The sequence below is a fragment of the Tsukamurella ocularis genome, from assembly GCF_965138335.1.
GTDB lineage: Bacteria > Actinomycetota > Actinomycetes > Mycobacteriales > Mycobacteriaceae > Tsukamurella > Tsukamurella ocularis_A.
Window position 1 is genome coordinate 55,535 of the sequence record NZ_CBCSDV010000001.1, and the last position, 55,900, is coordinate 111,434.

Below are 55,900 nucleotides of genomic sequence, written 5' to 3' on the forward strand. Positions count from 1 at the left end.
GCGCCGGATTCCGCACCGTCGGCACCCGCGAACGCATCGGCCAACGCGACGGCCGCTGGCGCGACGTCGTCCTCATCGAACGACGCAGCTGACTGCCGCCTACACCTACCGGACTCAGCCGGCGTCACCGACTTCAGAACCGTCTGGTTCTTCATCCGCCAGCTCTGGGGCGCGGGTGATCGACACGATCACCGACGAGCGGCGGAACTGCTCGGTGTCGAAGGGGCTCGCGGGATCGTCGAACCAGACCAGTGACTGGTCACCGACACGCGGCCAGCGGGTGACCCTTGTGATCCGGTGCGCGATGCCGTCGTAGTCGAACGCCCCAGACGGGCTGGCGGGGCCGGGACGACGCGTGTACGTCAACGCATCCAGGTCCCACAGGTGCGTTGATCCCTGCGAGGCCACCACCCACCGGCCGCGCATACCGTCCGTGAGCTCATCCACCGTCTCCGACGGTGGATCGTTGCCGTCGGGCGGCTGCTGGACATCCGGTTCATCCGTCATGGGACTCCTCGTATAGGGGTATAGGGTCAGGCTCACTGTCCCGAACGCTAGGCGGAGTTGATTTGGGGCGCCGCTGCCGGGTGCGCCCATGATTTTGGGCCTGGGGTTCGCGTGCCGTCCTTGGCGGATCTACTCGGCGGGCTCGAGGACGCGAGGATGGATCAGTTCGATCCGCGGGACGTGGATCTCGGCTCCACCGAGAACCCGCACACGGGGCCACTCGCCGTCGACCATCGTCAGGCCGGCCTGGGCGGGAGTGAGGCCGTCCTCGGTGGGGATCAAGCACGCCTCGCCAGGCCCGGCCTTGCACCCCGGACAACCGGTCTTGGTCTCGATGGCGATACGCGACTTCTCCAGCTCGAGCTTCTCGTCGTCGGTGGCATGGCGCCAGCAACCGAACCCGTCCTGGTGGCCCACTCCGGCCTGATACAGCGGCCGCATCTGACACGGTTTCCCGTTCGTCTTCGGCCGCAGGCACTTCCTCTTGAGGCTGCGGTCGAGGTCGTCCTTCTTGGCCTTGATCCGCTCGACGTTGAGAGCCATCTGCGTCAGGTAGTCAGCGGTGTTGTCGCCGGCCGCCTCGTACAGCGCGAACACCTGCCGCGGAGACCGGGCGCCGGTCCAGCGCCGGCCGTCCGACCCATACACCGCCACGGGAAGCTTACGTGCGACGATGCCGATCGCGACCTCGATGTAGTGTGCCAGGCCAGTGGTCTCGGGAGTGTTGACGACCCGCTCGGGACAGATGGCGATGCCGTACTCGCTCTCGATCCGCGCGGCCTCGCGGTTGAACCCGGCGACGGCGATCTCCACCTGCCGCAATGCCGTCATCAGCGGTGTGTGATCCAGCGGTGCGGGCGCGGGCTTCGGGCGAGGGGTGCGGTTGCGATCTGATCTCCGGGACATTGGTACAAGCGTGCCAGTAACCAATTCGGAGGTTGCTCGACGGTGGCCCGCCGCTTGGTAGGAGCGGTGTGCGAAATGCGCGCGCGAAATACCAGGGACATCCCTCGAACCCAAACGAACGGACCGAGCCGCGCATGTTTCGGTGACGGCGAGCAGAGCACCGAGCACAAGCGACTGTCCTTCCTCGGTGTCCCCTGAAATCCCGAAGGACACCGAGCAGCTCACCCGCCCGGACCTGAGTCCGCGAACGCAAGCCGCACCGCCCGCAGACCGCACTGATCCCGCCCCAGTACCCGCGCGGAGGCCCGTGGCGTGGCGCTACACCGCTTGCTGAATCGNCGGCCGCCGGCTCGTTGCTGGGGGAGCCGGCGGGAGCGCGGTGACGCGGCCGGCGCGGACGCCGTTGGCGATGACGACGATCTCGGCGAGTTCGTGGACGGCGACGACGGCGGCGAGGCCGAGGACGCCGAACAGTGCGAGCGGGATGAGGATCGCGATCAGCCCGAGGGACAGGGCCACGTTCTGCAGCATGATGTTCCGGGCCCGGCGGGCGTGATCGAGGGCCTGCGGCAGGGTCCGTAGGTCCTCACCCATGAGCGCGATGTCGGCAGTTTCGATCGCGACGTCCGAGCCCATGGCGCCCATGGCGATGCCGAGGTCCGCGGTGGCGAGGGCGGGGGCGTCGTTGACGCCGTCGCCGACCATCGCGGTGAACCGGTCTTTGCGGAGCTCGCCGATGATCCGGGCCTTGTCCTCGGGCCGCAGGTCGGCGTGTACGTCGTCGATCCCGGCGATCTTCGCCAGGGCGGTGGCGGTGGCGGTGTTGTCGCCGGTGAGCATCGCGACGGTGGCGCCGCCGCGGTGCAGGTGATCGATGACCTCGCGGGCTTCAGGACGCAGCTCGTCGCGGACGGCGACCGCCCCGATGACCTGCCCGTCGTCTTCGACGAGGACCGCGGTGGCGCCGCCGGCTTGCATGGCCGCGACCCGCGCTGCAAGTGGGCCCGGGTCGATCCAGCCGGGCCGGCCGAGCCGGGCGGGCCGCCCGTCGACGAGCCCGGTCAGCCCGGCCCCGGGGACGGCCTGCACATCGACCGCCGCCGGTATGCGGTCGCCATTGGCGGTGAGGATCGCCCGGGCGAGGGGATGTTCACTGTGGGCTTCGAGCGCCGCGGCGACGGCGAGCACCCGGTCCTGTTCCGGCGACCGGACGCCCGAGCCGAGGTCGCTCGCCTCGACGGAGGGGCCGGCCGGGTCGGTGGCCGGGTCGGTGATGGTGGCGATGTCGACGACGGCGGGGCGGTTCGCGGTCAGGGTGCCGGTCTTGTCGAGGGCGACCGTCCGCACCCGGCCGAGGGCCTCGAGGGCGGCGCCGCCCTTGACCAGGACGCCGATCTTGCTGGCGGCGCCGATCGCGGCGACGACGGTGACGGGGACGGAGATCGCCAGTGCGCAGGGGGAGGCGGCGACCAGCACGACCAGGGCCCGTTCGATCCACGTTGCGGGGTCACCGAGCAGGGACCCGAGGATCGCGATCGCGGCGGCGAAGATCATGATCGCCGGGACCAGGGGCTTGGCGATGGTGTCGGCGAGGCGTTGTGCGTCGCCCTTGCGGGACTGTTCGGCCTCGACGATCTGCACGATCTTGGCCAGCGAGTTGTTCTCCGCGGTGGTGGTGACTTCGACCGTGAGGGCGCCGGTGCCGTTGATCGTCCCGGCGAACACCTCGTCGCCGGGTCCGGCCTCGACGGGCACGGATTCGCCGGTGATCGCCGAGACGTCCAGGGCGGTGCGGCCGTCGCGGATCACGCCGTCGGTGGCGATCCGCTCGCCGGGCTTGACCAGCATCCGGTCTCCGACCGCCAGCTCGGCCGGGGAGATGGTGGCCGGGGTGCCGTCGCGCAGGACGGTCGCGGTGTCGGGGACGAGGTTGAGCAGCGCCCGCAGGCCGCGGCGGGTCCGTGAGACGGCGTACTCCTCGAGGCCCTCGCTGATGGCGAACAGCACGGCGAGCATCGCCGCCTCGCCGACCTCGCCGAGGATCACCGCGCCGACGGCGGCGATCGTCATCAGTATCCCGACGCCGATCTTGCCCTGGGCCAGGCGCCGCAGCGTGGACGGCACGAAAGTCCACGCCCCGATCAGCAGCGCGATCCACTCCAGCACCAGTGACAGGCGCTGCGGGCCGCCGGCCCACCCGACGATGTATGCGGCGAGTAGGAACACCGCCGCGGCCGCGGCGGCCTGCAATTCCCGCACCTGCCACCACTGCCCGGGAGCCTGCTCGTCCTCGCCGGCGGGCTCGTCGTGCCCGCAGCCGCACGCGTCACTCATCGCCGCACCACCTTCGCCGCCGAAGCCTCCTCGGTCGTCACAGCGTCCGGGCTGCAGCAGGTGGCGCTGTCGGTGCCGTAGTTCGGGCACAACGCGACCGCGTTGCCGGTCGCCGCGAGCAGCGTCTCCGCCGCCGCGAGCAGGTCCATCAGCTCCGGGCGGGCGAGGCTGTAGAACACCTGCCGCCCCTGCGGGCGGCCCTGCACCAGACCGCAGTCCCGCAGGCACGCCACGTGCGCCGACACCGTCGACTGCGCCAGGCCCAGCTCGGCCATCAGGTCCGCCACCCGGGCCTCGCCACCGTGGGCAAGCCGCGTCGCGATCGCCAGCCGGGTCCCGTCGGAGAGGCTGTGGAACAACGCGACCGCGGGATCGAGCTGCGCGCCCGTCGCCACCGAACACTCATTCATCGTCATACGACGATGATAGCGGTATTCTGTGGTGTAATCGAGTTCTCGCGAGGAACAGGCCGCCGATCGGTGGCCGTGAGCGGTGTTGGGAGCTGCTGGGTATGCCATCGATGTCGACGATCGAGTCCCTGTTCTGCCGCAGCACGCCGTGGGAGGCAGCGACACGGCGGTGGGTGTTGCCGTGGGCCTTGCAGGGCGTGCGCCCTACGGGGAGGGTGCTGGAGATCGGCGGCGGCGGCGGCGCGATGGCCGCGCAGCTGCTGGCGGCGAGCGCCCCTGCGGATCAGGTGCAGCTCACCGTCACCGACTTCGACCCGGTGATGGTCGCCGCCGCGCAGGATCGGTTGCAGCGCTTCGGTGACCGAGCGCAGGCGAGGGTGGCCGACGCCGCCGCGTTGCCCTTCGGCGACGACGAGTTCGACACCGTCGTCTCGTTCATCATGTTGCACCACGTCGTCGACTGGGAGCAGGCCCTCCGCGAAGCCGTCCGGGTGCTGCGCCCCGGCGGAACCCTGGTCGGCTACGACCTGCTCGGCACCGCGCCGGCGCGGATCCTGCACCGGCTCGAAGGCGCACCGCACCGGTTCATCGACCGCGGCCAGCTGCGCCCGCACCTGGCAGGCCTGCCGCTGCGGGAGGTCACCGTCCGGGAGAACGCGGCACTGACCCGCTTCCGCGCGACCCGCACCGCAGGCCGATGACCACGCCAGGGCCCGAACACCGGCTCGGCCGCGGCCATCACCACGGTGCGCGGCCCGAGCTGGACGGCCTCGAACAGGTGGAGGTCGCCGTGGCATTCGTCGACCTCGCCGGCTACAGCGTGCTCACCGAGATGTGCGGCGACCACGAAGCCGCCGAGCTTGCGCTCCGGTTGGCTGAGCACGCCCGTCGAGCCCTGCACCCGCAGGCCCGGCTGGTCAAGACCATCGGCGATGCGGTGATGCTCACCGCCGACACCACCGATGCGATGCTGGCCACGATCACCGCGCTCGCCGGGCACGCCGCCGACGAGGACGGATTCCTCGCCCTCCGCGCCGGAATCCACCACGGCACCGCCCTCCGACGCGACGGCGACCTGTACGGGCACGCGGTCAACATCGCCGCCCGCATCACCGCCCTCGCCGGCGCCGGCCACGCCGTCCTCACCGACCCGCTCCTGCCCGCCGCCACCCGCGCCGGTGTGCCCACCACCGCCCTCGGCCCGCGAAACCTGCGCAACATCAGCACCCCAATCGAACTGCACAGCATCACCTTCACCGACACCCGGCACCCGCACGACCCGATCTGCGGCGCCCGCATCGACCCGGCGACCGCCCCCGCACACCGGCACACCGACACCGGCCGATGGTGGTTCTGCTCAGCCGACTGCGCCCGCCGATTCGACCGCGCGACCGCCCCGGCCACCACCACTGCCGCTGCGACGACCTCCGTCACGTCACCCGCCGGGTCAGCGCTCACATCACGGGCAGGTGGCCGGTGATGATCTCGACCGTGCTGCAAGCCGTGGGCCTGTTCGTGGCCACCAACATCGACGACATCATCGTGATCTCCCTGTTCTTCGCCCGCGGCGCGGGCCAGCGGCACCTGACGGCCAAGATCACCGCCGGGCAGTACCTCGGATTCGCCGGCATCCTCGCTGCCGCAGTGCTGATCGCCCTCGGCGCCGGCGCCTTCCTCCCCGTCGCGGCGATCCCGTACTTCGGGCTCGTCCCCCTGATCCTGGGGCTGCGGGCAGCGTGGTCGAGCTGGCGCGAATACCGCGGCAGCGGCAGCGGCGATGGTGACTGCGCGACGGGGAAGGGGGCGGGCAACGCGGTCGGCGTCCTGGGCGTGGCGGGCGTGACCTTCGCCAACGGCGGCGACAACATCGGCGTGTACGTGCCCGTCTTCGCCAGCATCAACCACACCGCGATCGCCGCCTACTGCGTGGTCTTCGTGATCTTGGTGGGGGCACTGGTGTCCATTGCCCGGTACGTCGCCACCCGCCGCCGCATCGCCGAGATCCTCGAACGAGGGGAAAGCGTGCTGTTTCCCCTGGTGCTGATCACCCTCGGGGTCATCATCCTCGTCTCGGGCGGCGCATTCGGCCTGTAGGCAGGGTGGTCGGGGTCGCAGTGCGTCGGCACGGATCCATCGCTTCCCCGGGGTTGTGGGTAGTTCCCCGGCGGTGATTGCGCACCGAACCGGTGGAGTCGGGGGTGGTGCCGGGCCTGTCACTCCGCGGTGCAGGCGTCCTGGCAGGCTGGCCTGCATGGCCGACGAAGTGAGTGAGGATGATCTGGCGGGGATCCGTGCCCGGTTCCTTCCGGGGTGGTACGGGTCCCTGGATGTGGGGCCTGGCTGGTACCGGTTGATCGTCGATCTCGACCGGGAGCTGGCGGCGATCGACCCCGGCTACCAGCTGATTCAGATCAAGGAGAAGTTCGGCGGCCTGCGGTACTACGTCGAGTTCGAACCGGACCGGCCCCGGCCGGGTTTCGACGAGTTGATCCGGGCGGCGGAACGGCGGTCCGAGCGTATGTGCGAGCAGTGCGGCGGTGACGGTGGCCTCACGCGCCGCGGGAGCTGGGTCCGGACCCTGTGCGCCGCGGACGCCGAGGCGAGCGGATTCACCCTCGACGAGTCCGCACCGGACTAGAAGGGTCGGTGTGGGTCCGGGTGCACGGTGATCAGTCGTCGGTGTCTGGCAGGCGATGTCCGGCGAACCGGATCCACGGCACCGTCACGTCGTGATCGCCGAATGTGAGCGTGATGCTGACCTCGCGGACGCCCGCGGCGGTGAGGTGACGCTGGAGTGCGGTGAGGACCGCGGCGGTCGCGCGGGCGCCGACCTCTGCGGCTGTCGTGGCACCGCGTCGTCGAGCAGCTGGGCGGCCGTGCGGTACCGCTGATCGATCAGGTCCATCTCGGCGGTGATGGCGTCCACCCGGGCCCGCCGCTGCGGGTCGGCGAGAATCCGCGCCAGTCGCTCATCGCCGGAGATGAACCGCACTTCGTCGCCGCTTTCCGTCATGGTCGTCAGTATCCACTTCTGGGCCAGCTCTGGGTGCGGGTCATTTCGGGTGGACAAGTGCACCGGCCGCGCGGATCATCACCTTGCGTGGACGAGACGAGCGCCGGCGCCGCTGCGGCAGCGATACTCGACGAGCTCGTCGGTCCCTTCTACGACGCCGATGGTGTCACCGGGTACCTCGGTCTAGATGGCGATGACCTGGCGCGGATGGTCGCCGCGGAGCAGGTGATCTGGGTGCCGCTGGCCGGCGGCACACCGGTGTTCCCTGCGTGGCAGTTCCCCGACGGTCGCTGGGTGGATGAGCGGCTGCTGACCGTCTGGCAGGCCCTGCGGCGCGCCGCCGAGCCGTGGACGGCGGCGTGCTGGATGTGCGCGCCGTCGGCGGACCTCGATGACCAGACGGCGATCACCTACCTCACCCGCGGCCCGCGTGATCCCCGCCGCCTGGACACCGTCCTGGCACGTGCATCCGAGGACGGCGCCCGCTGGCTGCAGTAGGGGCGTGGCACCGGAGCGGTTACCTGGTACCGGTTTCGGCGGACCCTTCCTCGAGGACCTTCACGGTGAGACCGCGGGCGTGTGCTGCGCTCCAGGCGGCGGCGAGGTTGTCGGCGCGGCTCTGCCAGGTCATCTCGCCGAGGTACTCGGCGTGCTGCTTCGTCGCATCGGTCCACCGCAGTTCCGCGTATAGGCGCCGGTATTGGCACCGGAGGACCACCCGCCCGAGAGCGTGGGGCGCGGTGCGGATGACGCGGTTGTGGCGGCCGCCTGCGGCGTCGTCCTGCTCTTTGGCCTGCACTGCCTTGTTCGAACCTTGGGGGACTCGCCAGTGGTGGTCTTCGCGGCTAGCGCGCCGTCGAGGAGCCGTACAGCCGCGCGGTATTGACGGTCGAGCAAGGCCATCTCTGTGGTGATGGCGTCTACGCGCGTCCGGCGCTCCGGATCGGACAGGATCTGGGCCAGCCGGCATTGCCTGAAACGAACTGCGCAGCCTCGTCGCTTGTCGCCATAGCGTCAGTATCCACCCACCGGACGGTGGTGAGCGGGGCGGCCAGCTTGTACGGATCAGGATTGGTTGCCTGCCATAGACGAGGCGGCCGCGATGGGACGGCGCAGGTGCTGGAATTTCGTCGCCTGGGCGTTACGCGGCTTGTGTGCATGTACACTGGCACTCGGTCAGGGTCCCGTCGGCGGCCGCAGCGTGACGCCATGCCTGATCGGGTGGGACCGCGCCGCCTTCCTCCGCGGGGGCCGGTACCTGCGTGCCAGCGGGCAGGGCACCGCGCCGCCAGAGCAGCGGCGCGGCGATCGCACCGGCGGCGGCGATCAGCGCGAGTACACCCCACGCGGGTACGAGACCGAATCGTGTGGCCCCCCAACCCGCGATCGGGTAGGCAATGAGCCAAGCGAGGTGCGAGAGCGAGAACTGCGCCGCGAACACGGAAGCAACGTTTGCCGGCGCCACAGCAGACCGCAGCACCTTTCCGGTCGGGGTGATAGCCAGCGCTGAGCCGGCACCGCTCGCCAGCCAGATCGCCGCGGTCACCGCCCAGCTCGGCCGGTCCACCGCAGCCATGGCAACCGCCGCAGTAGCCGCGGCGGTGAGCAGGCCCGCTCCGGTGAGCATCACGGCGCGGGCGGTCACCCGGTCGAGCAAGCGTGGTACCGCTAGTGCCACAGCTAGGGTCCCACCGCCGGACGCCGCCATCATCCACGCGACGTCGGACTCGGACCCGCTCAGTCGGTCACGGACGTAGTTGACGGTGTTCACCACCACGATCGAACCGGCCGCGGCGACAGCGAAATTGACCGCGATGACTCCTCGCAGGCTGGCGGTACCTGTGAAAATCCGCAGACCGGCGAAGATCCGGTCCGTTGGCCGCGTGGCGCCCGACGGTTTCGCGTTGGGTACCTTGGCTTGCAGCACCAGCACCGCGGACAGGACGAACCCGATCGCGGTACCGACGAAGAGCACATTGAACTCGATCACCAGCAACGCCAGCGCCGCCACGACCGGGCTGACCAGACTCTCCATCGTGTAGGCAACTTGCGAGGCCGACAACGCAGTGGTGTACTCGCGCTCATCGGTGATGATGTCGGGGATCACGGCTTGGAACGTAGGCGTGAACGCGGCCGACGCCGCCTGCAGTGATCCGATGAGCACGTAGATCTGCCAGACCTCAGTGACGAACGGCAACGCCAGCACGATCGCCGCACGGAACAGGTCCAGCGCAATCAGGAACGCGCGTCGCGGCAGCCGGTCGACGTACGCCGCCGCCACCGGTGCGATAACGACATAGAGAACCATCTTGATCGTCAGCGCCGTTCCCAGGACGACCGCTGCGGACGAGCCAGCGATGTCGTAGGCGAGCAGCCCGAGGGCGACCGTCGCTAGCCCGGTGCCGAGCAGCGCAACGATCTGCGCACTGAACAACAGGCGGAAATCGCGATGAGAAAAAGGCCCCACGATGGCTCCCAACTAGTTGGCGACGACGTCGATCGAACAGGGCCCGCAGCGCACGCCACCCCGGGCTCCGGAAAACCTAGTACTGCCTGAATCAGCGCTACTGATGGTGGTGCGCGCTCGCACCGCCAGTGACTGCACCGGTGGTGCCTCCGGTGGCAACGAGGGTGAAGTCCGCGGTCCGGACGGTGTCCTGATGTCGGAAATCCAGGAACAGCCGGTAGGTTCCCACGGAGGGAGCGACCGCGTGGAACCGGATCCGGGGACCTGCAGGCGTCTGCGGGTCCGACGGGCTCCCCTCGGGATGGATATGCAGGTAAGCGAGGTCACCGGCCCGCAACGCCACCAGGTGGCCGTACGCAGCAAGATAGGGCTGCAGATCGGTCACCGGGACGCCATTCCAGGTGACGACGGCCTGCAGCTCCCCGGCTTGGGCGGCAACGAGATCGCCCTCGAGCGTGACGGTGTAGTCGCCGCCGGTCCAGGCCCTTCTCAACTCAGGCAAGGGCCGAGGATGGAACCCGCCCGGCACGAACAGGTCGGCACCGAGCGTGAGCCCGTCCGGCGCGCCCTGCGGCACGAAATCGGCCAAGACCCGCCACACTCCCGGCGTGAGCGCCAGCTGCACAGTCCAGGACCCGGCACTGTCCATCGACGGATGGACGTGGTGAAAGACGCTGGTGTCGCGGCTCACAACGATCAAGTGCAACTGCTTGTCGTGACGTTCCTCGAAGGTGACTAGCGGCTCGCCGTCGGGCCCGAGGATCACAAAGCGAAGTTCCACGGTCCCGGCGTCGACGATCTGGATCGCCGGTTCGAAGCGATAGCCTCGAGCGGCGACCTGCAGCCCCTGTGGCACTTCGGGCCCAACGCCGTGACCGGCGTGTCCTGTGTGATCGGTATGCGAACCGTGCTCCATAACGTGCTCCTTCGCGGAAACGACAGCCACCGGGACGACACCCCGGGTGGACTCATGATCGGACGAGACGGGTGATCGCGGCAGTCGCTTCGTTCAGCTTGGTGTCGAGTTCCTGCTGGTCTGAGCGGGCGGCCTGGACGACGCAGTGCCGCATGTGGTCATCCAGCAACGCCAAGGCGAGCCCTTGCAGGGCGCTCGTCGCGGCACTGATCTGGGTCAGGATGTCGATGCAATACTGGTCCTCATCGATCATCCGCTCAATGCCACGCACCTGTCCCTCGATCCGCTTCGCCCGCATCAGATAGCGCGACTTATCGGTCAAATACCCGTGCTGCGCCGCACAGCACTCGGCCCGCTCGACCGCAACCGCGGGGATATCGGTGCTCACGCCGAGGCCGCCGTAACGTACTTGTGTGGGTCGGCGTCGAACCGAGGCCCGCACCCGGCGCAGCACAGGTAGTACCGCGTGCCCTCGAAGTCGCGGTAGAGGCCCTTGCTGACAGCGGCAGACTTGTCCACCACCGTGCCGGTCATGACGGGGCACTCCGCCGTGTCGGTACCGCCTGTGCCCGCCTGCCGGGCGCTGCGGGTCAGCTCGAGCGACTGCTCGCCGGGGCCGGTGTGCCCACAGCAAGACTGTCGGTGTGCATTGTCGGTCATCGTCGAACTCCTTCATCTCAGGCCCCCCGACCGTCTCACATTCACCTGAACGGGTACCCCAGCCGGGTACCCCAGCCGGGTACCCCGAATATATACCCCGGCGGGGTATTGACCGCAAGGGTTGCTCGGGATCGGCCGCGCGACCACCGCTCCGGCGCACTCGCCGCGACAGGAGGGCCTAGACATACCCGCCTGGGGTATGTTAAGCATGATTTGGAGATACCCACAGGGGGTATCTGAACTGGGTAGGAGAAGGCGATGACGACCAGCGAATACCAGGTGACAGGCATGACCTGCGGCCACTGCGAAATGTCCATCCGTGAGGAGGTCAGCCTTATCCCCGGTGTCGAGTCCATCGAGGTCAGCGCGCAGACGGGTCGGCTGCGTGTCACGGGAGCGCAGCAGGTGACCGACGAGCGGGTTCTCGCCGCGGTGGAAGAGGCTGGCTACTCGGCAGTGCGCAATCCATGAGTGCCATGCGCAGGCTGATCGTCTACGTGGTTGCGGTGACCGGTGTCTTCGCCAGCGCGTATGTGATCGGTGGGGTGGCAGTACCCGACTCGGCGGTCGCGCGGTGGGAGCACCGTGCCCCCGGTGGATCGCCCGCCGTGCCGGCGAGTGAACCGGGCGCCCCGCACGGTGGCGGCCACCAGCAGTGACGCAATGAAGCAGCGCGGGCCACAGGCCTGGCGATAGACCGCAAGTACGGATCGAGGAAAATGATGAGTGTGTCAGCGCCGTCGGGCGGCCGTAGTGTCGAGCTGGACATCGGCGGGATGACGTGCGCCTCGTGCGCGAACCGGATCGAGCGCAAACTCAACGGGCTCGATGGGGTCGAGGCCACGGTGAACTACGCCACGGAGAAGGCGAAGGTGCACGTCCCCGAGGGTTTCGATGCGCAGGCGCTGATCGACGAGGTGGCAAAGACCGGCTACTCGGCGACTCTCCCGCGGTCCTCGACGCCGGGGGCTGGAGGACCTGGTGCTGGGGTTGCCGGCGAGGACATGGACCCGGAGCTGACGTCCCTGAGGCAGCGGCTGATCGGCTCGGCTGTGCTGGCGGTGCCGGTAGTCGCGATGGCGATGGCACCGGCCCTACAGTTCACCTATTGGCAGTGGGCATCGCTCACGCTCGCTGCGCCAGTGATCGTCTGGGGTGCCTATCCGTTCCATCGGGCGGCGTGGATGAACCTCAAACACGGAACCGCCACCATGGACACCCTCATCTCGATGGGCACCCTAACAGCGTTCCTGTGGTCGCTGTACGCGTTGTTCCTCGGCACCGCCGGCACGCCCGGGATGACACACGGGTTCGAGTTCTCGATCGCTCCGTCGGACGGAGCAGGCAACATCTACCTCGAGGTCGGCGCAGGGGTCACGGTGTTCGTGCTCGCCGGCCGCTACTTCGAGAAGAGGTCCAAGCGGCAGGCCGGAGCAGCATTGCGCGCGCTCCTCGAGCTCGGCGTCAAGGACGTGGCAGTGCTGCGTGACGGCGCGGAGGTTCGGATCCCGGTCGCCGAGCTGGCCGTCGGCGACACCTTCGTGGTCCGACCGGGGGAGAAGGTCGCCACCGACGGGGTGGTCACGTCCGGATCCTCGGCCATCGATGCGTCGATGCTGACCGGCGAGTCCGTCCCGGTCGAGGTCTCCGTTGGGGACACGGTGACCGGAGCGACGGTCAATTCCGGAGGACGGCTTGAGGTGCGCGCCACCCGGGTCGGAGCGGATACGCAGCTCGCGCAGATGGCCAAGCTCGTCGAGGACGCGCAGACGGGGAAGGCCGAGGTGCAACGGCTCGCGGACCGGATCTCGGGTGTGTTCGTGCCGATCGTCATCGCGATCGCGTTCGCCACCCTCGGCGCGTGGCTCGGTGCTGGCTTCCCCGTCGCGGCCGCGTTCACTGCCGCGGTCGCCGTGCTCGTGATCGCCTGCCCGTGTGCACTTGGACTGGCCACGCCGACAGCGCTTCTCGTGGGAACGGGTCGTGGAGCCCAGATGGGTGTACTGATCAAGGGCCCGGAAGTGCTCGAGTCCACCCGCAAAGTCGACACCATCGTGCTCGACAAGACCGGAACGGTCACGACCGGCAAGATGACGCTGGCCGAGGTGATTGCAGAGGACGGCACCGACTCTGACGAACTGCTACGGCTAGCCGGTGCATTGGAGAACGCCTCCGAGCATCCGATCGCCCAGGCCATTGCCGCCGCGGCTCGCGACAGTGGCGGAGAACTGCCCACACCGGAAGGTTTCGCCAACGTCGAAGGACAAGGGGTGCAGGGCGTGGTCGACGGGCATGCCGTGATCGTGGGCCGCGAGAGTTTCCTGGCTGACTGGGCACTCGAACTGTCCCCTCGGACGGCGGCCGCGAAACGGGACGCCGAATCGGACGGTAAGACCGTCGTGGCGGTTGGCTGGGACGGTCAGGCGAAGGGCATCCTCGTTGTCGCCGACGCGGTCAAGCCGACCAGCGCCCAGGCCATCAGCGAACTGCGGGCCCTGGGCCTGAAGCCGGTGCTGCTCACCGGTGACAACGCCGCCGTCGCACAACGAATCGCGGCTGAAGTCGGCATCGACGAGGTCATCTCCGAGGTGATGCCGCAGGACAAGGTGTCGGTGGTCAAGCGCCTGCAGGATCAGGGCAAGGTCGTCGCCATGGTCGGCGACGGCGTCAACGACGCACCTGCGCTGGCCCAGGCCGACCTGGGCCTGGCAATGGGAACCGGCACCGACGTCGCGATCGAAGCCTCTGACATCACGCTGGTGCGCGGCGACCTGCGCAGCGCCGTTGACGCGATCAGGCTCTCTCGCAAAACGCTGAGCACGATCAAGACGAACCTGTTCTGGGCATTCGCCTACAACACCGCTGCGATACCGGTCGCTGCGGCGGGCATGCTCAACCCGATGCTGGCCGGGGCCGCGATGGCCTTCTCCAGCGTCTTCGTCGTCGGCAACAGCCTGCGGCTGCGTGGCTTCACCAGCGTCGCCAACTAACGTCGCCCCGGCCCCGGCCCCGGCCCTCCACCGCGGAGGGACCGGGGCCCTGCGTATCGGAACACCGCAGCACAGACTCCTGACAGCAGGTCACCGACGATGCATTCCCGCCGCAGCGGCCACGTCCGCTTCGCGGGCCGCGGGATCGGGCACACTCAGTGCGCCGGCTCGATGGAGCGCCCGCAACGCGAGTGCCGCGCCGGAACCGACGATGATGAGCACCAGCCAGATCAGCGCCGGGAACCCGAGCCGGTCCCCCAATGACATGAGCGCCCCGGTGCCGAGGTTGCCGGCCAGGATCCCCACGCCGACCACCGTGTTGTAGAGCCCGTAGTGGGTAGCGACGAGTCGATTGCCGGAGAGGCTGACGACCGTGTCCATCTCGAATGGGAAGACGGTCGCCGTGGCTATCGCCAGGCCCGCTGCCGCCAGCAACAGCGCCGCGATGGCGGCGACCTGCCCGGTCAGCGTTGCGGTCGGCACTGCTAGTAGCGGCACGAACGCCACCGTCATGAGCGCCATCCCGAGGCTGAGGCTGCGGGTGGGCCCGAACCGGCTCCGGAACCAAGCGGTGATCCGCAGCTGCCCGGCCACGGCGATCACACCGGTTACCACGAATACGGCCGCCACAAGGTAGGTCGACGCTTGCTCGCTGCTGGTGATCGACGCCGCGTGCAGTGGCAGCGCTAGATAGACCTGGAAAGAGAGCACGTAGGAGCCGATCATCGCGCACGAGAACAGCACGAACCGCCGGTTGCTGGCCACGGTCCGCCAGTCGGCAAGCACCGACGGCCGCGGCTCGGCTGTGGCTCTGCGGTCGCGCCGATCGCGTGGCAGAGCCAGGATCTGCGCGACGGTCAGCACGCCGAAGACCCCAGCGGCGACCGCCGATGTCACCTGGAAGTCGAAGGCCATCAACGCTACCCCGACCAGCGGGCCGATCAGGATGCCGCCCTGGTAGAAGATGTTGAAGATCGCGAAGGCTTCGATGCGCCGGTCTCCGGCGTCAGCGGCCAGGTACGCGCGCACCGCGGGGTTGAACAGTGCCCCGGCGAATCCGGTAGCTACGGATGCGATTAGCAGTGCAGGCAGCGATTCGACCGTCGCCAGCAGTACGAACCCGATGGTCCGCAGTAGGCACCCGGCGACGATGAGCGGCTTGAAGCCGAGTCGGTCGGCGAGGGTGCCGCCGATGAGGAACATCCCTTGCTGGGAGAAGTTCCGAATTCCCAGCACCAACCCGATCGCCCAGCCGGCGAGCCCGACGGGGCCAGCGAGGTATCCGGCTAGGTAGGGCATGAGCATGTAGAAGCCCAGGTTGATGGTGAATTGGTTGACCATCAACACCTGGCTGGGCCGGTCGAAGGTCCGGAACGTGGCGATGGGCCCCCTCATACGACGGTCAGCGGGTTGCGGACGTTGGTGGTGCGGGACCAGCGGGTGACCACGGTCCTGGCTGGGTCGGCGATGGTGATCGGCGCCAACGGTGGTGCGAGCGTCGGGTCGATGTTGTTGGCGTGGCAGTAGGCGTCGCTGTAGACGGTTCCGTAGTAGCGCTGGGGGCCGTCGGGGAAGATCGCAGCAACGACCGTGTCCGGCGAGCGGGTGCCGGCGATCCACCCGGCGACCTGGGCTACCGCACCGACGCTCCAGCCGCCGGTCGCGTAGTGCGTCGATGCCAAGGTCCGGCACGCCCACACCGACTCCTCGGGCGCGACCCAGTGCACTTCCGAGAACGCCGAGTAGTCGACGTTCTCCGGATAGATGCTCGAGCCAAGGCCACGCATGAGTCGCTTGTGCGCGGGCTGGCCGAAGATCGTCGATCCGATGGTGTCGACTCCGACGAGTTGCAGGTCCGGCAGGAACTGCCGCAGGGTGCGGCTGACCCCGGCCGAGTGTCCGCCGGTGCCGACCGAGCAGACGAGCACATCGATGTGCCCGAGCTGGGTCAGCAGCTCGAGGGCCAGCGGCTGATAGGCGCTGACGTTGTCCGGGTTGGTGTACTGGTCCGGGCACCACGCGGTCGGGTCCGCAGCCAGGTGCTCACAGACCCGGTCGCGTCGGGCTTGCTGCCATCCGCCCGCCGGATGAGGTTCCGTCACCAGGTCGACCTCGGCGCCGTAGGCGGCGAGCATCTGCGTCAGGATCGGCTCCAGCCCCGGGTCGGTCACCAGCGTCACCGGATGATCGTGCACGATGCCCGCGAGCGCCAGGCCGAGCCCGAGCGTGCCGCTGGTCGACTCCACGATCCGTGCGCCCGTCGTGAGATCCCCCCGTGCCTTGGCCCGTTCGATCATGTGCAGGGCAGGGCGGTCCTTCATGCCGCCGGGATTGAACCCCTCGAGTTTGGCCCAGAACCCGTGCCCGGCCGGCGCGAACGGTTCGGCGATCCGCATCACCGGAGTGTTGCCGACCAGGGCCGCCGGGCGCTCCGAGACAGGTCCGATGTCGAGGAGCGACCGGGCGGGCAACGGCGGGTGCAGCAATGACAGTGGGGGGCGAGAATCAGGAACCGTGGTCACTTCGGTGCTCACGTGCTGGGGTCCTTTCGGAAGCGGAAAAGGGCGGCACAGGTGTGTGGCACGCCACCCGGCGCGACGGTCTTGCAGGACCAGGACGGTCAGCGTGAGTCGGCAGATGGCGTGCCCGTGGCCCGCCGGGTGAAGACGTGCCACCGGTGATCAGTCCGGTGAGGGGTATCTGATCGCCCTCGACTGTGCGTGCCCTAACCAGGCCGTTACGTGTGCTCAAGATCAAGATTTGCTCAAGAACCGCGCCTCGGGTCGATCCTGGGCATACGGTCAGGCCACGATGGAGGCATGGATGCGATTGTTGCCGAGCCCAAGCCGACGGCGGTGACCGAACCGCGGCCGAAGCTGGGCCTGCGCGCGATGGTTGTCGAGGACGAGCCGGACCTCGCCGAGGTCATCGCCGACTACCTTCAGCGCAGTGGTTTCGATGTCGAGATCACCGGCGATGGAGCGGCCGCAGTCGCCGCCGCGCACCGAACTCCACCGGATGTCGTCGTCCTCGACCTCGGGCTGCCCTCGCTCGACGGTGTCGAAGTGTGCCGGCAACTGCGCACCTTCTCGGACGCCTACGTTGTCATGGTCACCGCCCGCGCCGACGAAGTCGACACTCTGGTCGGCCTGTCCGTCGGGGCGGACGACTATCTGACCAAACCGTTCAGCCCGCGGGAGCTGATCGCCCGAATCGAAGCAATGCTGCGCCGCCCCCGCGCCGGAACCGTCAACGGGCCCGCCATGCCCCAGGGCGCGGAGCGCCGCATCGGGGATCTGCTAATCGACCCGAACGGTCGGGAGGTGAGCGTCGCCGGTAGACCCGCGGCTCTCACCCGCACCGAGTTCGACCTTCTCGACGTCCTCTCCCGCCGCCCGGGCATGGTGTTCAGCCGCGACCAACTGCTCGCCGAACTCTGGGGACCGACCTGGGTCGGCGATGCACACGTCGTCGACGTCCACATCGCCAGCCTGCGTCGCAAGCTCGGCGACACCACCACCGAGCGGCGTTACATCCGCACCATCCGCGGCATCGGTTACCGAATGGGTGACGGCCGGTCGAAGCAATGAGCGCGCCCCGATCCGACGCACGGCGCACCCGTCGCCCACGTTCGGGGTTCACCACCAGGCTGTTCATCGCCCAGACCATCGTCATCGCCGCTGGCGCTGGGGCCTCCGCGCTGGTGGCGTGGACTGTCGCACCGCACCTGTTCCACACCCACATGGCCCACGCCGGCCTGCCGACCACCTCACCCCAAGCCAAACACGTCGAGGAGGCGTTCGCCTCCTCACTGGTGGTATCCGTCTCGGTCGCCCTGTTGAGCTCCGTGGTCCTCGCACTGGTCGTCAGCTGGCTGATCACCCGCCGCGTCCGACGCTCCATCGGCGCCGTGGTGACCTCGACGGCGAACATCGCCGCCGGCAACCACGCCATTCGCGTCCCGCCCAGCCGCCTGGGCCGCGAATTCAGCGACCTGACCCGCAGCGTCAACCGACTCGCCGAGCAAATCGATACCACCGAAGAGATCCGCCAGCAGATGCTCTCCGACCTCGCCCATGAACTCCGGACGCCGATCACCACCATCACCGCCCAAATCGAAGCCGCCGAGGACGGCATCCGCACGCCGGGCGCGCAAATGTACGGCGTCATCCGCAGCGCCACCGGCCGCCTCAAGCGACTCGCTGACGACATCGACGCCGTCTCCCGCGCCGGCGAACGACAACTACGCGTCGAAGCAGAGCCGACCGCGGTCAACGACATCACCACCGCCGCGGTCCGAGAAGCGCAACCCGGCTACGACGCCGTAGGTATCCACCTCGGCCTCGGACCCACCACCACCGACCTCGTCGACGCCGACCGTGCCCGCATCGGCCAGACCCTCGCGAACCTGCTCAGCAACGCACGCCGACACACCCCACCGGGAGGCAGCGTCACGGTCAGCAGCCGCCGCCGCGACCACAACCTCATCGACATCATCGTCGAGGACACAGGCGAAGGCATCGCCAGCGAACACCTCCCACACATCTTCGACCGCTTCTACCGCACCGACACCTCTCGCAGCCGCGACGCCGGCGGCAGCGGTATCGGCCTGACTATCGCCCGCGCGCTCGCCGAGGCCCACGACGGATCCCTCACCGCCACCAGCCGCGGCCCCGGACAAGGCGCCCAGTTCACCCTGACCCTGCCGGTCTACAAACGCCGCAACACCAAGCGAGAACACCCACCACCGGAACCCGGTACAGCCTCGAGCCCACTACCCCGACCGCCCCTTCAACGAACCCCACAGAGAATCCCTGCCAGAAAGACGAACCGATGAACCCGAAACGACTGATCACCACCGCCGCCGTCACCGCCACTATTGCCCTCGCCGTCACCGCCTGCGGCGACGACATGTCCACGATGAACATGAACGACGACACCAGCACTACCCCCACCTCAACCCAACCGTCGATGCCCGCAGGCCACTCGATGAGCAGCTCCCCGACTTCATCGCCGACACCTCACACAAGCATGCCGGGTATGTCGGGTATGCCAGGGATGGGCGACGGCAGCCCGACAGTCAGCCCCGCTGCCCCCTAAGCAGGGCCGCCCCCGACTTCCTCGACGTCAAACCAAGGAACCAATTCATGACACCGGTGACCAGACGAACAGCCCTCTTCGGCGGTCTCGCCGCGCTCAGCGTCGGCGCGCTCGCCGCATGTGGCGACAAGACCGCCAGCACGCCGAGTGGTGCCTCTCGTGCGCTGCAAGGACCGCCACTACAGGCCACACCCCAGGCCGGACAGAAGGTCGTTGAGACGACCCTCACCGCGCGCGAGACCACCGTAGACCTCGGCGGTATCACCGCCCGTACCTGGGCCTACGACGACGCCCTCCCCGGCAAGGTCCTGCGCGCCAACGCCGGAGACTTCCTCCGCGTCACCCTCGACAACAAGCTTCCCGCCGACACCACCATCCACTGGCATGGCATCCGCCTGCGTAACGAAGCTGACGGCGTTCCCGGCGTCACCCAGGATGCTGTGCGCCCCGGGGGGCGATTCGTCTACGAGTTCACCGCCCCGGACGCCGGCACCCACTACTTCCATCCCCACGTCGGTGCCCAACTCGACCGTGCCCTCTACGCTCCGATCATCATCGACGACCCCAATGAACCAGGCGCCTTCGACGCCGAGTGGATCGTCGTCCTCGACGACTGGACCGACGGCATCGGCAAGAACCCTGACCAGATCCTTGCCGACTTCCAAGCCAAGACCGGACCTTTGCAGACCGGAATGGGCGGGATGGGTGGCATGGACCACTCCTCGATGCCTGGCATGGGAAGCTCTCCGCTGGGCGATGCTGGCGACGTGGTCTACCCGCACTACCTCATCAACGGCCGAATCCCTACGGCGCCGACCGAGTTCCGCGCCAAGCCCGGACAACGCATCCGCCTGCGGATCATCAACGCCGGCTCCGACACCGTCTTCCGGGTCGCCCTTGGCGGTCACACGATGACCGTCACCCACACCGACGGACACAGGGTCAACGACATGCAGGCCCGCGCGCTCTTCGTCGCTATGGGGGAACGCTACGACGTGACCGTCACCGCAGGCGACGGCGCGTTTCCGCTAGTCGCCGCCGCCGAAGGTAAGAAGGGCCAGGCTCTGGCAGTCCTGCGCACAGGCTCCGGCGCCGCACCCGCCGCCGACATTCGCCCCGCGGAACTGGACGGCCCGGTCCTGCTCGGCGCCACCGAACTCACCGCCGCCGACTCCGCGCGCCTTCCTGACGCCCAGCCCGACTCCACGATCAAGGTCACTCTCAACGGCCAGATGGACCCGTACGCCTGGGGCATCAACGGCAAGAAGCACGGCGAAGACACGCCTCTGCGCGTCAGCAAGGGCCAGCGACTGCGGATGCAGATCACCAACGAAACGATGATGCTCCACCCCATGCATATCCACGGCCACACCTGGGGCCTCCCCGGCAGTGGCGGACTGCGCAAGGACACGGTGCTCATCAAGCCCATGGGCTCGGTCGAGGTCGACCTCGACGCGGACAACCCCGGAACCTGGGCCCTGCACTGCCACAACATCTATCACATGGAGATGGGCATGATGACCACCCTCAAGTACACCTGACGCGACCGACGTCTCCGCGGCTGCCCCCGATGGCGAGTGCGACCGACCAGCCACCAACTACTATGCTACTTAGTAGTTGGTGGCTGGTTCGTTAGCCGCCGAGAAGGGGTGAGGATGCGACGACAGTCCACACGGGCATCGCTGGGCGATGATGACCGTCCCCCGAGCGGCAGCTCGAGTCTGCGCCGGTGCGCCGGTGTGATCGCGGTGCTTGTGGTCGCGATGCTGCTCGGCGGGTGCGTTCAGCTCAGCGACCGGGCACGCGATGGCGGGATCATCGCTCCGGATGGCAAGGCCAGGCACTTCTACCCGCCCGAGCGGCGCAGCGTCGTCGGTGAGCTGTCCGGACGTAGTGTCACTGATCCCGGGGCCACGCTGCGACTGTCGGACTACGCCGGAAAGGTCGTGGTGATCAACGTCTGGGGCTCCTGGTGCGCCCCCTGTCGTCTCGAGGCTCCTGCTCTGGAAAAGGTGTACACGGCGCGCAAGTCCAAGGGTGTGCAGTTTCTCGGTATCGACGTTCGTGAAACCGCCGGCGACGATGCGGCGCGGGACTTCATCCGCTCCCACGGGCTGACCTATCCGTCGATCTACGATCCCCCTGGCAAGACGCTGCTCGCGCTCGGTGAGCAGTACCCGACCACAGTAGTGCCGATGACCTTCGTCCTTGATCGGCAGCATCGCGTGGCCGCGGCATACCTGACGACGATCGACGAGAAGACCCTCACCGATGCCGTGGACCGCGTCGCCGGGGAGGGCTGATGGGACAAGCCTTTGCCGACGCCGCCGTGTCAGGTCCGCTGATCCTGGCGATCGGGGCATGCCTGCTCGCCGGGTTGGTGTCCTTCGCCTCGCCGTGCATCGTGCCCCTTGTTCCCGGCTACTTGTCGTACCTCGCGGGGCTGGTCGGCGCCGAGGCTCCAGCGACGTCGATCGCAGAGCTCGGCGGCAGCGGAAAGGCGGTAGACCGGTCCGGTCGGTGGAGAGTGCTCGGCGCAGCCGCGTTGTTCGTCGGCGGGTTCACAGCGGCCTTCCTCTTGATGACGATGTCGGTGTTTGGTCTGGCGGCGACGATTCGGCTCAATGCAGAGACGCTGATGCGGATAGGTGGGGGAATCACCATCATCATGGGCTTGGCGTTCATCGGATTGGTCCCGGCACTTGCCCGCGAGGTGCGTTTTGCGCCACGACCCTGGACCACGCTTGCCGGTGCCCCGCTGCTGGGCGGGGTGTTCGCGCTCGGCTGGACTCCCTGTATCGGTCCCACCCTGGCGGGGATCATGTCGATCATTGTGGGCACCAACGCAGCGCCGGCACGCGGTGCCGCGCTGGTGGTGGCCTACTGCGTAGGCCTGGGCCTGCCGTTCATCGCACTCGCCGTCGGATCGACCGCCGCGGTGCGGGCCGTCGGATGGCTTCGCCGCAACAGCCGACGCATCCAGGTCGCCGGCGGCGTGCTCATGATCGCCGTCGGACTCGCCCTGGTCACCGGCTACTGGTCCGACTTCGTCGACATGGTCCGGCGGCTCTTCGTCTCCAACATCGTCATGCCGATCTGACAGGAATCGCCGTCGACACGCACCAACCAGTACGCCCGCGATCGCCCAGACGACTCGCGACGAGCAGCACCACCACGGTCCAGAATTGAGGAGATCTCACTCGTGACCACGCAGACAGCACGAAGGCTCCCATCCGCGACATCCACTCGGTGGGGGCCGGCTCATTGGCCGTGGACGCACACAGCGGTCAGGCTACTTCTGGCTGCCGCCGGCGGCGGAGCGATGTTCATCTCGTTCCCACCCACCGCGCTGTGGGGAGCGGCGCCGGTCGGTGTCGCGCTCGTGGTCGCCGCCGTGTGGGGCTGCGGAATCGGCCAAGCCCTGCTGTACGGCTACGCCGCGGGGCTGGCGTTCTTCCTGCCCTTGCTTCCGTGGGTAGGCATCTACGTTGGGGCTGGGCCGTGGATCGCGCTCGCCGCGGTCGAAGCCGTCGCGGTAGCGGTGTTCGGCGCCTTGGTCAGCCGGATGGTGGTTCTCCCCGGCTACCCGCTGTGGTGCGCCTGCGCGTGGACAGCGACGGAGGCACTGCGCAGCCGCCTGCCATTCGGCGGGTTCCCTTGGGGAAAGTTGGCGTTCGGGCAGACCGATGGGCCTCTCGTACAGTTGGCCGCGATCGCCAGCGCACCGGCCGTCTCGTTCGCGGTCGCCCTCATCGGGTGCTCCGGTTTCGCCGTGGTCCGCGCGGCACTGCGGAGGTCACCGCGCGCTGCTGTCCGTGCGTCGCTTGGTGGCATCCTCCCGTTCGCCGGCGCAGCACTCCTAATCGCGCTACCAGCGTACGAACCGCGAGCGAGCGTGACCGTTGCGGTGATCCAAGGCAACGTTCCCCGCCTAGGACTGGACTTCAATGCTCAGCGTGCCGCAGTGCTCGAGAATCACCTACGACGCACCGAGGACCTCGCCAGTGCCATCGAATCTGGCCAGATGCCCCGGCCCGCCATGATCGTCTGGCCCGAGAACGCCTCGGATATCGACCCGCTGCGCGATCGGCAGGTGCGCGCGCGGATCGATGAGACGGTCAACAGGCTCGGCGTACCTGTCCTCGTCGGTGCAGTGCTCTCCGCCGACGACGGCACATCACGCAACGTCTCCATCGTCTGGAACCCCGGCTCCGGTCCTGGACAGCAACACATCAAGCGGCGACTGGTGCCCTTCGGGGAGTACCTACCGATGCGGCCGCTCGCGACCCGCCTGTCCGCATACGCCGACAAGGCCGGCCGGTTCGTGCCTGGCGATGGTGACGGCATTGTCACCCTCGCTGGCATACCGACCGCGGCTGCCATCTGCTACGAAGTGGCCTTCGACGACCTCGTCCGTGAATCTGTACGCGGTGGAGCCCAGCTGATCACCGTGCCCACTAACAACGCGACCTTCGGCCGCACGGCCATGTCGTACCAACAACTGGCGATGTCCCGACTGCGGGCCATCGAGCACCGCCGCACCGTCCTGATCGCCGCGACGAGTGGCGTCAGCGCTGTCGTGACCCCGGACGGGACGGTCACCGACCAGTCCGCACTGTTCAGCGCGGATACTCTGATCGCGACTGTTCCCCTCGACGACCGGCTCACACTCGCCACCCGCTGGGGCGCGTTGCCCGAAGCGGTCACGTCCGCCCTGGCCGCTGCGGCCCTGATCGCCGCAACGGTGATCAAACGGCGCGCACGTCGCACCACCGGTCTCAAACAGTCGGTCCCCGCCGATACGACGCCCGTGCCCATCGACGAGCAGAAGACACCATGAGCGTCGCCCTTCCCCCCGGACCCGACGAGTGCGCCTCAACCCCGCCGTGGCATCGCCGGCACCGGTACGCACTGGCCCTTATTGCGATCGCTGCCGCGCTGCTGCTCATCGCCGTCTCGACCGCGCATTCGCTCACGGAAAAACCAGGAGACCACGATACCGCCTCCACCGGCACCCGCACTGGAACCGAGGCCCCACTCCAGGCCAGCTCAGCCCGCGGTGTACCTAAACCGCAGTGCGGCGGAACGAAATCGGTATCAGCCCGATCCGTTGGGCCCCTGGCAGATCTGTCCGAGCCCTGCCTCACTACCCCCGATGTGATCAACCTCGGACAACTCACCGCAGGCAGAACCACTTTGCTCAACTTCTGGGCGTCCTGGTGCGGGACGTGTCGCGAAGAAATGCCGATCCTCTCGCGCTATGCCCAACGCCCCGAAGCAGTCCAGGTACTCGGGATCAACGTCCGCGACGTCGAGAGTTACGCTCGTACCTTCGCCACCGATCTCGCCCTCGCGTACCCGAGCATCATCGACGCGGACGGCGCGGTCGCGAGGACACTGCAGATCCCGCCCCTGCTGCCGCTGTCCTTTCTCGTCCGCCCCGACGGCTCCGTGCAGCGGATCGTGGACCCGCTGGTCTTCCGATCAGTACAGGACATCGAGGACGCTGTTGCTAGGGCGCAACCCTCGCTTCCGGGCAAGTGAGCGCTTCAGTCGATGGAACGGTCAGAACACCCACCCGCACCTGCTCGACGACTCGCCGCGCCTGGTACCTGTACCGGCGGAGCGGGTGAGAGTACCTCGCCTGCGGACCTGGCGGGCTCGACCACTCACCATAAAGTACTATGCAAATTAGTAGTTGCGTGATGAGGCGGGTCGAGGGAGGCTGAATGGTTCTGCAACGGCGAACTCTGCTGGCGCGGACGGCAACCGGAATCGGAGCCGTCGCGATCACGTCCGCCTGCGGTGCCGAGCGGGGCGCGGTGCCGCTGAGCGGATCCTCGTCCTCACCGAAACCGTCGGGCGCCGTGCCACTGATCGAGCTGGCGCCGGCCGACGGCGCCGCGGAGGTCACACCCCGCACACCGGTCACTGTGCGTGTCGTGGGCACCGGCGCCCTCGCCGAAGTCACGCTCACCAACGAGGCGGGACGCGCCGTTGCCGGCACGTTGGACGCACCGCGCAAATCCTGGTCGGCCGGTGAGCCCCTTGGATTCGGCCGCACCTACCGCTTGCGAGCGGTCGCGGTCGATGAGGCAGGACGCCGGACCGAACGGCAGAGCACGTTCACCACTCTCGCGCCACAGGCGCAGGCGACGATGGAGCTGGCAACGACGGCGGGCACCCCGGTCGGCGAAGGGCGGACCTACGGTGTGGGGCTGGTGCTGGTGGCGAAGTTCGACACCGACATCGCAGACCGCGCCGAGGCAGAACGTCGTATGAAAGTCACCTGTACACCCGCGGTCGAGGGAGCGTGGTGCTGGGTCTCGAATACCGAAGCGCATTGGCGACCTGAGAAATACCACACGCCGGGCACTCAGATCACCGTGGACGCCGCGCTATACGGTGTCCGCCTGGGCGAGCGCCTCTACGGCGCCGAGGACGTGCGTGCCAGTGCGACCATCGGCGCCTCGCATGTCTCGATCGCCGACGACGCGACCAAGACGGTCACCGTCTACGACGGCGGTAATCTCGTCCGTACGATGCCCACCTCCATGGGCATGGGCGGCAGCGAGATCATCAACGGCAACACCATCAGCTTCTGGACCCAACGGGGCATCTACACCGTGATGGACAAGGCGAACCCGGTGGTGATGGACTCGTCCACCTACGGGCTACCGATCAACTCGCGCTTGGGGTACAAACAGACGATCAACTACGCGACACGGATCAGCACAGACGGTATCTACCTGCACCAACTCGACAGTTCTGTGTGGGCGCAGGGCAACACGAACACTTCCCACGGGTGCCTCAACCTCAACGGTGACAACGCTCGATGGTTCTTCGACTTCTCGGTCCCCGGCGACATCGTCGAAATCCGCAACACTGGCGGCGCACCTCTCGAGCAATGGCAGAACGGTGACTGGAGTGTGCCCTGGCAGCAGTGGACCAAAGCCAGCGCCCTGGCGTCGTCGGAAGGCCGCTGACCAGGACGGAGAATGGGCGAGGCAGTCCGGATCTGTCTGAGCACATCCCGGTAGCCCCGCCGACTCGTCACAACGTCATCACCCATATCGCCACCGCGATCGCGGCCGTAGCACCTGCTGCGACTGCGGTACGCCCCCACCGAGTGTGCGGGTCGGAGCGCAGCGGAAACAGCACCTGCCGGACCAGCGCGTAGGCAGCGAGTCCGATCACGAAGATCGCTCCCGAGTGCCGGACGCCCAGGAACAGGAATTCGGCCCCTATCGCCAGCGTCCCGCACGCCGCAGCTTCAAACAGCTGCACCGGATAGCGTGAAGCGGCCACCCTCCGATCCGATGACCACAGTGACCACCGCGACACGGTGACCTTTCCAGCGCAACAGCCGGTCAGCCAACACCCCGGCCTCCCGACGGCCATCCCTGCGAGCAGTGCCGGGGCAGCAGAATCGAGCACCGCGCCCCATGACAGTCCGATCGCCGGCGCCCCCATCACCAAGACCACCGCGGCAGCGGCGTTGAACCCCTGAATGCAGGCTCCGGAGGACAGCAGCTTCCGTAGCGGCATCCGATGGATTGCCAAGAACCACAACCGCGCGCCGAGAAACCCCACAGCACAGGCCACACCGCTGATCCCCACCGCCGCGAATGCAGAGCCGCCAGCGAGGGAGACGTTCACTGCCATGAGCGCGACCGCGACGACAGCGCCGAGCCCCACCAGCAGCGGCCAACACCACGCTGCCACCGCGGGCCCGTGTGCCAGAGGCGCGAACACCGTCCGGACCCGCATCTGCTGGTCCGGAAGCTTCATCTCGCCCGCCAGCTCGCCCGCCTGCGTCGCAGCCGGTGTCCACGCTGCTCGCACCCGAATATCCCACTCGCCTGCCGGGATCCCCGATAGCCGCTCGGTCACAGCGACCGGCCGCCCGCGGGCCGCCGCGAGACTGACATCGCGCTGGCAGGTGAATCGCCCTTGCGTATCGTCGGCCTCGGCGCCGATCCGTAGGCCCTCGTACTGCATCCGGAGCGCACCGGGAGCGCTGACCGCGTCTAGCACGTACGTAGCGGACAGTCCTTGTGGCTCCGCTTCGTTCACTGGGTCGCAACCGCCCACCGGACCGGTGATCGTCGAGATCCTCTCCGACGCCTGCACCGCGTCATGCCGCACCGGCGCGCCGACGGATTCGGTCACCGTTGGAAGGCCCACGTCTGGATCCGGCACGCTAGAGAGATGTTTCATCGATCAGGCCTCTCCCGAGATTGAGCTACTAACACGCTTAGTAGGTAACTACTATGTTGAATAGTAGATGAGGGGCGGGCAGGCCCGCCACCAAGAACTACTATGTGATCTAGTAGTTATGCTGAGTTCGAGGAAAGACAAGCGCGAGGTGAGGAGGGTGCACTGTGAGTGGTATGAACCGCAGGGCGGTCATTGGACGGGTGCGGTGGTGGCACGCAGCGGCTGGCGGTGCGCTGATCGCACTGGTGATCGCGATCCCCTCCCGAGTGCTTCCCAATCCTGTCTTCACCCGGATGACGCCGGTGCGCTGGTGGGACTACCTCGTCCTCGTGGTGGTGACCGTTCTCGCGGCCGCCTGGCTGGCAGCTCCGGTGGTGGCCGGGTGGAATCGTGGTGCTGTGCGAGGCACTTCCGGTGTGGTCCTGTCGACGCTCGCGGTGGGGTGCCCGTTGTGTAACAAGGTCGTCGTCGCGATGTTGGGCGCGTCGGGAGCGTTGACGCTGTGGGCGCCGCTGCAGCCCCTGGTTGCTGTCGTCTCGGCCCTCGCCATGGGTGCCGCGGTCGCCACCCGCTGGGGGATACGGTGGTCGTGGCGGGGCGGCGAGCCTGAGCATCCGCTACAGGTGAGCGAATGCCCCGCCGGGGTGTGCGACCCCTCGGCGAAGATGCCTGTGGCTGTGGACACGACCGCCGGGCATCGGCATTCGTGACTCGTCGAATAGCGGCACCGGAGCGTAGTGGCTCAAGGACGTAGGCGCTCGGGACTCGGTGTACGGTCGCTGAAATGCGACTCGTGGGTCGCACTCGCTAGTCACGATGAAGCGTCGCAGCGGATGTTGCTGCGCAGTTGGCCCCCCCGGGGAACAGGCAAATCTCTCTGTCACGCTGCGCCACGGGCGCAGCGGGCTAGAGCGCTGGGCAGGAAATAGCGGACACGACGAGGGCTGCAAGCGCCACCGTAGCGGCTGATCCCAGGGCGGTGGCCGCGGCGACCGCGCCGCAGTGGCGCACGCGAGCACTGCGGCTCGCTGCGGGGAGCTGTAGGCGGCGGGCCCGCGCCGAGGTCGCGGTGGTCGCCATCGCCAGAGTAGGGCCCCGCCCGGCTGTCCCTGATCGCTGCCGCACCGATTGTGCGGAGGCCATCTGCAGCAGGGCCCGGTGTACCGTGGCCGCCCCGCAACGGCGTGCTGCTGCTCCGTCAGCGATCGCCTCGACCAATTCCCGCACGGCGCTCGGGGCGTTCCGGCACAGCGGGATCGGGCGCAGGACCTGCCCGATGACCTCAGTGATGGCAACGATCAGGTGGTGGCGACCGCGGAGGTGTGCGTGCTCGTGTGCCAGCACTGCCGCCAGCTCGGAGGGTGCCAACAAGGTCTGTAGGCCGCGGGAGATCACCACCATCCCGCCCCTGGGTGCGGCGATGGCGAATGCCAAGGGGGCGTCGTGCTCGAGGCACCACACTCGGCCGTCCCCGGCGGCTGGACTGGCCACCAGCCTTATTCGGTCGCAATGCAACGTCGCGACCGCCCGCCGGCGCGCGAGGACGAAGACGCAGCGCACGCCGGAGATCACGACGGAGCCCGCAATGAGCGCGGCTAGTGCGGCGCCGGTCGCCCGGCGTCCCTGCGGCACGGTGCCATGGACCGCCAGGGACCAGCAGTCTCCGAACGCAGTGGTTACCGAGTAGTCTGCGTGCAGCGGCAGCAACAGTGCCACGATCGCTAACGCCGTCAGCAGTCCAAGCATTGCCAGCGCTCCCACCCAGCCGATGAGCAGGGCAACTGGATCGAGCCGCGTACGCCCCGCGCGGGTGAGCAGCACAGGTCCGGCAGCCGCGATCGCAGCCGCCGCGACGACCAATGCCGCGAACACCGTCATCGTGTACTCATTCCCTCCATCCGGGTCCGGATTCGGATCTCGCGCACCGGGCTTAGTCTATTGCTGCCGTGACCGACGGCGTAGTGCCCGCCGGATGACCTTTGATTCCTCGTCCGACGCGGACTCGGTGAAGTGCAGCAGCACTGCCTCAGGATCGCCGGATGCATCCAGCACGTCACGCAGCGCCTGGGTCGCAGCCTCCGCGCGGCTGAGTGTCGGCTCGTAGAAGTAGGCCTTGCCGACCTTCTCGCGTTGGACCCACTGCTTGCGGTGCAGGTTGTCTAGAACCGTCATCACCGTGGTGTAGGCCAGTGCCCGCCCGGTGTCGAGGGCATCGACCACCTCCTGCACCTTCAAGGCGTGCTCACTGTCCCAGAGCACTTGCATGACCGCGGATTCCAACTCACCAGGCAAGGGTCGCACTCCTCCTTAGTACTATCGTGGATAGTAGCAGGATCTTGATTGAATCTTGAATACCGCAGGCCAACCCCATTGTAGGTGGCAGTTAAGGCTCTGCATCTGCTCGATCACCGCTTCCCTCTGTGGCGTCTGTGACGTACGGTTCGGATGGTACTCAAGGGGTGCCGGTGCGGCGCGTCAAACTTTGCGTAAAAAGATTGCGCACCAACAATATTCCGCTTCTGATCCCCTCGCGTGGGCGCAACCTCCCCGCGGGGGGCGGTCGGCTCGTTGAAGGAGATGTTCCGTGGTGAATCAGCATCGATGGGCGTCTGGAATGCAGCGGGCGGCGGCGGTGACGATCGTGGCTGCGATCGTGGTCGGCGGAGCGGATCCTGCGTGGGCGCGGCACGTGGGAGACGACCCTCGAGCAGGTCACTCGGTCGCGGTGGTTCCTTCGTTGATCGTGCGCCTTGCGGACTTTGATCAGCAGATCGCGGCTTTGCAGAACGACGTTGACATTCGGCGGCAGTCGGTGAACAAGGCGGTGATCGACGTGGCGTTGGCCGCCGACGCTGCGCGGGCCGCGACGAATGCAGTAGTAGTTGCGGATCGGGAGGCCGTGGCTTCCGACCAGGCAGTGGATGCTGCTCAGCGCAGGCTCGATGAGATGCTCCGCGCCGCCTACATGCAGGGGAACACCTCGGGCGGGGTCGCGGATGCTCTGACCGCCCCGGATGGGCAGACGGCGGTAGACCGCACTGCGGTTCTTCGGCGCGTTGCTGCCGCCCAGGCAGGTACTGTCACCGGCCTCAATGACGCCCGGCGGCGGGCGCGATCGAGCCGCGATGCTGCGCGGATCGCGAAGATCTCCGCGGATGCAGCGGCTGGCGCGGCTGCCGACCGCCGCACCCGAGCGCAGGGGTCGGTGGCCCAGACCCTGGAGGCGCTGCGTTCGGCGACCGATCAACGCCGACGGTTGGATTTGCGTCGGCAGACGGCCGCAAGGGCGCTCGCCGAGGCGAAGGCGAAGTCCGGGGATGCCGCAGGTCAGCAGCGGATCTATGACCAATACGTCGTCAGCGAACAGCAGACAGTGACGGTGCCTTCCTCGCAGCCGGCTCCTGCACCGGCGGCACCCCCGAACGCAAGCACACCCGTAGCGGCTCCTTCTGCGGCACCGGCAGTGTCGGCGCCCGGGGGGCCACCGTCGGCCGCGACCGCAGCGTCGTCGTTGCTCGGGCAACTGAGCAACCTGTTCGGGTTCACGCCGCAACCGCAGACCGCATCCCAGGTCCCGGCTCAAGCGGCAGCCCAGGTGCCTGCAATCCAGGCACCAGTAGCGCCTGTGTCAGTCGCGTCGATGTCGGGCAAGCAAATGATTGACACGGTCATTGCCCGGGGCCTGTCGGTGGTCGGCACCAGATATTCCTGGGGGGGTGGTGATATCAACGGCCCCACCGTCGGGGTCCGCGACGGCGGCGTTGCCGATACCTTCCGTGACTTCGAGAACCCGGGATTTGATTGCTCGGGCCTGACGCTGTTCGCATTTGCTGCCGTCGGCATCAAGCTCCCGCACTACAGCGGCTACCAGTACAACATCGGCAAGAAGGTTCCGCTCGCTGAGATCAAGCGGGGTGACCTGATCTTCTTCGGCCCGAATGCGAGCCAGCACGAAGCGCTCTATCTGGGTGACAACCAGATGCTTGAGGCACCCGAGTCCGGATCGACGGTCAAAGTATCGCCGCTGCGCACCGACGGCGCGATGCCCTACGTGGTCCGGCTGATCAATTCGTAGACCCAGTTCTAGTTACGACCTGTCGAAGGCTGTGGGAACGGTACTGCTGCTGGAGTGGGAGTCCGGCGACGGCCTGAATGCTGTGGTGGAAATGCCATGTTGCTGGGACTGGCGAGATGCCAACTCCGTGGGACTGCGTGATGCAGTGCAGGTGAGAAGGCTGACAGTCGCCAGGTAGGTCGGGACCCTACACGCCCCGGCGGCCGGACTTACGATGCGAAGCATGGTCCGGTACGTCGACGAGGATCTGAGCGGGGCGGAGTTCCGCGAGTGCGACCTGTCCGGGGCGCGCTTCGTCGGGGCGGTGATGCAGGACGTGGTGATCGACGGGCTCGTCTCCGATCTGGTGGTGAACGGCGTCGACGTCACCGGGTACGTGGAGGCCGAGCTCGACCGGCGATACCCGGTACGCGCGCTGATCCGCTCCGAGGCCCCCGCCGACCTGCGCCGTGCGGCGACCACGCTCCATTCCGACTGGGCGGCGACGATCGGGCGCATCCGCCGCGCACCCGGCATCGAGGACCGCACGGTGCACGGGGAGTGGTCGGCGATGCAGACCCTGCGGCACCTCGTCTTCGTCCACGACTCCTGGTTCCGGCGCTGCTGCCTGGGCTCCCGGGACGTCTTCACGCCGATGGGGCTCGGCCCGGACATCGCGCCCTACCGCGGGGCGCACGGGCTGGACCTCGCCGCCGATCCGTCCCTCGACGAGGTCGCGGCGGTGCGCGCCGCTCAGGCCGCCGAGCTCGAGGCGTGGCTCGGCGGGGTCACCGCGGAGCGGCTCGACGCGCCGGCGCCGGTTCCCGACGACGACGTCTGGCCGCCGTACGCCCGCGGCCGCACGGTGCGGCAGTGTCTGCGCACGGTGCTCACCGAGACCTTCGAGCACCACCGCTACTGCGTCCGCGACCTCGAGCTGATCGAGGCTGCCGCAGGCTGACCGTGGCCCAGGGGTCATCGCGCTGAAGTGCGCAGGTCAGCACCCGTTGACAAGCGTCCCAGGGGCGGCTAATCTCATGTCATTCAAATTTGAATCATTCAAATTTGAATGACATTGGCCGGGATGCCCCGACCACCGATCCGTTCAAGGAGTTCCACCATGACTGATTCCCTCGGGCTCATCGATCCTGACGACGCAGTGCTGCTGCTCATCGACCACCAGAGCGGCCTCTTCCAGGTGGTGCACGACCAGCCTTTCAACCAGGTCCGCGCCAACACCATCGCGCTGGCCAAGCTCGCGAAGCTCGCCGGGATTCCCGTGATCACCACGGCATCGGTGCCGCAGGGCCCGAACGGCCCCCTGATGCCGGAGATCCACGAGATCGTGCCCGAAGCGACCTACATCCCGCGCAACGGCGAGATCAACGCCTGGGACGTCGAGGCCTTCCGCGATGCCGTCGCGGCCACCGGCCGGAAGACGCTGATCATGGCGGCGGTCATCACCTCGGTGTGCCTCGCGGAACCGGCCATCAGCGCCACCCGTGAGGGCTACAAGGTCTTCGGCGTCATCGACGCGTCCGGCACCTACTCGAAGCTGTCGCAGGAGATCGCAATGGCCCGCATGGTGCAGGCGGGTGTCTCCCCGGTCGACACCGTGGCCGTGGCCAGCGAGGTCCAGCAGACCTGGAACCGCCCCGAGGCCGCCGACTTCGCATCGCTGTACTCGGGTGTGATGACCAACTACCAGCTGCTCATCGAGTCGTACCAGCGGGCACAGGCCGAGGCCACGCAGGGGCCCGGCGCCGATGCGGAGCGCAAGCTCGCCGCGACCGCGAGCGTCTGACCCGGGCCGACCTTCGGTGCCTTCGGGTGCGCCGCGATGCGGCGCACCCGGATCCCGGGGGCGGAACCGCTGTGCCGCACCGTCGACCGTTGCGGACCGTTCGAAAGGAGTTCGGATGAAGGAATCCCACCGCCCTCGGATCAGTGTGGTGATCGGGAGTACGCGGCCCGTGCGCATCGGTGATCAGCTCGCTGCTGAGATGGCCCAGGAGATCTCGAGTGTCAGTGAAAGCGACGTGCGGATACTCGACCTCCGGGAGATCGGCCTGCCGCTGCTGGACGAGCCGGTGATGGCGGCGTTGCATCAGTACGCGCACGATCACACCCAGGCGTGGTCGCGGGAGATCCTCGAGTCCGATGCGATCGTCTTCGTCACGCCGCAGTACAACGCGGGATACCCGGCCTCCCTGAAGAATGCGATCGACTACCTCTACGACGAGTGGAACGGGCGGCCGGCGGCGATCGTCAGCTACGGAGGCCGCGGGGGCGGAATGTCGGCCCGACAGCTCGCGGAGGTCCTCCGGTTCGTCAAGACGGATCTGATCGACGAACAGCCACAGCTGACGATCGCGCGCGAGGACTACACCGCGGCGGGGGTCCTGGGGAATCCCGAGGCGGTCGTCGAGCGCTACTCGGCGGAGATCCGGTCGATGGCCCGCGCCCTGGACGCGCGGGCGCGCGCCTTCGCCGCGCAGCGGTAGCGCCGGCACCGGCGCCCCGCTTTCAGAAGAGCTGGCGGAGATTCGCGCGCGCGAGGTCGATGAGTTCGTCGCCGCGACCGGACATCACCGTGCGGATCGCGTACAGGGTCATCCCCTTCACCTGCTCCGCCGTGATGGTCGGAGGCATCGACAGCTCCTGCCGCTCGGTGACGACGTCGAGCACGGCCGGCCCGTCGTGCGCGAGGAACTCCTCCACCGCACCCGCCAACTCCGTCGAATCGCTGACCCGGCGCCCCCAGATCCCCAAGGCCGCGGCCACCGCGCCGAAGTCGGGATTGGCGAGGTCGGTCCCGTACGTGACGAAGCCCGCCGCCTTCATCTCCAGCTCGACGAAGTTCAGCGACGAGTTGTTGAACACGACGGTCTTCACCGGGAGGCCGTTCTGCGTGAGCGTCAGCAGCTCGCCGAGCATCATGGACAGCCCTCCGTCTCCGGCGAGCGCGACGACCTGACGCCCGGGGTGCGACGCCTGGACGCCGATGGCGTGCAGCAGAGCGTTCGCCATGGAGCCGTGCGAGAACGAACCGATGAGGCGGCGCAGGCCGTTCATCGTCAGGTACCGGGCGGCCCAGACCACGGGCGAGCCGACATCGGGGATGAACACGGCGTCCTCATCGGCGTACCGATCGATCAACGCGGCCAGGTACTGCGGGTGGATCGCCGCGTTCCGCTTCGAGACGGTCGCGAGTTCGTCGAGCTTCGCCCGGGTGCGCCGGTAGTGAGCGCGGGAGTCCTGCAGGTGCCCCCGGTCGGCCTTCCTCCGGATCAGCGGCAGCAGCGCGGCGGCGGTGTCCTTGACCGTTCCCACCATCCCGATGTCGACGCGGTGCCGGCGGCCCAGCTGTTCGCCGCGGATGTCGACCTGGATCACCTGTGCATGCTTCGGGTAGAACTGCCGGTACGGGAAGTCGGTGCCCAGCATGAGCAGCAGGTCGGACTCCTCCATCGCCCGGTATCCCGACGCGAAGCCCAGGAGGCCCGTCATCCCCACGTCGTAGGGGTTGTCGTACTCGATCACCTCCTTTCCGCGCAGGGTATGCACGATCGGGGCCGCGAGCTCCTCGGCCAGCGCGAGGACCTCCTCGCGCGCACCGCGGCAGCCCGCGCCGGCGAGGATCGTGATCCGCTCCGCGCGATCGAGTAGTGCGGCGGCGCGCGCCACCTCGCCCGGGGGCGGTGTGACGACCGCTCCGCCCGCGCGGATCGCCGCGGGGCGACTCGCATCGGCTTCGGCGAGCGCGACGTCGCCCGGGATCACGAGCACGGCGACGCCGCGCTTCTCGACGGCGGTGCGGATGGCGATCTCGAGCAGGTGCGGCAGCTGCGAGGCGTCCGCCGCGTACTCGCAGAACACGGAGCACTCCCGGAACAACTCCTGCGGATGCGTCTCCTGGAAGTAGTTCGTCCCGATCTCGCTCGTCGGAATGTGCGCGGCGATGGCCAGGACCGGTACGCGCGATCGGTGCGCGTCGTAGAGGCCGTTGATCAGGTGGAGGTTCCCGGGGCCGCAACTCCCCACCGCCACCGCCAGTTCGCCCGTCATCTCGGCCTCGGCGGNCGCCGCGAAGGCGGCGGCCTCCTCGTGCCGGACGTGTACCCAGTCGATGGTGCCGAGCTTCCGCAGGGAGTCGGTGACTCCGTTGAGAGAGTCTCCGGGGATCCCGTAGATCCGCCGGACACCGCTCGCGCTGAGGGTTTCGACCACCTGGTCGGCGATCGTTCTCATGAGGGCTGCTCCGTTCGTCCGGGGGAATGCTCTGGTCTGCGCCGCCTCGAAGGAACTCGGCGGCGGTCGTTCACATCGGCGCTCGGGTCACCACCAAGAGTAGATCGCCCGCCTCCACCTGGGCCACGGCATCGATGGCCGTGCGCTCGACGACGCCCGCCATCGGCGCGGTGATGGCGGCCTCCATCTTCATGGCCTCGATCGCGCCGATGGTCGCCCCGCTCTCCACCGGATCGCCCGGTGCGACCGAGAGCGACACGACACCGGCGAACGGCGCGGCCACGTGCCCCGGATCGTTGCGATCGGCCTTCTCGGCCACCGGAACCTGGTCCGCGATCGATCGGTCGCGGACCTGGACCGGTCGCAGCTGGCCGTTCAGCTGGCACATCACCGTGCGCATCCCGTGCTGGTCCGCCTCCGAGATCGACTGCAGGCCGACGATCAGGACGACGCCCGGTTCCAGTTCGATCCTGTGCTCCTCGCCCTCGCGGAGGCCGTACAGGAACTGATTCGTCGACAGCCGTGTGGTGTCGCCGAACGTGTCGACGTGGTCGAGGTACTCCTGGGTGGGCCCGGGGAACAACAGCCGGCTGAGGGTGGTGCGGCGGATGGCTTTGGCGCCGTCCAGCCCCGCCTCGTCCGCCGCGCTGAGCGCGGCCGGTTCGGGTGCCGGATCGCGCCCGGCCAGCGCGCGCGAGCGGAAGGGCTCCGGCCAGCCGCCGGGCGGATCCCCCAGATCGCCCCGCAGGAAGCCGATCACCGAGTCGGGAATGTCGTGCGTGGACGGGGACGCCGCGAACTCCGCCACCGTGGTTCCGGCCCCCGTCAGCGACATGGCGAGGTCGCCCACCGCCTTCGACGACGGCGTCACCTTGGTGATCCGGCCGAGCAGCCGGTCCACGTCCGCGTAGTTCCGTTCGACCTCCTCGAATCGATCCCCCAGCCCCAGCGCGGACGCCTGCTGCCGCAGATTGGACAACTGCCCGCCGGGGATCTCGTGGTGGTAGACCCTGCCGGTCGGTGCGTTGAGGCCCATCTCGAACGGCGCGTACACTTTTCGCACCGCGTCCCAGTACGGCTCGAGGTCCGCGACCGCGTTCAGGTCCAGGCCCGTGTCGCGCTCCGTGTGCGCGACGGCGGCGACGATCGACGACAGCGAGGGCTGGCTGGTGGTCCCTGCCAGCGGCGCGCTCGCACCGTCGACGGCGTCCGCACCCGCGGCCCACGCGGCGGCGTACGTCGCCAACTGGCCGCCGGCCGTGTCGTGCGTGTGGACGTGGATCGGGAGATCGAACTCGCGGCGGAGCGCGCCGACGAGAGTCGTGGCCGCCGGCGCGCGGAGCAGTCCGGCCATGTCCTTGATGGCGAGGACGTGCGCCCCCGACTCGACGATGCTTTCGGCCAGCGCGAGGTAGTAGTCCAGGGTGTAGAGATCCTCGGCCGGGTCCGACAGGTCACCGGTGTAGCTCATCGCGACCTCGGCGATCGCGGTCCCGGTGTCCCGGACGGCGTCGATGGCCGGCCGCATCTGCTCGATGTCGTTGAGCGCGTCGAAGATCCGGAACACGTCGATCCCGGTGGCGGCCGCCTCGGCGACGAACGCCCGGCTCACCCGATCCGGGTACGGTGTGTACCCCACGGTGTTCCGCCCGCGGAGCAGCATCTGCAGGCAGATGTTGGGGACGGCGTCGCGGAGCAGCGCCAGACGCTCCCACGGGTCCTCGTGCAGGAACCGGAGGGCTACGTCGTACGTCGCGCCGCCCCAGGCCTCGATCGACAGCAGGTCCGGGGTCATCCGGGCGACGTGCGGCGCGACGGCGAGGAGAGTCGCCGTCCGCAGCCGGGTCGCCAGGATCGATTGATGTGCGTCGCGGAACGTGGTGTCGGTGACCGCCAGCGCCGGTTGCTCGCGGAGCGCGCGGGCGAACCCCTCCGGGCCGAGCCGGAGGAGCCGCTGCCGCGAACCGTCGGGCGGTGGGACCGCCAGGTCGATCTCGGGGAGCTTGTCGTTCGGATACACGGATGTGGGCCGGGTTCCGTTCGGCTTGTTGACGGTGACGTCGGCGAGGTACGCGAGGATCTTCGACGCGCGGTCCGCCGACCTGTGCCGGGTCAACAGTTGCGGGTGCTCCTCGATGAAGGAGGTGGTCACCGCGCCGTTCCGGAACGTCGGTTCGTCGAGGACCGCCTGGAGGAAGGGGATGTTGGTGGCCACACCGCGGATCCGGAACTCCGTCACCGCGCGCCGGGCGCGGTCGACCGCGGTCCCGAAGTCCTTGCCGCGGCAGGTCAGTTTGACCAGCATCGAGTCGAAGTAGGCGCCGACCTCGGCCCCCAACGCGGTTCCGCCGTCGAGCCGTACCCCGCTGCCGCCGGGCGTGCGGTACACCGTGATCCGCCCGGTGTCGGGCCGGAACCCGTTGGCGGGGTCCTCGGTGGTGATGCGGCACTGCAGCGCGGCGCCGTGCACCACGATCGCATCCTGCGTCAGCCCGAGGTCACCGAGCGTCGCGCCGGAGGAGATCTGCAACTGGGCGCGCACCAGGTCGACGTCGGTCACCTCCTCGGTGACGGTGTGCTCGACCTGGATCCGCGGGTTCATCTCGATGAAGACGTGCTGTCCCGCACCGTCGACCAGGAACTCGACCGTCCCCGCACAGCTGTAGCCGATCCGCCGGGCGAAGGCGACGGCGTCGGCGCACAGGCGGTCCCGGATCTCCGGTGCCAGCCCCTGGGCGGGCGCCACTTCGATCACCTTCTGATGGCGCCGCTGGACGGAGCAGTCGCGCTCGTACAGATGCACCACGTCGCCGTGCGTGTCGGCGAGGATCTGGACCTCGATGTGCCGGGGTTCGATCACCGCGCGCTCGATGAAGACGGCCGGATCCCCGAAGGCGGATTCCGCTTCCCGGGAGGCCGATTCGATCGCCTCGCGGAGCTTGGACGGGTCGTCCACCCGACGCATGCCGCGGCCTCCGCCGCCGGCGACGGCCTTGACGAAGACGGGGAATCGCATCTCCTCGGCCGCGGCCAGCAGCGTGTCGGGGTCGGCGGACGGAGCCGTCGACTCGAGGACGGGCAGGCCGGCCGCGCGGGCCGCTGCGATCGCGCGGGACTTGTTGCCGGCGAGTTCGAGGACGTCGGCGGAGGGCCCGACGAAGACGAGACCCTCGCGCGCGCAGGCCGACGCCAGCTCGGGATTCTCCGACAGGAAGCCGTAGCCGGGGTAGATCGCATCGGCCCCGGATCGCTTCGCCGCCGCGATGATCGCCTCGACGTCCAGGTAGTTCCGAACGGGGTGCCCGGCGGTGCCGATCTCGTAGGCTTCGTCGGCCTTGGTCCGGTGCGCGGAGTTCCGGTCCTCGTGCGAATAGACCGCCACCGTCGCGATTCCGGATTCGTACGCCGCGCGGAACGCCCTGATCGCGATCTCGCCGCGGTTCGCCACGAGCAACTTGCGGATGCGTGGTGCGGTCATGCGATCAACTCCGCATCGGTGGCCTCGCGGACGTCCGCCTCGGTGACTCCGGGCGCGCACTCGACGAGCTGGAGACCGGCTGACGTGACGTCGATGACGGCGAGATCGGTGATGATCCGGTGCACGCACGCCGAGCCGGTCAGCGGTAGCGTGCACCGTTCGACGATCTTCGAGGCACCGTCGCGGGCGCGGTGGTTCATCATGACGATCACACGCCGCGCACCGTGGACCAGGTCCATCGCGCCGCCCATGCCCTTGATCATTCTCCCGGGGATGGTCCAGTTGGCCAGGTCACCCGCTGCGGAGACCTGCATCGCGCCGAGGACGGCGATGTCGATGTGGCCGCCGCGGATCATGCCGAAACTCGCCGCGGAGTCGAAGAGAGCGGCGCCGGGGAGCAGCGTCACCGTCTCCTTGCCCGCGTTGATCAGGTCCGCGTCCACGCGGCCGGCCTCCGGGTACGGGCCCACCCCGAGGATGCCGTTCTCGGAGTGCAGCACGACGGTGCGCTCCCGCGGGATGAAGTTCGGTACCAGCGTGGGCAACCCGATCCCCAGGTTGACGTAGGCGCCGTCGGGAAGCTCGTGCGCGACCCGCGCCGCGAGTTCCGCCTCGGTCAGGCTCATGATCGTGTGGTCTCCTTCTCGATGGGCTTGCTCACGGGGCCGACGCAGACCACGCGCTGCACGAACACCCCCGGCGTGTGCACCTGCTCGGGTTCGATCTCGCCCGGTTCGACGAGCTCCTCGACCTGGGCGATCGTCACGCGCCCGGCCGTTGCGCACAGGTGGTTGAAGTTGCCCGCCGCCCGGCGGTACACGAGGTTCCCGTGACGGTCCCCGCGCCAGGCGTGCACGAGGGCGAAGTCGGTGGCGATGGCTCGCTCCAGGATGTGCCCGCGCCCGTCGAACTCCCGCGCCTCCTTCGCGGGGGAGGGCACCGCCGTCGTCCCGTCGGGGTGGAATCGCCAGGGCACGCCGCCCTCGGCGACGGCGGTTCCCACGCCCGCAGGGGTGTAGAAGGCGGGTATCCCGGCGCCGCCGGCCCGCAGGCGCTCGGCGAGGGTGCCCTGCGGCACCAGCTCGACCTCGAGTTCCCCCGCGAGGTACTGGCGTGCGAACTCGCGGTTCTCGCCGACGTACGAGGCGATCGTGCGCCGGATCCGGTGCTGCGCGAGCAGGCGCCCCAGGCCCAGACCGTCCACGCCGCAGTTGTTGGACACCGTGTGCAGCTCGCGTGCGCCGGTATCGAGGACCGCCGCGATGAGCTGATCGGGAATGCCGTTGAGGCCGAAGCCGCCGACGGCGATGCTGGCCCCGTCGCCGATGTCGCGCACGGCATCGGCGATCGCGGTGATCTCCTTGTCCACGCTCAGGCCTCCGTGGCGACGGACGAGCGTCCCTTGTGCCGGCTCGCGTAGCCGATGAAGGCGGCCGCGGCGACCGCCGCGACGATCACGGCGACGACGCCGGCCGTCGTGGAGTCGTACCCGTCGAGTCCGATGAGGCGGTCCAGCGAGAATCCACCGGGCCCGGTGAAGCACAGCGCCGCAGCCGTTCCGCCGTAGGCGAGCGCCAGCTCGTAGCCTCCGCCCTGTGCCCACAGACCGTTGGCGACGTTGACCGAGGCCGCGACGGCCATGACGCCGACCAGGATCGCGGCCCCGAGCGGGGTCGCCAGTCCGAACACCACGAGGAGTGCGCCGAGCAACTCGAGGAGCGCGGCCAGCACCACCAGGGGCTTACCGGGCACCAGCCCCCACTTCTCGAAGATCGGCGCGGTCCCATCGGGTCCGAGTCCGCCGAAGGCGCCGGTCAGCTTCTGCAGGGCGTGCCCGGCGATCAGGGTGCCGAGGAGCAGGCGGAGGATGAGCAGTCCGATGTCCATTCTTGTTTCTCCAGTTCCGATTCGGGTCGGGTCAGCGATCGAGCAGGGTGGTGACGGCGGCGCGCAGATCCGCCAGGGGGGACTCCGAGAGGGATGCCGCCCGCCAGGCCACGTGCCGGTCCGGGCGTACGAGAAGCACTCCGTCGTCGGCGATCTCGCACGACGCGCGCCACTCGCCGAAGGGGTCGTCGTAGCCCTGTCGCGCGCCCACGATCGAGGGGGTGATGGTGACGCCGAGCTCCGCCGACAGTCGGCGTGCCGCCTCGGCCCAGGACTCGCCGCCGATGCCGGTGATGACGGCGAAGTCGCCGTTCCGGACCAGGTCCAGGGTCGAGACCGGGCCGTCGGGGGTTTCGAGCCAGGCGTGGGGCAGCACGGCGCCCGGGGTGCTGGTCGGGTGGTAGTACAGCTCCGGATCGCGGTCGTACGCCGGGAAGGGCTCGTCGCCGATGACGGCGCAGGACCGGTATCGCTGGCCGAGTTCGACTCCGTGCGCGTTGAACTGGTAGTCGGCGCCCTGCAGGACCTCGTGCACGCGGTCCCGCTTCGCGCTGCCCTCCGGCGTGTCCCCGAACAGCTCCGCGAGCGCGGCGTCGCCGGCTTCGGCGTCCTGCCCCGCCTCGATACCCATCGCCTGCGTCAACTCTCCGAGCTGCGCGACGCTCTTCATCGCGCGATCGACGACCTGCTTGCCCACCGGCCGGCGTTCCTGGCTGTACGAGTCGAGGAGTCCGTCGCCCGCCTGCCCGGACACCACCAGCGCGAGCTTCCACGCGAGATTGCTCGCGTCCTGCACCGACGTGTTCGATCCGAGACCGTTGGCGGGCGGGTGGCGGTGCGCCGCATCGCCGGCGATGAAGACACGGCCCTTCCGGTACTCGCGGGCCACGACGTGGTTCATCTGCCACTCGCTGATGTTCTTGATCGTGATCTCGACGTCGTCGTCGCCGATGATCTTTCGTGCCCGTTCCTTCATCGCCTCCTCGGACTTGTCGATCTCCTCGACCGCCGGGTCGTACATCACGATGAGGACCCACTCCCGCCAGGGCTCGACGGTGATGAAGGTGCCTGAGCCGAGCCAGAAGTCACGGCCCGGTTGGATCACGAAGAAGAGCGCGCCGGGTCGCTCGGCCCGGTACTGCGTGAGGTCGGCCTCCAGCCATACGTTGACCGCCGAGCCGAGGCCGGTCTCGCCGTCGAACTCGAAACCGATCTGTTCCGCCACGGTGCTGCGCCCGCCGTCCGCGCCCACCGCGTACTTCGCCCGAATGCGGGTCTCCTCGCCCGTGACGCGGTCGCGCACGAGTGCGTCGACTCCGTCCTCGTCCTGGGAGATCTCGATGAGCTGCGTGTTGAAGCGGATGTCGGCGCCCAACTCGCACGCGCGCTTCAACAGGATCGGCTCCAGCGTGTGCTGGCCGATGTTGCACATCGACGTGGGGCTCGCGCAGGCGTAGTCCGCGGCGCGGCGCTCGCCGGATCCCCAGGCGTGGGCACGTGCGAGCTCGGTGCCGGCGAAACCGGTGGCCCACACGTTCTGTCCCATGAGTTCGCTCGGGATGGACTGGGCGCGGACCTCGTCCTCGATCCCGAGGTCCCGGAAGACCTCCATCGCGCGCTGGTTGGTGATGTGCGCGCGGGGAGTGTGCGCGGTGCCCGGGTACTGGGTCACGGTCACGGCGGCGATGTTCCGGCGGGCGAGCAGTGCCGACATGGTGAGGCCGCACGGGCCTGCGCCGACGACGAGGACGTCCGTCTCGATGGTGGTGGTCATGGTGGCTCCTAGGGGTGACGCTGAGCGGGGATTCGCGGGCACCACCGATCCACCCCCTGCACGCGGGTGTCGCGGGGGTTGCTCGAGTGGTGGAGTCGGTTGTGCCCGGGGCGCCGGGCGCGGGCCTCAGGCCAGGTGCATGCCGGCGTCGACGACGAGGTTCGCCGCGTTGAGGCCGGGATTGTCGGTGAGCGCGAAGGTCGCGGCGACGATGTCCGCCGTGGTGGGCAGCCGCTTTCCGGGGGTGCGCTGCCGGAGTCGCTCGTACTGCTCGGCCCGGACCGGGTCGGCGTCGTCGACGGCGCGGGTGCCGGTCACGACGCCCGGGGTGACCGCGTTGACGCGGACCGGCGCGACCTGGGTCGCCAACGAGTTCATCAAGCCGATGACGCCGCCGTTGGCCATCGAGATGGTCGTCGACCCAGGCATGGGCGTCCACATCGACAGGCCGCTGAACATGACGACCGAACCGGTGTCGGTGAACCTCGGGAGTGCTGCCTGCACGGCGACCGCGTAGCCGACCGTCTTCATCAGCATCGTCCGAGCGCTGTCGTCCGGCCGGAAGTCGGCGATGGTGTTGTGGTCGCGGTCGAGCGCGGTGAGGATCAGGTGGTCGACGGAATCGATCGTCGCGAACATGCGGTGGAGGGAGTCCCAGTCGGTCAGGTCGCAGGTGCAGGCACCGGTCCCGTCTCCCACTTCCGCGGCGGCACTGTCGGCCTTGTCCTGGTGCCGGCCTGCGACGGTGACCCGGGCTCCGAGCGCGTTCGCCGCTTTCGCGATCTCGAGCCCCAGATTGCTCGTCCCGCCGATGATGACGACGTGTTCTCCGGCGCGGGGCATGTCACCGCACCACCGTCGGGTAGCGGGCGGCGTCGGCGTTCGCGTAATCGGGATCGAGGTAGACGAAGCAGCGCTCGATCTTCCCGTTCCGGATCTCGAAGACGTCGGTGAACCGCCCGCCCGCCCCGTCCCCGACGCGGAACACGGTCCCGTCGGCGGCACGGCCGATCGAGCCGCCCTCGACCACGACGACGTCCTCGTCGACGACGACGTTGAGGTACTCACGCAGGTGGGAGATCTCCCGGATCAGCTCTCCGACCCAGCCGAAGAGCCGGGCGATCTGTTCCTTACCCTGCGCTACACCCCATTTCGGGAAGTAGACCTCGGCGTCGTCGGCGAACAGGTCCAGCACGTCGCCGCCGGAGTCGAACCGCCGGAAGTACTCGAGCGCGATGGATTTGCGTTGCTCGCGGGTCATGCTCTGGGTTGCCGTCATCATGAGCTGTCCTTGTGGCTGAGGGGTGGCGCGTCAGCGCCGGGTGTACGGGTCGGTCAGGGCGCGCTGTGGGCGCCGGTCATCATGGACGCCAAGTCCTCGGGGGAGAGGAACGACGGCGGGGGCGGCGGACCCCAGTTGAACAGTCCCTTCGCACCCTCCAGGTCCTCCGGAGTCCAGATCTCGTCCTCGGGGATGCAGTCCATGTCGGAGTAGTACTCGGAGAAGTTCCCGGCGGGGTCCTTGAGGTACCAGAAGAAGTTCGAGCCGGCGTGGTGCCGCCCCAGGCCCCAGACGTGGCGCTCGGGTCGGCCCTCCAACATCTCGAACGCGCCGCGCCCCACGTCGTCGATGTCGTCGACCTGCCACGACGTGTGATGCAGGTAGTTGACGGGGGACTGGAGAACGAGCACGTTGTGGTGGTCGTCCGAGCACCGCATGAACGTGCCGTGGCCCTTGATGTGATCGCTCGTCTTGAATCCGAGGCCGTCGACGAACAGTCGTCGCGTCGCTTCGTAGTCGGTGGAGCCGATCACGGCGTGCCCCAGTTTGCGGGGTCGGATCGGGGTGGTGCGGACGACCCCGGGGGCGCGGCCGACGCGATCGATCCGTCCCGGACCGTTGTAGGGCGTCCGCGGTGCCTCGGGTTGCCGGATCCGCGGGACCGCCTTCACCACGGCGCGGACTCCGGTCACCGGGTCCGTCGTCGTGACAGCGTCGGGCGTGCGCTCCGCCGGGAACCCGAGTCGCGCCAGGTTCGTGGCGATGCGCTCGATGTCATCGGGGTGATCGGCGCCGACGACCAGTTCGATCAGGCGCCGGGTGGGCGCCTCGACGATCCGGAGCTGGTCGCCGCCGTCGGTGGTCGAGAACCACCCCTGCGGCTTTCGTGCGAGACCGAATTCCTCGTAGTAGTCGGCGGTCTCGGCGACGTTCGGGACTCCCATGGTCACCGATGCCAGTCGATGCAAGCTCATGATCTCACCAGTTCCCGTCGGCGCCGTCAGAGCCGCGACGGATCGACGAAGCGCTGCTGGAGCTCGCCGATCCCCGTGACGTAGGACCGCAGGACCTCGTTCTCGGCGAGGAATCGCTGGGGTGTCCGTCCCAGGCCGACACCCGCGGGGGTGCCGGTGAAGATCACGTCGCCCGGCAGGAGGGGAGTGATGCCCGAGAGCCAGGAGACCAGCTTCGGCACCGAGAAGATCATCTCGGAGGTGCGGCCCTTCTGCATCTGGACGCCGTCGATCTCGCAGCCGAGCTCGAGGTCGTCCCGGTCGTCGAATTCGTCCGGCGTCACGACCACCGGGCCCATCGGCGAATAGCCGGGGTACGACTTGCCGAGGCTGAACTGGGGCGGCGTGGCGTTGAACTGGGTCGCCCGCTCGGAGATGTCCTGGCCCACGGTGAGGCCGGCGACGTGGTCCCAGCCCTCGCTCTCGGGCACGTGGTGGGCCGCCTTTCCGATGACGGCGACCAGCTCGACCTCCCAGTCGACCTGGGGGCCGTACAGCCCGACGTCGCCCCGCGGTCCCGCGAGCGAGCTGCGGTACTTGGTGAAGACGGGCGGCAGGTCGGGCACCGCGTACTTCGACTCGGCCGCGTGCTCGGCGTAGTTCAGGCCGATCGCGAAGACCTGAGCGGGCTCCGGGACCGGGTTCATCAGCTCGTCCGCCGTGAACTCCACGCCGCCGGCCGGGTCGGCGCCGGCGGCCCAGGCGCTGAACTCCGCCCAATTCTGATAGAGGGCGCTCGGCGAGGGCCCGAATCGTCCCGCGCTCGCCCGTTCGACGTCGATCGCCTTCTCGCCCACGACGATCACTGCGCGGCTGTCGATCACTCCGAGTTTCACTGTGGCCCCTTCGGTCGTTGCACCGATCACGGTGAGCCGGTCGGCTCGATGTGACCTGGCTTACAGTATTGCGCGCAAGCTTCGATAACGCAAGAGACTTTCGAAAGTTATCGGGAATCGCGAAACGCGCTGGTGTTTGCGCTAGCATGGTGCGCATGGCTGGAAGGCAGACGCGCAGCGACGCGGTCTACAACGCGCTCAGGGCCGACATCCTCTCGGGCCGGCGCCTTCCCGGGGAGCGGCTCAAGTTCGGAGATCTGGGCACTGCGTACGGTGCGAGCGTCAGCGTCATCCGGGAGGCGCTGACGCGCCTTACGGGCGAGGGGATGGTGACGACGGAACCGCACCTCGGATACGCGGTGACCGAGTTGTCGCCGAGTCGGCTCGATGAGCTCACCGACACGCGACTGCAGATCGAGCCCCTGGTCTTCACGCGATCCGTCGAGCAGGGGGATCTGGCGTGGGAGTCCCGGATCGTCGCCGCGCTCCATCTGCTCGAAGGCACGCCGTACCTCGACGACGACGGAACCCGGGTCACCGACGCATGGGCGCAGGCCCATGCCGCGTTCCACGACAGCCTGCTCGACGGCTGCGCGAACCGGCGACTGCTGCAGCTCGCGGTCTCGCTCCGCGGCGAGGCGGAGTTGTACCGCCGGTGGTCGCACCCGCTCGGCGGCGAACACGATCGCGATCTGGTCGCGGAACACCGCCTGCTCGTGAGCAGCGCGCTCGCGCGCGACACGGACGCGGCGGCGCAGGCGCTCGCCGATCACATCGCCCACACCACCCGCCTGTTGCTCGAGGCCAGTGCGCACCTGCACCAGGACCACGGGCAGCGGACCGCCCCCGCGTAGGCCCCGGCCGCCCGGACGTCACGGCACCGTCGACGGCCTCGGTCCCCAGGTCATCGTGGCCGCGACGGCCCCCACCAGGACCGCAGCGATCGCGACGGTGCCGGCGACGGTGTGCTGCACCAGTACCGCGCCGAGCGCCGCCCCGAGCAGCATCGACAGCACCGACCCCCACCGGCGGACCGGCTTCGCGCCCGCGCCGGAGGCGAAACGGTGATCCGCGCCGAGGCCCGTCAACGTCATCGTGAGCACCGTGGTCATGAGGTCCGCGATCCCGAGGCGCCGCACCGTGGCGTTCTGCAGGCCGAAGGCCATGGCGAGGACGGCGATGAGGGGGAGCGCCCCGGTGCCCCGGTAGGGCAGGACTCCGGTGCCTCCGAGGACCGCCGCGGCGGCGAGCAGAATCGCCTCGGCGGCGAAGGAGAGCCCGAGCCACACCGCGTCCCGTCCGGTCAGGTGCCGGCCCGCGAGGCCGCCGATCCACGCGCCCAGCAGGAATCCCGCAGCCGCGGTGATCGATGCGACCGGACTCAGCCCGCTGGACGGGTTCAGGCTGAATCCGAGGAAGACGACGTTGCCGGTCATGTTCGCGACGAAGACGTGCCCCATCGCGAGGTAGGTGACGGCGTCGACGATGCCCGTGACGGCGGTGAGGGTGAACATCGCCGCCACCGTCGCACGATGGCTGATGGGCGAGGGGATGGCCATGTCGCGCCTCCGCATCGGGTCCGAAGTCGCGGCGTCCGCCGGCGGCTTATAATTCAAATTTGTATCATAGTGCGAGGGGTGCGACAACCGGGCGCCGGGGTGTCGTGCGGTCGTGCCGCACACTGGAGGGGGTGCGGTCCCGCGCACCACGAGGGAAGGGAGACGCGGTGAGCGAGGATCGGTTGACGACCGGCCAGAGCGTCGTGTGGCGCAGTTACATCGAATCGAGCCTGCGACTCCAGACCCGGATCGACGACGAGTTGCGCGCCGACCACGGCCTGACCCTCATCGACTACCACATCCTCGTGCTCCTGTCCGAAGCCCCGGACCAGCGGCTGCGGATGAGCGAACTCGCCGACGCGATGGTCTTCTCGCGCAGCCGCCTGACCTACCAGATCGCTTCGATGGACAAGCGCGGCATGGTCACCCGCGAGCGCGTCGCCGATGACGGTCGCGGCGCCTGTGCCGTGCTGTCGCCCGATGGGCTGCGGGCGGTGCAGGCGGCCGCTCCCACGCACGCGGCCACGGTCCGCGAGCTGTTCCTCGATGCCCTCGACCCGGACGAACTCGACCTGCTCGGCACCGTCTTCGATCGGCTACGCACCCGCCTCCAGGGCTGATCACGTACAGAATCTCCTGGATGGTTGCCGTTCAGGCGTCCCGGTCGCGCTGTCGTAGCGTGGGCTTGTCGATCTTCCCGACGGGGTTCTTCGGGATCTCGTCGAGCAGGATCAGGTCGACGGGGACCTTCACCTTCGCCAGCTCGCCGCGCAGTCCGTCGAGCAGCTCGGCGGCGGTCACCGTGGCGCCTGCGCGGAGCGAGACGTACGCAACGGGTACCTCGCCGAGCACGTCGTGCGGCCGGCCGATCACCGCGGCCTCGAAGACCTGCGGGTTCCGGTAGAGCTGCGCCTCGATCTCCTTGGGGTAGATGTTCTCCCCGCCGCGGATCACCATGTCCTTCACCCGGTCCACCAATCGTAGGTAGCCGTCCTCGTCGAGCAGCCCCACGTCGCCCGTCCGGAGCCACCCGTCCACGATCGTCTCGGCGGTGGCGTCGGGCCGGTTCAGGTACCCGGCCATCACCACCTCGCCTGCGATGAGCACTTCGCCCGTCTCCCCGGGCGGCACGTCGCGGAGGGCACCGTCGACGATCCGGATCCGCTGGCCCGGCAACGCGGGCCCGACGGTGCCGGGCTTGCGCGGACCGTCGAGCGGGTTGATGGCCGATGCGGTGGTGGTCTCCGACAGCCCGTAGCCCTCGACGATCGGGACACCGAACCGGGACTCGAACCGCTCGATGAGGTCGACGGGCATCGGTGCAGCGCCGCAGATCCCGAACCGCAGCGACGAGGCGTCCGGCACGACGTCCTCCGGCAGTGCGGTGAGCATCGCGTAGATCGCGGGCACCGCGGAGAAGTAGGTGGGACGGTGCCGCTCCACCGCAGGGAAGAACTCGTCGGGCCGGAACCGGCCGGTGATCGTCGTGCGTCCGCCCGCCCGCAACGGGGTGAGCGTGCCGAGGACGACGCCGTTGGCGTGGAAGAGCGGCAGCACCAGCAGGCTGTGATCGCGCTCTGTGAACGCGAAGTGCTCGATGAACGATGCCGTCATCGCCGCGATGTTCCCGTGGGTGATCATCACGCCCTTGGGCTTTCCGGTGGTGCCGGCGGTGTAGATGAGCAGCGCGAGATCGGCGGGCAGCGCCGGCACCGGCTCCGCGGGGTCGCCCTCGGCCTCGGCGAGCAGTTCGTGGCACGCGAGCGCCGCGACACCGTCCGGGGTCGTCGCCCCGGCTTCGGTCACCAGGACCCGAGCGCCGGCATCGGCTGCCTGGTAGGCGATCTCGGGGGTCGCGAGCGCGGGGTTGATCGGCGTGACCGCGGCGCCGAGGCGCCACGCCGCGAACACCGCGACCACCAGCTCCACCCGGTTCGGCAGCAGCAGGCCGACGACGTCGCCACGGTCGACGCCGAACTCCGCGAGCCGCGTCGCAGCGGTGCGCACCGCCGCGGCGAACTCGGCGTTCGACAGATCCAGGCGGTCGTCGGCGACGGCGGGGTCGTGCGGTGCCCGCGCCGCCCGGGTCTCCGGGAGCGCGGACACCTCGGGCAGCTCGGGCCTCGTCATCGATGCACCGTGACGATCGGCTCCGAGATGAGGCCGAAGGTCCGCAGCACGCCCTCGAGCTCGCGGTGCCCGAAGGCCTGGCAGCCCGATGCCAGCCCGACGCGCCGCGGCGGCTGCTGCAGCAGCGAGTACGCGGCGTAGGCCTGCAGGAGGCCGGTCTGCTTGTAGTTGCTGTTGCCGTGGATCACGACGTGCGCGCGGCCCAGCGGACCGGAGGCGTGCACCGAGTCGAGCGACTTGTTCACGCGCGGATTCTCGCGGGGCGGCATCGAATTCATCACCTGCGCGGCGACCGCGTCCAGCGCGTCGGCGCGGTCCTCGGGCGACATGTCCTTGGTGGCCTCCAGCGCGTCGGCCACGATGACCGGCACGTTGTTCATCAGCGCCGCGTTGAAGACCCCGCCCTGCGCCTTGCAGTTGGCGACGCGCGGATCACGCTTGAACCACACGGGGTGCGAGGTGCCGCCCCAGGGCAGTGACTGTGCGAGCTCGTGCTGCCCGGGCACCACGAGCGGCACCAGACCCTGCATCGGATCGAACGAGACGTACTGGTTCTGCTCCAGGTAGAAGGCATCCCCGCCGGCCGCGTTGACCAGGATCGTGCGGGTCGAGGCGATGGTGGGGCTGCCGCCCCAGAAGACCGCGATGTCGAGGGTATCGAGTCCCGGTGTCTCCAGCGCGATCTGGGCCGCGATCTCCCCGGTCGTGTACATCTGGGCGATACCGGGCGCCAGCAGCAGGTCCGCCTCCGCGTATCGCGCGTGGAAGGCCTCGTCGAGGTGGATGAGCCAGTCCTGTTCGCCGGTGGTGTCGCTGTAGTGCGCGCCGGCGTTGAGCGCCGCCTCGACGACCGCGTCGCCGAACTTGATGAACGGCCCCACCGTGTTCAACACGACGGAGCTGCCGCGGAAGAGCTCGGTGAGGGAGTCGACGTCGTGCTCGACCTCGACGATCTCGTAGTCGGCCGTTTCGATTCCCGCGACGTGCGCGTTCATCGAATCGGTCAGCTTGCCCTCGTCGCGGCCCGCTGCGGTGAAGGGCACGTTGTACTCGCGCAGGTACTCGCAGATGAGGCGGCCCGTGTAACCCGACGCCCCGTACACCACTACCGGCTTGTTGCTCATGATTCTCCTTGTCCTGTGGATGTTTCCGTCACATACCCATGCCGCCGTCGACGGGCAGCCCGGCGCCGTTGACGAAGCGGGAGGCGTCGGACGCGAGGAAGACCACTGCGTCCGCCATGTCCCTGACCTCGCCGAGCCGGCCGCTGGGGGTGAGTCCGACGACCGCTTCGACCGCCTCCTCGGGGGAGCCGAACAGGCCGATGTTCGCCATGTCGACCGCGAGGCCGGTGCCCATCTCGGTGGGCACGAGACCCGGATAGATGCAGTTCACCCGCACGCCGTAGCCGAGCTTCCCGGCCTCCATGGCCGCCACGCGGGTCATCCGGTCGATCGCGGACTTGGTGGCGGAGTAGATCGCGATGCCGGGGAAGGCGATGGTCGCCGCGACGGACGCGACGTTGATGATGGCGCCGCCGGACCCGGCCGCACCGCCCGGCCGCAGCGCCCGCAAGCCGTGCTTGAGGCCGAGAGCGGTGCCGAGGACGTTGACGTCCAGCTGGCGCCGCACGTCCTCGACGGAGATCTCGGTGAGCAATCCGGTGATCTCGACGCCGGCGTTGTTCACCACGACGTCGAGACCGCCCAGCTGATCGACGGTCGCATCGACGGCGGCCACCCAGCTCTCCTCGGAGGTCACGTCGAGGTGGACCGCACCGTTACCGGCGCCCAGCTCCACTGCGACGGCCGCGGCGCGGTCCGTTTGAAGATCGCCCAGCATCACGCGGGCGCCGGCGGCGGTCAGTGCTCGGGCCATGCCCTCGCCGAGACCCTGGGCTCCGCCGGTGACGAGGATCCGTCGGCCGGTCAGATCGAATGCGCTCACGACTACTCCCTTGATCGAGGTGGATCGGACTCCGATGCGGTCGATGATGTGGCGACCGTCACAGTCGAAATCTAGACGAGCGTCAAGAAAAATGTTGGACATTCGTCAAGACATTTCGCTCGGGTTCTCTCCTCGGCTGTGGAACAGGGGTTATCCTGGGGCGATGCCGACGCGCTGTCGGCCGGAGGAAGGAGTGCGGGGTGACCGAGGTGATCGCGCAGGCGACCGCACCCGCCGCTGTGGGCGCCACCAAACACGCCACGAAGGTCGCGGCGAAGCGCGACGAACTGGCCCGCGCGGCGCTCAAGACCCTCTCCGAGCTCGGATACGCCCGCACCAGCCTCCGCGAGATCGCCGCGAACTCGGAGTACAGCCACGGCGTGCTCCACTACTACTTCGCCGACCGCCTGGAGCTGATCGCGCACTGCGTGCACCTCTACAAGGCCGAGTGCATCGCCTCCTACGACGACGTGCTCCGCCCGGACGACGACGCGCCCGCGCTGCGGACACGGTTCGCGGAGCGGCTCGCCGCCACGATGGAGCACGACCTCCCGACGCACAAGCTCTGGTACGACCTGCGCTCGCAGGCCATGTTCGAGGCGGCGCTCGCCGCCGACGTGCGCGAGATCGACGGCTCCCTCGAGGCGATGATCTGGCGGGTCGTGAGCCGGTACGCGGAACTCGCAGGCGGCGCGCCGCTGCTCGACGCCGCGGGCACCTACGCCGCGCTCGACGGACCGTTCGAGCGCGCGGTCCGCCGCCGCGTCCTCGGCGACGAGACCGCCGGCACCGTGCTCACCGCGCAGGTCTTCGACCTGCTCGATGCGCTCGTGACCCGCCCGGCCCGCTGACGACGGCGCACTCGATCAGTCGCCGGGCAGGCCGCCGAGGGCACCGTCGGTGAAGGTGCGGAAGGCGAAGGCGAGCGTGTCGAGCGATTGCAGCGTGCCGCTCTCGTACCCGACCAGCAGGTACAGCGCGGTGGTCGCGTACTTCTGCGCGAGCTCCGCATCGCCGATCACCTCGGTGTAGGTCTCGGCGATCACCTCGCGCCGCTCGAGATCGACCTCGGCCTGGTGCCGCGCCACCTCGGGATCGTGCGCGGCCCACACACGGATCGCGGCTTCGGTGGCGTGCGGGAGCGTCAGGCCCACGTCGATGAGCGACATCAGCCTGTCGTAGGCGTCGGGTACCTGGCGTGCGGCCTCGATGAGCCGGTCGCTCTTGGTCTGCCGCCAGTACGCGATGAGGGCCGACATGAACTCCGGCCAACTCGGATAGGCGTGGTAGAAGCTGCCGGTCGACGAGCCCGCCTGCTCGCACACCGCGGCCAGTTTGAGCGCCGCGTGCCCCCGTTCCGCGAGCACCGCCAGCCCCGCCTCCAGGAACCGCAGCTGCACGTAGCGCGACGGGCTCGAACGGGCGGGTGGCATGCGGCGATGGTATCCGCCGCGCTCCCGGCGCCGTGGGAAGCTGGCCGCATGCGACGCTCGGTACTGGTCCCCCTGCTCGAGACGGTGCTCACGCTGCTGGGCATCGTCTGGCTCGCTGCGGTGCTGGTGTTCGGCAGCGAGGCGCTGCCGCTGCTCATCGTGTGGAACGTGGCCGCGGTCGCCTACGTGATCGCGGGCTGGCTGCTCCTGCACCGCAGGATCCCCTCGGACGAGGACGACCCGGACCTGGCGATCGCGCCGCGCTGGCAGACCACGTTGTTCGCGACGGTGGTCAGCGGCTCCGGCCTGGTGGGCGGCCTGCTCATGATCGCCACCCGAGGCGAGCAGCCGGATCCGGCCCTGCAGCCCGTCGCCGCCGCCACGGTCCTCCTGTCCTGGCTGCTGCTGCACACGGCGTTCGCGCAGATCTACGCGCGGGATTACTTCTCCGGCGGCGGCCTGGACTTCCCGGACTGCGAACGCCCGCAGCTCACCGAGTTCGTCTACTTCTCCATCACAGTCGGCACGTCCTTCGCGGTCTCGGACGTCACCGTCACCCGGCGTTCCACCCGTCGGTTGGTGATCGTGCACAGCGTGCTCAGCTTCTTCTTCAACGCGGCCGTCGTGGCGATCGCCCTGGACTGGATCAAGGGCGGTGGCTGAGCACGCCGTGCGCCGACATCAGGAGGCGGTGACGGGACTCTCGAGACCGGCGAGGCAGTCCGGCAGCGGTGCGCGGTGCAGCACGCCGAGCCGCTGCGTCGCGCGGGTGAGTGCCACGTAGAGCTCCGCCGCGCCGCGCTCGCCGTCGGCGAGGATCACGTCGGGGTCCACCACCAGCACCGCGTCGAACTCGAGCCCCTTCGCCTCCGCCGGCGGCACCGCGCCCGGCGTCCCGTCGGGCCCGATGACCACGGAGGTGCCCTCCCGGCCCGCCTCCTCGCGGACGAAGCCCTCGATCGCGCCCGTGAGGTCCCCGTCGGTCACCCGCCGCGCCCACGGCCGGATCCCCGAGGCGCGCACCGATTCCGGGGGCACGGCGCCGGGGGCGAACTCGGCCAGTACGTCGGCCGCCACCGCCATGATCTCCGACGGGGTGCGGTAGTTCACCGTGAGCGCGGTGTACGCCCACCGGCCGGCGACGTACGGGTCGAGCATCTCGGCCCACGAGCGGGCGCCCGCCGGGGCGCTGCGCTGCGTGAGGTCGCCGACCACGGTGAACGACCGGGACGGGCAGCGCCGCATCAGGACTCGCCAATCCATCGCCGAGAGTTCCTGCGCCTCGTCGACCACCACGTGCCGGTACACCCAGGTCCGGTCCGCCGCAGCGCGTTCCACCAGATCGCGGGTGTCCCGCTCCTCGAACCGTCCGGCCAGGTCGTCGGCGTAGAGCAGGTCGGTGGCGAACAGGTGGTCCTCGTCGTCCATCGAATCCGACCGCGACACCAGCGAATCCAGCACGCCCTCCGCGAACTCCGCCTGCTCCTTCCGGGCCGCGGCGGCGGCCGCGCCGTCCGGGGCCTCGTGCGGGCCGAGCAGCTCCGCGAGCTCGTCCAGCAGGGGCACGTCGGAGACGGTCCAGGCGGCACCGTCGGAGCGCAGCAGCGACGGGTCCGCGCCCGCCGCCGCCAGCCGCTCGGGCGAGCTCAGCAGGTCGGCGAGCAGAACCTCGGGGGAGAGCACGGGCCACAGCGCGTCCACGGTCCGCCGGAACGTCCCGTCCACCGCGAGGTCCGCGAGCATGCTGCCGCGCATCTCCTCCCAGGCCCGCGTGTCCTCCCGGCGCAGCCACTGCTTCCCGATCCGACCCAGCGCCCGCTCGGTGATCGCCCAGGTCAGCACGTCGAGGAAGACGGCCCGCGCCTGGTTGTGCGGCCGCCCGCTGTCGGTGGCCTCGTCGCGGGCCCAGCCGACGACGTCGGCCTCGATCCGCACCGTGGCGTCGCCGAGCCCGATGGAGACCGGCGACTCCGGAAGCGTCCGACGGTCCGCGACCGCCGCGGCGAGCACGCCGGCCATGGCGGCGGAGCCCTTGATCCGCGCCACCGCGGGCACGTCCTCGGCGCGGGCCGTCACGCCCGGGTACAGCGTCGCCGGAGTCGCGAAGACCACGTCGGACTCGCCGAGCGAGGGCAGTACCCGCCCGATGTGCTGCAGGAAGGACGTATTGGGGCCCACCACCAGCACGCCGTGCCGCTCGAACCGGGCCCGCTGCGTGTACAGCAGGTACGCCACCCGGTGCAGTGCCACGACCGTCTTGCCGGTGCCGGGCCCGCCCTCGATCACCGTGACGCCGGGATTGTCGGAGCGGATGATCCGGTCCTGATCGGCCTGGATGGTCGCGACGATGTCGCGCATCCCCTCGCCGCGCGGCGCGTTCACCGCGGCCAGCAGTGCCGCGTCGCCGCGGGCGTCGGCGCCCGGCCGGCCCAGCATCTCGTCGGTGAACGCGGTCAGCGCGCGGCCGTCGCTGAGGAACTGCCGCCGCCGGTGCACGCCCTCCGGGTGCGCGCCCGTCGCCGTGTAGAACGGCCGCGACGCCGGGGCCCGCCAGTCCAGGAGCAGTTCGCTCTCCCCGTTCTCGTCGTCGAAGAGGCCGAGGCGCCCCACGTAGCGCGTCCCGACGGTGCCGTCCGGCTCTCCGTCGAGCCGGCCGAAGGCCAGCCCCTCCTCGGCGACGTCGAGCCGCCGCACCTCACGCGCGGAGGCCATCACGTCGCCCTCCCGGTCCAC

55 protein-coding genes and 2 pseudogenes (2 of these 57 cut by a window edge) are annotated in these 55,900 nt (G+C 68.9%); 25 read left to right on the forward strand and 32 right to left on the reverse strand.

Annotated features, from left to right (window positions below):
• Positions 1-92 carry the 3' portion of a GNAT family N-acetyltransferase gene (locus ACNAYW_RS00290; RefSeq protein WP_068526305.1) on the forward strand. The gene continues 370 nt to the left of window position 1, outside the view, so only the last 92 of its 462 coding nucleotides appear in the window; its start codon lies off the left edge, out of view; the stop codon is at positions 90-92.
• Between the two features lie 22 nt (positions 93-114).
• On the opposite strand, the gene ACNAYW_RS00295 is transcribed toward ACNAYW_RS00290, so the two are convergent.
• The 4 genes and pseudogenes from ACNAYW_RS00295 to ACNAYW_RS00310 all read right to left on the reverse strand — a co-directional run bounded on the left by ACNAYW_RS00295 (position 115) and on the right by ACNAYW_RS00310 (position 4,163).
• Positions 115-507, reverse strand: coding sequence for a hypothetical protein (locus ACNAYW_RS00295; protein WP_019201608.1), 393 nt, complete (start codon positions 505-507; stop codon positions 115-117).
• 129 nt (positions 508-636) lie between these two features.
• Positions 637-1,338, reverse strand: coding sequence for a hypothetical protein (locus tag ACNAYW_RS00300; RefSeq protein WP_019201609.1), 702 nt, complete (start codon positions 1,336-1,338; stop codon positions 637-639).
• 414 nt (positions 1,339-1,752) lie between these two features.
• Positions 1,753-3,747, reverse strand: a pseudogene (locus ACNAYW_RS00305) (heavy metal translocating P-type ATPase); the annotation flags it as partial.
• Positions 3,744-4,163, reverse strand: a complete 420-nt coding sequence (locus ACNAYW_RS00310; protein ID WP_051158840.1) for an ArsR/SmtB family transcription factor — start codon at positions 4,161-4,163, stop codon at positions 3,744-3,746. The gene ACNAYW_RS00310 and the pseudogene ACNAYW_RS00305, both read right to left, overlap by 4 nt.
• Positions 4,164-4,267: 104 nt before the next feature.
• Between ACNAYW_RS00310 and ACNAYW_RS00315 the strand changes: the two genes are divergently transcribed.
• The 4 genes from ACNAYW_RS00315 (at position 4,268) to ACNAYW_RS00330 (ending at position 6,795) form a co-directional block, all read left to right on the forward strand.
• Entirely contained in the window at positions 4,268-4,858 is a 591-nt protein-coding gene (locus ACNAYW_RS00315; RefSeq protein WP_231702940.1) for a class I SAM-dependent methyltransferase, read from the forward strand.
• Positions 4,855-5,637: an adenylate/guanylate cyclase domain-containing protein gene (locus ACNAYW_RS00320; RefSeq protein ID WP_068537260.1), complete on the forward strand. Its 783-nt coding sequence runs from the start codon at positions 4,855-4,857 to the stop codon at positions 5,635-5,637. The genes ACNAYW_RS00315 and ACNAYW_RS00320 overlap by 4 nt, the downstream gene beginning before the upstream one ends.
• Positions 5,634-6,251: a cadmium resistance transporter gene (locus ACNAYW_RS00325; RefSeq protein WP_068526155.1), complete on the forward strand. Its 618-nt coding sequence runs from the start codon at positions 5,634-5,636 to the stop codon at positions 6,249-6,251. The genes ACNAYW_RS00320 and ACNAYW_RS00325 overlap by 4 nt, the downstream gene beginning before the upstream one ends.
• 157 nt (positions 6,252-6,408) lie before the next feature.
• Positions 6,409-6,795 carry a hypothetical protein gene (locus ACNAYW_RS00330; RefSeq protein WP_126195756.1) on the forward strand — a complete coding sequence of 129 codons (387 nt, stop codon included), beginning with the start codon at positions 6,409-6,411 and terminating at the stop codon, positions 6,793-6,795.
• A gap of 84 nt (positions 6,796-6,879) precedes the next feature.
• Here the strand turns inward: ACNAYW_RS00330 and ACNAYW_RS00335 are convergent, their stop codons facing one another.
• Positions 6,880-7,170, reverse strand: a complete 291-nt coding sequence (locus tag ACNAYW_RS00335; RefSeq protein WP_126195757.1) for a hypothetical protein — start codon at positions 7,168-7,170, stop codon at positions 6,880-6,882.
• Between the two features lie 87 nt (positions 7,171-7,257).
• On the opposite strand from ACNAYW_RS00335, the gene ACNAYW_RS00340 reads away from it, so the two are divergent.
• The gene (locus ACNAYW_RS00340; RefSeq protein ID WP_019201617.1) at positions 7,258-7,668 is read left to right on the forward strand and encodes a hypothetical protein; all 411 of its coding nucleotides are present in this window, start codon (positions 7,258-7,260) and stop codon (positions 7,666-7,668) included.
• Positions 7,669-7,687: 19 nt separating this feature from the next.
• Here ACNAYW_RS00340 and ACNAYW_RS00345 read toward each other — a convergent pair whose 3' ends face one another.
• The 5 genes from ACNAYW_RS00345 to ACNAYW_RS00365 form a co-directional block, all read right to left on the reverse strand.
• Complete coding sequence (locus ACNAYW_RS00345; RefSeq protein ID WP_415847801.1) at positions 7,688-7,969, reverse strand: hypothetical protein; 282 nt, start codon at positions 7,967-7,969, stop codon at positions 7,688-7,690.
• Between the two features lie 342 nt (positions 7,970-8,311).
• Positions 8,312-9,649: an MFS transporter gene (locus ACNAYW_RS00350; protein WP_223120329.1), complete on the reverse strand. Its 1,338-nt coding sequence runs from the start codon at positions 9,647-9,649 to the stop codon at positions 8,312-8,314.
• Between the two features lie 85 nt (positions 9,650-9,734).
• Complete coding sequence (locus ACNAYW_RS00355) at positions 9,735-10,553, reverse strand: hypothetical protein (RefSeq protein ID WP_040765953.1); 819 nt, start codon at positions 10,551-10,553, stop codon at positions 9,735-9,737.
• A 52-nt stretch (positions 10,554-10,605) separates the two neighbouring features.
• On the reverse strand, positions 10,606-10,941 hold the full coding sequence (locus ACNAYW_RS00360) for a metal-sensitive transcriptional regulator (protein ID WP_019201621.1): 336 nt from the start codon (positions 10,939-10,941) through the stop codon (positions 10,606-10,608).
• Entirely contained in the window at positions 10,938-11,213 is a 276-nt protein-coding gene (locus ACNAYW_RS00365; protein ID WP_019201622.1) for a YHS domain-containing protein, read from the reverse strand. Before ACNAYW_RS00365 ends, ACNAYW_RS00360 begins: the two co-directional genes overlap by 4 nt.
• A 258-nt stretch (positions 11,214-11,471) precedes the next feature.
• Here ACNAYW_RS00365 and ACNAYW_RS00370 point away from each other — a divergent pair, with 258 nt between their 5' ends.
• Entirely contained in the window at positions 11,472-11,684 is a 213-nt protein-coding gene (locus ACNAYW_RS00370; protein WP_019201623.1) for a heavy-metal-associated domain-containing protein, read from the forward strand.
• 257 nt (positions 11,685-11,941) lie between these two features.
• Positions 11,942-14,203 carry a heavy metal translocating P-type ATPase gene (locus tag ACNAYW_RS00375; RefSeq protein WP_371190617.1) on the forward strand — a complete coding sequence of 754 codons (2,262 nt, stop codon included), beginning with the start codon at positions 11,942-11,944 and terminating at the stop codon, positions 14,201-14,203.
• Between the two features lie 90 nt (positions 14,204-14,293).
• Here ACNAYW_RS00375 and ACNAYW_RS00380 read toward each other — a convergent pair whose 3' ends face one another.
• Both ACNAYW_RS00380 and ACNAYW_RS00385 read right to left on the reverse strand, forming a co-directional pair.
• Entirely contained in the window at positions 14,294-15,586 is a 1,293-nt protein-coding gene (locus tag ACNAYW_RS00380; RefSeq protein WP_175546284.1) for an MFS transporter, read from the reverse strand.
• Positions 15,587-15,594: 8 nt separating this feature from the next.
• A complete protein-coding gene (locus ACNAYW_RS00385) occupies positions 15,595-16,674 on the reverse strand; it encodes a PLP-dependent cysteine synthase family protein (protein ID WP_051158972.1) in 1,080 nt (359 codons plus the stop codon).
• Positions 16,675-17,022: 348 nt separating this feature from the next.
• Between ACNAYW_RS00385 and ACNAYW_RS00390 the strand changes: the two genes are divergently transcribed.
• From ACNAYW_RS00390 to ACNAYW_RS00425, 8 genes are all read left to right on the forward strand, one after another.
• On the forward strand, positions 17,023-17,793 hold the full coding sequence (locus ACNAYW_RS00390) for a response regulator transcription factor (RefSeq protein ID WP_051158842.1): 771 nt from the start codon (positions 17,023-17,025) through the stop codon (positions 17,791-17,793).
• Positions 17,790-19,040: a sensor histidine kinase gene (locus tag ACNAYW_RS00395; RefSeq protein WP_019201628.1), complete on the forward strand. Its 1,251-nt coding sequence runs from the start codon at positions 17,790-17,792 to the stop codon at positions 19,038-19,040. The genes ACNAYW_RS00390 and ACNAYW_RS00395 overlap by 4 nt, the downstream gene beginning before the upstream one ends.
• Before the next feature lie 310 nt (positions 19,041-19,350).
• On the forward strand, positions 19,351-20,844 hold the full coding sequence (locus ACNAYW_RS00400) for a multicopper oxidase family protein (protein WP_019201630.1): 1,494 nt from the start codon (positions 19,351-19,353) through the stop codon (positions 20,842-20,844).
• A gap of 198 nt (positions 20,845-21,042) precedes the next feature.
• Positions 21,043-21,606 (forward strand): TlpA disulfide reductase family protein, encoded by a 564-nt coding sequence (locus ACNAYW_RS00405; RefSeq protein WP_019201631.1) that lies wholly within the window; start codon positions 21,043-21,045, stop codon positions 21,604-21,606.
• On the forward strand, positions 21,606-22,403 hold the full coding sequence (locus ACNAYW_RS00410) for a cytochrome c biogenesis CcdA family protein (protein WP_019201632.1): 798 nt from the start codon (positions 21,606-21,608) through the stop codon (positions 22,401-22,403). The genes ACNAYW_RS00405 and ACNAYW_RS00410 overlap by 1 nt, the downstream gene beginning before the upstream one ends.
• 222 nt (positions 22,404-22,625) lie before the next feature.
• Positions 22,626-24,143: an apolipoprotein N-acyltransferase gene (gene lnt / locus ACNAYW_RS00415; protein ID WP_019201633.1), complete on the forward strand. Its 1,518-nt coding sequence runs from the start codon at positions 22,626-22,628 to the stop codon at positions 24,141-24,143.
• A complete protein-coding gene (locus tag ACNAYW_RS00420) occupies positions 24,140-24,847 on the forward strand; it encodes a TlpA family protein disulfide reductase (protein WP_081585946.1) in 708 nt (235 codons plus the stop codon). The genes lnt and ACNAYW_RS00420 overlap by 4 nt, the downstream gene beginning before the upstream one ends.
• A 185-nt stretch (positions 24,848-25,032) precedes the next feature.
• Entirely contained in the window at positions 25,033-26,289 is a 1,257-nt protein-coding gene (locus tag ACNAYW_RS00425; RefSeq protein ID WP_019201635.1) for a L,D-transpeptidase, read from the forward strand.
• 67 nt (positions 26,290-26,356) lie between these two features.
• Here the strand turns inward: ACNAYW_RS00425 and ACNAYW_RS00430 are convergent, their stop codons facing one another.
• Positions 26,357-27,475 carry a prolipoprotein diacylglyceryl transferase family protein gene (locus tag ACNAYW_RS00430; protein ID WP_158635062.1) on the reverse strand — a complete coding sequence of 373 codons (1,119 nt, stop codon included), beginning with the start codon at positions 27,473-27,475 and terminating at the stop codon, positions 26,357-26,359.
• 221 nt (positions 27,476-27,696) lie between these two features.
• Here ACNAYW_RS00430 and ACNAYW_RS00435 point away from each other — a divergent pair, with 221 nt between their 5' ends.
• The gene (locus ACNAYW_RS00435) at positions 27,697-28,233 is read left to right on the forward strand and encodes a hypothetical protein (protein ID WP_019201637.1); all 537 of its coding nucleotides are present in this window, start codon (positions 27,697-27,699) and stop codon (positions 28,231-28,233) included.
• 196 nt (positions 28,234-28,429) lie between these two features.
• Here the strand turns inward: ACNAYW_RS00435 and ACNAYW_RS00440 are convergent, their stop codons facing one another.
• Together ACNAYW_RS00440 and ACNAYW_RS00445 are read right to left on the reverse strand one after the other, a co-directional pair.
• A complete protein-coding gene (locus tag ACNAYW_RS00440) occupies positions 28,430-29,401 on the reverse strand; it encodes a M56 family metallopeptidase (RefSeq protein WP_019201638.1) in 972 nt (323 codons plus the stop codon).
• Between the two features lie 57 nt (positions 29,402-29,458).
• Positions 29,459-29,824, reverse strand: a complete 366-nt coding sequence (locus ACNAYW_RS00445; RefSeq protein ID WP_040765956.1) for a BlaI/MecI/CopY family transcriptional regulator — start codon at positions 29,822-29,824, stop codon at positions 29,459-29,461.
• A 283-nt stretch (positions 29,825-30,107) separates the two neighbouring features.
• Here ACNAYW_RS00445 and ACNAYW_RS00450 point away from each other — a divergent pair, with 283 nt between their 5' ends.
• From ACNAYW_RS00450 to ACNAYW_RS00465, 4 genes are all read left to right on the forward strand, one after another.
• Complete coding sequence (locus tag ACNAYW_RS00450) at positions 30,108-31,598, forward strand: NlpC/P60 family protein (protein WP_126195761.1); 1,491 nt, start codon at positions 30,108-30,110, stop codon at positions 31,596-31,598.
• 223 nt (positions 31,599-31,821) lie between these two features.
• Complete coding sequence (locus ACNAYW_RS00455) at positions 31,822-32,538, forward strand: DinB family protein (protein WP_415847802.1); 717 nt, start codon at positions 31,822-31,824, stop codon at positions 32,536-32,538.
• Between the two features lie 159 nt (positions 32,539-32,697).
• Entirely contained in the window at positions 32,698-33,381 is a 684-nt protein-coding gene (locus ACNAYW_RS00460) for an isochorismatase family protein (protein WP_415847803.1), read from the forward strand.
• 115 nt (positions 33,382-33,496) lie between these two features.
• Entirely contained in the window at positions 33,497-34,081 is a 585-nt protein-coding gene (locus ACNAYW_RS00465) for an NADPH-dependent FMN reductase (RefSeq protein ID WP_415847804.1), read from the forward strand.
• A gap of 22 nt (positions 34,082-34,103) precedes the next feature.
• Here the strand turns inward: ACNAYW_RS00465 and poxB are convergent.
• From poxB to ACNAYW_RS00520, 11 genes and pseudogenes are all read right to left on the reverse strand, one after another.
• Positions 34,104-35,659 (reverse strand): ubiquinone-dependent pyruvate dehydrogenase (poxB, locus tag ACNAYW_RS00470; RefSeq protein ID WP_415847805.1); only part of this gene is annotated, 1,556 nt, incomplete at its 5' end.
• Position 35,660: 1 nt separating this feature from the next.
• Positions 35,661-35,828, reverse strand: a pseudogene (locus ACNAYW_RS00475) (thiamine pyrophosphate-binding protein); the annotation flags it as partial.
• A gap of 70 nt (positions 35,829-35,898) precedes the next feature.
• The gene (locus ACNAYW_RS00480; RefSeq protein WP_415847806.1) at positions 35,899-39,306 is read right to left on the reverse strand and encodes a pyruvate carboxylase; all 3,408 of its coding nucleotides are present in this window, start codon (positions 39,304-39,306) and stop codon (positions 35,899-35,901) included.
• The gene (locus ACNAYW_RS00485; RefSeq protein ID WP_415847807.1) at positions 39,303-39,932 is read right to left on the reverse strand and encodes a 3-oxoacid CoA-transferase subunit B; all 630 of its coding nucleotides are present in this window, start codon (positions 39,930-39,932) and stop codon (positions 39,303-39,305) included. The genes ACNAYW_RS00480 and ACNAYW_RS00485 overlap by 4 nt, the downstream gene beginning before the upstream one ends.
• On the reverse strand, positions 39,929-40,675 hold the full coding sequence (locus tag ACNAYW_RS00490; protein WP_415847808.1) for a CoA transferase subunit A: 747 nt from the start codon (positions 40,673-40,675) through the stop codon (positions 39,929-39,931). Before ACNAYW_RS00490 ends, ACNAYW_RS00485 begins: the two co-directional genes overlap by 4 nt.
• 2 nt (positions 40,676-40,677) lie before the next feature.
• A complete protein-coding gene (locus ACNAYW_RS00495) occupies positions 40,678-41,193 on the reverse strand; it encodes a DoxX family protein (protein WP_415847809.1) in 516 nt (171 codons plus the stop codon).
• Positions 41,194-41,224: 31 nt separating this feature from the next.
• Positions 41,225-42,967, reverse strand: a complete 1,743-nt coding sequence (locus tag ACNAYW_RS00500) for an FAD-dependent monooxygenase (RefSeq protein WP_415847810.1) — start codon at positions 42,965-42,967, stop codon at positions 41,225-41,227.
• Positions 42,968-43,093: 126 nt separating this feature from the next.
• Positions 43,094-43,810 carry an SDR family oxidoreductase gene (locus tag ACNAYW_RS00505; RefSeq protein ID WP_415847811.1) on the reverse strand — a complete coding sequence of 239 codons (717 nt, stop codon included), beginning with the start codon at positions 43,808-43,810 and terminating at the stop codon, positions 43,094-43,096.
• Between the two features lies 1 nt (position 43,811).
• On the reverse strand, positions 43,812-44,249 hold the full coding sequence (locus tag ACNAYW_RS00510) for a nuclear transport factor 2 family protein (protein ID WP_415847812.1): 438 nt from the start codon (positions 44,247-44,249) through the stop codon (positions 43,812-43,814).
• A 53-nt stretch (positions 44,250-44,302) separates the two neighbouring features.
• Positions 44,303-45,223: a VOC family protein gene (locus ACNAYW_RS00515; RefSeq protein WP_415847813.1), complete on the reverse strand. Its 921-nt coding sequence runs from the start codon at positions 45,221-45,223 to the stop codon at positions 44,303-44,305.
• 26 nt (positions 45,224-45,249) lie between these two features.
• Entirely contained in the window at positions 45,250-46,098 is an 849-nt protein-coding gene (locus ACNAYW_RS00520) for a fumarylacetoacetate hydrolase family protein (protein WP_415847814.1), read from the reverse strand.
• Between the two features lie 155 nt (positions 46,099-46,253).
• On the opposite strand from ACNAYW_RS00520, the gene ACNAYW_RS00525 reads away from it, so the two are divergent.
• Positions 46,254-46,952: a GntR family transcriptional regulator gene (locus ACNAYW_RS00525; RefSeq protein WP_415847815.1), complete on the forward strand. Its 699-nt coding sequence runs from the start codon at positions 46,254-46,256 to the stop codon at positions 46,950-46,952.
• Between the two features lie 18 nt (positions 46,953-46,970).
• Here the strand turns inward: ACNAYW_RS00525 and ACNAYW_RS00530 are convergent, their stop codons facing one another.
• Positions 46,971-47,657, reverse strand: coding sequence for a YoaK family protein (locus tag ACNAYW_RS00530; protein ID WP_415847816.1), 687 nt, complete (start codon positions 47,655-47,657; stop codon positions 46,971-46,973).
• 167 nt (positions 47,658-47,824) lie between these two features.
• Between ACNAYW_RS00530 and ACNAYW_RS00535 the strand changes: the two genes are divergently transcribed.
• Complete coding sequence (locus ACNAYW_RS00535) at positions 47,825-48,277, forward strand: MarR family winged helix-turn-helix transcriptional regulator (RefSeq protein ID WP_415847817.1); 453 nt, start codon at positions 47,825-47,827, stop codon at positions 48,275-48,277.
• 31 nt (positions 48,278-48,308) lie between these two features.
• Here the strand turns inward: ACNAYW_RS00535 and ACNAYW_RS00540 are convergent, their stop codons facing one another.
• From ACNAYW_RS00540 to ACNAYW_RS00550, 3 genes are read right to left on the reverse strand one after another with little or no spacing between them, the layout of a single operon-like run.
• The gene (locus ACNAYW_RS00540; RefSeq protein ID WP_415847818.1) at positions 48,309-49,787 is read right to left on the reverse strand and encodes a class I adenylate-forming enzyme family protein; all 1,479 of its coding nucleotides are present in this window, start codon (positions 49,785-49,787) and stop codon (positions 48,309-48,311) included.
• Positions 49,784-50,914, reverse strand: coding sequence for a DUF5938 domain-containing protein (locus ACNAYW_RS00545; protein ID WP_415848199.1), 1,131 nt, complete (start codon positions 50,912-50,914; stop codon positions 49,784-49,786). The genes ACNAYW_RS00540 and ACNAYW_RS00545 overlap by 4 nt, the downstream gene beginning before the upstream one ends.
• A 25-nt stretch (positions 50,915-50,939) precedes the next feature.
• Positions 50,940-51,734 carry an SDR family NAD(P)-dependent oxidoreductase gene (locus tag ACNAYW_RS00550; protein WP_415847819.1) on the reverse strand — a complete coding sequence of 265 codons (795 nt, stop codon included), beginning with the start codon at positions 51,732-51,734 and terminating at the stop codon, positions 50,940-50,942.
• A gap of 200 nt (positions 51,735-51,934) precedes the next feature.
• Here ACNAYW_RS00550 and ACNAYW_RS00555 point away from each other — a divergent pair, with 200 nt between their 5' ends.
• A complete protein-coding gene (locus tag ACNAYW_RS00555) occupies positions 51,935-52,585 on the forward strand; it encodes a TetR/AcrR family transcriptional regulator (RefSeq protein WP_415847820.1) in 651 nt (216 codons plus the stop codon).
• A 15-nt stretch (positions 52,586-52,600) separates the two neighbouring features.
• On the opposite strand, the gene ACNAYW_RS00560 is transcribed toward ACNAYW_RS00555, so the two are convergent.
• A complete protein-coding gene (locus ACNAYW_RS00560) occupies positions 52,601-53,167 on the reverse strand; it encodes a TetR/AcrR family transcriptional regulator (protein ID WP_415847821.1) in 567 nt (188 codons plus the stop codon).
• A gap of 48 nt (positions 53,168-53,215) precedes the next feature.
• Between ACNAYW_RS00560 and ACNAYW_RS00565 the strand changes: the two genes are divergently transcribed.
• Complete coding sequence (locus tag ACNAYW_RS00565; RefSeq protein WP_415847822.1) at positions 53,216-53,830, forward strand: DUF1345 domain-containing protein; 615 nt, start codon at positions 53,216-53,218, stop codon at positions 53,828-53,830.
• An 18-nt stretch (positions 53,831-53,848) separates the two neighbouring features.
• On the opposite strand, the gene helR is transcribed toward ACNAYW_RS00565, so the two are convergent.
• Positions 53,849-55,900, reverse strand: partial view of an RNA polymerase recycling motor ATPase HelR gene (gene helR, locus ACNAYW_RS00570; RefSeq protein ID WP_415847823.1) — the 3' portion only. Its footprint extends 132 nt past the window's final position; the window shows 2,052 of its 2,184 coding nt (coding positions 133-2,184); the start codon falls outside the window, past its right edge — the gene reads right to left on this strand; the stop codon is at positions 53,849-53,851.

What these genes read in the sequence shown, in the direction of transcription:
- ACNAYW_RS00300 (WP_019201609.1), bottom strand. Translation starts at nt 1,338, where the DNA reads ATGACGGCATTGCGGCAGGTGGAGATCGCCGTCGCCGGGTTCAACCGC.
- ACNAYW_RS00295 (WP_019201608.1), bottom strand. Translation starts at nt 507, where the DNA reads ATGACGGATGAACCGGATGTCCAGCAGCCGCCCGACGGCAACGATCCA.
- ACNAYW_RS00485 (WP_415847807.1), bottom strand. Translation starts at nt 39,932, where the DNA reads ATGAGCCTGACCGAGGCGGAACTCGCGGCGCGGGTCGCGCACGAGCTT.
- ACNAYW_RS00530 (WP_415847816.1), bottom strand. Translation starts at nt 47,657, where the DNA reads ATGGCCATCCCCTCGCCCATCAGCCATCGTGCGACGGTGGCGGCGATG.
- ACNAYW_RS00480 (WP_415847806.1), bottom strand. Translation starts at nt 39,306, where the DNA reads ATGACCGCACCACGCATCCGCAAGTTGCTCGTGGCGAACCGCGGCGAG.
- ACNAYW_RS00395 (WP_019201628.1), top strand. Translation starts at nt 17,790, where the DNA reads ATGAGCGCGCCCCGATCCGACGCACGGCGCACCCGTCGCCCACGTTCG.
- ACNAYW_RS00435 (WP_019201637.1), top strand. Translation starts at nt 27,697, where the DNA reads ATGAACCGCAGGGCGGTCATTGGACGGGTGCGGTGGTGGCACGCAGCG.
- ACNAYW_RS00420 (WP_081585946.1), top strand. Translation starts at nt 24,140, where the DNA reads ATGAGCGTCGCCCTTCCCCCCGGACCCGACGAGTGCGCCTCAACCCCG.
- ACNAYW_RS00500 (WP_415847810.1), bottom strand. Translation starts at nt 42,967, where the DNA reads ATGACCACCACCATCGAGACGGACGTCCTCGTCGTCGGCGCAGGCCCG.
- ACNAYW_RS00515 (WP_415847813.1), bottom strand. Translation starts at nt 45,223, where the DNA reads ATGAGCTTGCATCGACTGGCATCGGTGACCATGGGAGTCCCGAACGTC.
- ACNAYW_RS00460 (WP_415847803.1), top strand. Translation starts at nt 32,698, where the DNA reads ATGACTGATTCCCTCGGGCTCATCGATCCTGACGACGCAGTGCTGCTG.
- ACNAYW_RS00505 (WP_415847811.1), bottom strand. Translation starts at nt 43,810, where the DNA reads ATGCCCCGCGCCGGAGAACACGTCGTCATCATCGGCGGGACGAGCAAT.
- lnt (WP_019201633.1), top strand. Translation starts at nt 22,626, where the DNA reads ATGTTCATCTCGTTCCCACCCACCGCGCTGTGGGGAGCGGCGCCGGTC.
- ACNAYW_RS00355 (WP_040765953.1), bottom strand. Translation starts at nt 10,553, where the DNA reads ATGGAGCACGGTTCGCATACCGATCACACAGGACACGCCGGTCACGGC.
- ACNAYW_RS00495 (WP_415847809.1), bottom strand. Translation starts at nt 41,193, where the DNA reads ATGGACATCGGACTGCTCATCCTCCGCCTGCTCCTCGGCACCCTGATC.
- ACNAYW_RS00315 (WP_231702940.1), top strand. Translation starts at nt 4,268, where the DNA reads ATGTCGACGATCGAGTCCCTGTTCTGCCGCAGCACGCCGTGGGAGGCA.
- ACNAYW_RS00525 (WP_415847815.1), top strand. Translation starts at nt 46,254, where the DNA reads ATGGCTGGAAGGCAGACGCGCAGCGACGCGGTCTACAACGCGCTCAGG.
- ACNAYW_RS00410 (WP_019201632.1), top strand. Translation starts at nt 21,606, where the DNA reads ATGGGACAAGCCTTTGCCGACGCCGCCGTGTCAGGTCCGCTGATCCTG.
- ACNAYW_RS00370 (WP_019201623.1), top strand. Translation starts at nt 11,472, where the DNA reads ATGACGACCAGCGAATACCAGGTGACAGGCATGACCTGCGGCCACTGC.
- ACNAYW_RS00400 (WP_019201630.1), top strand. Translation starts at nt 19,351, where the DNA reads ATGACACCGGTGACCAGACGAACAGCCCTCTTCGGCGGTCTCGCCGCG.
- ACNAYW_RS00310 (WP_051158840.1), bottom strand. Translation starts at nt 4,163, where the DNA reads ATGACGATGAATGAGTGTTCGGTGGCGACGGGCGCGCAGCTCGATCCC.
- ACNAYW_RS00510 (WP_415847812.1), bottom strand. Translation starts at nt 44,249, where the DNA reads ATGATGACGGCAACCCAGAGCATGACCCGCGAGCAACGCAAATCCATC.
- ACNAYW_RS00425 (WP_019201635.1), top strand. Translation starts at nt 25,033, where the DNA reads ATGGTTCTGCAACGGCGAACTCTGCTGGCGCGGACGGCAACCGGAATC.
- ACNAYW_RS00565 (WP_415847822.1), top strand. Translation starts at nt 53,216, where the DNA reads ATGCGACGCTCGGTACTGGTCCCCCTGCTCGAGACGGTGCTCACGCTG.
- ACNAYW_RS00440 (WP_019201638.1), bottom strand. Translation starts at nt 29,401, where the DNA reads ATGACGGTGTTCGCGGCATTGGTCGTCGCGGCGGCTGCGATCGCGGCT.
- ACNAYW_RS00320 (WP_068537260.1), top strand. Translation starts at nt 4,855, where the DNA reads ATGACCACGCCAGGGCCCGAACACCGGCTCGGCCGCGGCCATCACCAC.
- ACNAYW_RS00455 (WP_415847802.1), top strand. Translation starts at nt 31,822, where the DNA reads ATGGTCCGGTACGTCGACGAGGATCTGAGCGGGGCGGAGTTCCGCGAG.
- ACNAYW_RS00390 (WP_051158842.1), top strand. Translation starts at nt 17,023, where the DNA reads ATGGATGCGATTGTTGCCGAGCCCAAGCCGACGGCGGTGACCGAACCG.
- ACNAYW_RS00335 (WP_126195757.1), bottom strand. Translation starts at nt 7,170, where the DNA reads ATGACGGAAAGCGGCGACGAAGTGCGGTTCATCTCCGGCGATGAGCGA.
- ACNAYW_RS00465 (WP_415847804.1), top strand. Translation starts at nt 33,497, where the DNA reads ATGAAGGAATCCCACCGCCCTCGGATCAGTGTGGTGATCGGGAGTACG.
- ACNAYW_RS00560 (WP_415847821.1), bottom strand. Translation starts at nt 53,167, where the DNA reads ATGCCACCCGCCCGTTCGAGCCCGTCGCGCTACGTGCAGCTGCGGTTC.
- ACNAYW_RS00365 (WP_019201622.1), bottom strand. Translation starts at nt 11,213, where the DNA reads ATGACCGACAATGCACACCGACAGTCTTGCTGTGGGCACACCGGCCCC.
- ACNAYW_RS00540 (WP_415847818.1), bottom strand. Translation starts at nt 49,787, where the DNA reads ATGACGAGGCCCGAGCTGCCCGAGGTGTCCGCGCTCCCGGAGACCCGG.
- ACNAYW_RS00330 (WP_126195756.1), top strand. Translation starts at nt 6,409, where the DNA reads ATGGCCGACGAAGTGAGTGAGGATGATCTGGCGGGGATCCGTGCCCGG.